This window comes from Peptoniphilus grossensis ph5, assembly GCF_000311825.1.
GTDB lineage: Bacteria > Bacillota > Clostridia > Tissierellales > Peptoniphilaceae > Peptoniphilus_A > Peptoniphilus_A hominis.
The window spans coordinates 318,156-369,106 of record NZ_HE978567.1; the positions used below are offsets into that span (position 1 = coordinate 318,156).

The window sequence follows — 50,951 nt, forward strand, 5'->3', positions numbered from 1 at the left end:
TAGCCTGTACCAAAATCGGTACAGGCTTCTTACTCACATATTATAATAGATGGTTCACTCTTTTCTGAATTGCATAATAATCATATCCAGCATTGGTTAACCTTCTTTTTCTTTCTTCTCCATTCCCCCATTTTCCATTTATAACTTCTCTTGCTAATTGGTCGATTGATTTTCTTATAATGGGATATCTTTCCTTATGAATGATTCTTACCATCTGTGATCAATAGAATACTTTTTCCTACTTGGATTTCCTTCACAACGATATATCTTATTTTCTTTTAAGTCATATATAGATGACCAAAGGGTATCAATTTGTTGACTTTTATCATATTGACACATAAAACCAAACTCTCCACTTAAAAGTGATTTTATACCATTTATATCTAACAAATCAGAATCTGCATTTTCTAATGTCTTATATCTATCATTAGAATAAATATCATCTTTAATTTTTGCTTTATATTTGTTCATCTTTTTAGACATAAAGTGGTTTGTTCTATATACGCATCCTCCATTTATTTGTTCAAAATATCTATCGTTTGAATTCAATTCTGCAAGTAAAATTTCCCCACTTTTATCAATAACAATTATATTCTGAGATGACCCAATATCTACATTTTCTAAAAATTTTCTAGCTTGATTAACTGTTGAGCACCTCTCCAAAATATATCTGATTAAAAAGCCCGCATTAAATCCTACTCCTCTAACAGTTGGGTAGACAAAAGTTAAACCACATGCCAAGCCTTTCTCATTCATTCCATCTTCCATTTGAATCATAGCCGTTGTATTACCTATAAAAGAATAGGTATGATTGATTCTATACAAGGCACTATCTGTGAAACTTTTTATACTTTTGTCAAAATCACTATTTCTAGCAAGAAATATTCCTCTTGAATTAGAAATACCTATACACGAGCAAAATGCGTCTTCTGTAAATACATACATGGATGATAAAAACGCAAAAACTATATCAAGTTCTATATTTAAACCATCCGCAAAGCCTTGTATCTCATCTAAAATCTCTGGATAAAATTTATTGTAGATTTGATATGCTTTTTTTGAATATTCTAATTTTTCTGAATTTATTAGTTGGCTAAAATTTGGTGTTTTACTATTTTTAAAAAGTAGATTTCCATACTTAAATCCAGCTTCATAATGACTGCCTTTCCATCTTGAATGATACATTTTTTCCTCCTTAGGATAAGTATCTTCTAATAAAAATTTTTTGTCAATGATTTTAATCTTGTAAATTTCATACAATACTTTAATTTATTAATTGAACTTTTAACACCGATATTTAAAATTAGTTAAAATGTTTCAAAATAGAAAAACACCTGTACCGCAACTTGGTACAGGTGAATTTTTCCATATTATAATAGTTGGTTCACTCTTCTTTGAATAGCATAATAATCATATCCAGCTTGAGTTAATCTTCTTTTTCTTTCTTCTCCATTCCCCCATTTTCCACTTATAACTTCCCTTGCTAACTCATCGATTTTCTTTCCAATTGGATATACTATCTTGCCATTTGCATCGAATACTTTTAATCTAAACCTATCGGCACATCTTTTGGCATTATCTAAATTCTTAAATGCACCTTTCTGGCTTTTTACATCAGACCAAGATTTTCTAACTCTATATAGTTCACCTGTTGGTTTACTAACGGTCTTATTGCCTCTTAGTCTTTTATTAACCTCGTTTGCAATATATGGAAACTTGCTGCCTAGATATGGACCAGGACAATTTCCACTCGTGTTTTTGAAGGACACCATCCTTACCTCCAGTGTAGGTGCAAGGATAGATTCCATTTCTCCTACAGATGTCTGTAACTAAATCAATTAGTCTATTTAAAACATAATCAGAAACCAACCACTGAGGTCCTCTCGTTGAGTTTCCTACTTCAATAGTTACTGCTCTATTGTCACACCAGGAAGATGAGGTTGTCCAGGCTCTGTTAGATTCATCTACTCCTAAAACAATGACTCCATCAGATCCTAAATTGTAGTTAGCTGATGCACGTCTTGACCTTGGCACAAATACTCCAGCAAGATTTCTACCATTTATAACTCCAGCTGCATGGTGAATTGCTATTTTAGTTATCTTCTGATCTCTTCTTCCACTATGGTTAGGTGATAGAATTGTTGCCTGTACTAATGGACTATTACTCATTTATTTTTCCTCCTTGAATTGTTCTAATACTCTTTTTAATTTTTCTGGTACTGGCAAGCCTAGTGCTACAGAATTTTCTAATATAGAAAGTCCCTCATTTGCTATATAAAAAAAGATGATGGCTGTTCTTATCATTGTCCCATCACCTTTAATTAAATTTACATCACATAGGTTTGCGATTCCCACAACTATAAAAATCATAATCTTTTTAGCTATCCCTTTAAATCCTATGGATGAGGATAGCTTTCTTTCGACTCCTGCTCTTAAAACTCCTGTCAAATAGTCGGCTATTACAAAAGCAAGAAGTGTGTAAATAAAAGCATCTACACTTCCAAGGTAAAATCCCAACCATCCTCCAATGGCTGTAAAACATACTTTTAGTATTTCTAAAAACTTATTCATTTTATTCCTCCTCTGTTAAGGTATATGTTATTTTCATTGTCTTATCTGCTGTTTTTAATATTGGACTTGATAGGTTATTAATTGTTCCAAGATACGGAGTGTGCAAATATAAATTTTTATAGAGATTTCCCCTAAAAGACCCATATCCTACCCTAAACGGCCCTAATTCAATTGATGGAGTCATCATGTCATAAAAAGTTGCATTGCTCGTTTGAATGATATTATCGTCTCCATCAATCACAAACTTATATCCCAGTATATAGTCACCCCATTCATAAATGCCTAAACTTGTACTTTCTCCAGATGTGTATTTCATTTCAAAATCAACGGCTATTTCTGAAACATCAACTGGATTATTTGCATTAATTTTATAGATTTTATTACAGTCATTATTAGGGACGTATAGATATCCATTCTTTAACAAGCTATAACCATTTTTATAGGCACTATCAGAACTTGATGGGTATGATCCAATTCTATAGAGTCTAATATTATTTAATTTCCAATGATCTATCTTATAGCTACAATCATCCTTTTTTATCTTTATCCTGTTTAAGTCAGTATAATTGTTTTCAAGATTTCTTATGAAGCCATAGTAATAGCCATCTTTACCATCAAAAAACCCCGATTCATACCAGTCATACGTTCCGATATTTTTATAAAAGTCTTCTATAGAGATTGTCGTCTTTTCTATATTTTGAGGAGCATTTTTAAAGATTGGATCATTTAATCCAAGACTGGTTAATGGTTCTTGCATTTTTAATATTTCTAATGTTTTGTTTTCCAATGGCCAAACAGAAGTAATTGTATTGTGAACAGCATCAGCTTCTACCATACCTACGTAAACTTTCAAAATTTCATTATCTATGGATGTATAGGTGTAATTTAACCTTAAGCAAGACTGCCTACCATAAGCATCTCCATAAAAATATCTCCCTCCTTTATAATGAGTTAGTGCAAGAGCAGATATTCTTCCATTGGCTTGCGATGTTGAAAAATCCCAAACAAATTTATATCCGTTTTCTATAGAAGTAGATTCAGTTAAATTGGCAGAGCCTCTTTTTGGTGCATCTGTTGAATTAACATCATTCGATGCATATCCAATTATCTTATTATTTGCAGGTGCTATATATTTATTTGAATCTTCATCGAGAGGAGCTTCAAATAATAAAATACCCCCATAACACTTATTTGCTATTGGGAATATTTCTTCCTTGTATTCCTCTGCATTGGTTTTAAATATCGGATACATAAGCCCTGATGGATTCAGTCTTAATAAATCTGGGACTGCATTAGTTATTAGGTTTTCATCTTCATAAATCTCCTTCTTATTTGTCCTCACATCAGTTAGTTCAATGACTGATTTACCCTTGAGCATTTTCTTCCTCCTTATCTTTAAATTCTGTAGTAATTTCTTCCGTATATTTTCCTAGCATCAATCCTTGGTATTTAAATCTTCCTACCTTTTCATTAAATACTAGTGGCCTTGGGACTTGTCTTTCTACTTTGTATTCAGCCTTCAATTTTCTAAGCAAGAATAAATGACTAAGTTTTATTCTATTCCAGGATTCATCAATCTTAATCTTTCCATCCCAAGCCTCTGTGGAACCTAGAGATTGACCAGATATAGCTGCAATAGCATTATCTTTACCTATCATTGCTTGTCCTGATTCTAGCCTAATAAGCACTGAGAAGTTGTTCATCGTCTTTTCCTGAAGTTTAGTTAATGGATAAAATAGATTTAGAATGTGGTCACCACCTAAGTAGGTTTCTTTTGGAATGTGATGTTCTATTTTCGTATCATTAAAAACATACGTAATAACTATCCTTGTTGGTATTTCTATGTTTTCAATAAAGTCTAATTCCTCTACTTCTTCTTTTTCGCTTGTGCCCTCTTGGGTATCAAACTTTGGAGGATCATAGGATTTTCCATCATTATTTAAAACCTCTACTCGTTTCTTAACCTTTCTTGATATCTTTCTTGTTTTTTCTTCAGTATCACAGATGATATTTAACAATATTGAGGCATTAAAAATTGCCTCCGTTTCTTTATTGGAGGCAAATTCTATACGAATTATTGGTGTATCTGTTGTAGAAAGACTAAAGGCAGAGTAATTAGAATAGGCATGAACTACTAATTTTTCAGATTCAATTTGATTTAATAGTCCTACTATATTTTTATCATTCTTGCTTTTGGCCTTAGATAGGTATGGATTCTTCCCAACTCCTAAAATCCTGTGCTTTCCATTTATCTTGTATTCAATGTCGGTAATAAGTCCTTCAATCTTTTCTTCTTCGTAAGAAATAGCTATTCTATCTCCTACATCGAGGCTGGGGTCTCCTATGGTTACCATATCAAAGGGTGTATGATGAATTTTGCAAATTTCAGTAAGAAGCACCTCACACATTCTTTTTCTTTTTTCAGGAAGCCCTAATTGCATTAAAGGATTTATTCCGAGGTTCATAGTTAGGCCATCATCATTTTCTAAAGAGTAGTATTCAGCTATTTTAGTCTTTGCATTTGTTGAGTTGATGGCTGTATATCTTGTCTTAAAATCTGATATTGATGAAGAAAATCTTTCTCTTGTTTTAATTTCAGTTGATATACTTTCTGCATACTTCTTTAAAACCAACTTACCATCACGAGAAACCCCAGCAAAAGCACCAAGAGTCGATGCTATATAGTGAATGAAGTCTCTGTAGGTTTCTATATCGTGGTCTTGGTAAATAGCCAGAACTTCCTCTCCATTTACAAAAGCTTTTACCTCATCTTCTGTCATACCTAGTTCTACCTTGCACTTCTCACATGAGAGACTTAGTAATTCAAAGGCTGTACCAAAGGTATCTGTCACTGGGAAATTCTTATCAAACCTAAGCATATAGTCATAGCCTTTTAGTTCTAAAATCTTCTTAGACCTATTTGCCTCAGTAACATCAAAGATTCCCATTGGTATGGTTTCTATCTTTTTATTCTCTAATTCTTGATGATAAAAAAGTTCTAGCTTTGAATCTTCTAGAGAATACCTATCTATATCTGAAAAAAGACTTATTCCAAACTCTCCAGCATAAACTGTCCCTATTTCAAGTTCAGAAGATCCAGAGCAGGAACGATGGATGTACCCAGACCCTTTAAGAATATCTTTATTGGTAAATGGAATGATTGTTTCATCTTTTAAGATGATATTTCCCGTCCAGTAAAATTTACGAGAATTCTTTTTGATTGCTGTTTTATATTCATTGCTTGTTGGATACATCAATATTCCTCCAATGAAAAAGATACTTCCCACAGCCCTTTATAAGAAGTATCTTTTATTAATTTGACCTGAAACTTATCTATATACATCTGTGTCTCTTTTAGTTCCAACGTTTCGGTATCTAAGTATTTAACTTTAAGATTAGACTTGTTAGCAAGACCACTCAATATCTTCACAAGCTTAGGACTACATGAAAAACCTACAGAAATACTTGCTACTTTATTTCTAACAATATCCCTTTGAATAGTGCCTGCCTCTGTTTCTCCTCCAGTATCTGCCTCTATATCTCTAAACTCCAAATCATAAGAATTTGGTAGAGGTAGGTCTACTCCATCAATAATTAAATATGATTGATATTTCATTATACGACTACACCTCCATTCACTGCGTCGCTTTGCTCCTTGTTCATGGGGTGAGACTGCATCTGACCTACCAACAAAATCACAGATTTTGGGTTAGGTCATTACCTCCCTCCACTCCTTAAATTCTTACGCATAGATGCATTGACAATAACTTCATCAAGGAGAGTCCCTCCAAGATATACTGGTATGACTATATCTCCAGAATTTTCAGATTTTAAATTGATGTTTGCAAGTGCATCGGATATTTGTCTTCCTATATCAATTCCATTTATAGCTGATTCTTTATCATGTCCACCTATGCCAACAGCTGATATGCTTGGGCTTAAAACCAAATCACTTGCGACATTTTTCATTGAAGATTGTACTAGTCTTCTGCTCTTTTCTATTCCATTAGATAAGCCTTCCATAAAGTCTGGCATCCATGATTCATAGTCAGTAAGTGGGCCAACATCTGGAACTGAAAAGTGCAAGTAAGACCTAATAGTTGATGCTACATTCGATACAGCAGATGTCACATTGCTAATCGCACTTCTAATCCCTCTTGCAATTCCGTTAATCATATCGGCTCCCCATGTATAAGCTTGAGATGCCAAATTCTTAATATGATTAATCGCATTATTAAATCCATTTCTAATAGTGGACTGAATATTTGACATGATAGATGAAATGCTTGATCTCATCGAATTAAAGGCTGATGATACTGCTGACTTCGCAGTATTCACTGTAGATGAAATAGTCGACTTTATGGAGTTCCAAGCAGATGAAACTAAGCTCTTAATATTATTCATTGTTGATGAGATAAAAGTCTTTATCCCATTCCAGATTGATTCAAGGACCGTCTTAATAGAAGTCAAGATAGTCTCAATAGTTGTTTTTATATTGGTCCAGGATGTAGAAATAAATTCTCCAATGGCAGTAATGACTGTTGTTAAAAACTCTTTTAGTCCATTCCAAATAGTCTCTACTTTTACTTTAATTGCATCAAGAACTGTTGAAATTAAAGTCTTTATACCTTCCCAAGTAGTTTTTATAAACTCTCCAACTGCTGTAAATACTTCTGTTGTTGTAGTTGAAATAGCTGTCCATATATTAGTAAAAGTAGTTTGAATTCCCGTCCAAAGGCTTGTAAAGAATTCCCCTAAACTTTGCCATAGACTCTTTGCTCCTTCAATAAAGGTATTCCAAGATTCAGTTAGAAAAGTTGTTATAGATGTCCAGATAGTATTCCATCCTTCAGAAAGTCCATTCCATAGGTTGGCAAAGAAGTCCTTGATGCCTTTCCAAGTAGTCTTAACACCTTCAATAAATCCAGACCAAAATTCCGATAGAAAACTTGTGATTTCAGTCCAGGTACTTGTCCAAGATTCTGATATTCCCTGCCATAGATTTACGAAAAATTCTTTTATTCCATTCCAAATAGCAACAGTTGATTCCTTAATAGTTTCCCATATGGAGATGACCCCTTCTCTAAACCAGTCACATTTCTTCCATAAAAGAACAAGACCTGCTATTACTGCACCAATAGCAATAGGAACAATACCTATGGCTGATACTACTGCAGTAATTGCTGGTATAAGTGTACCTGTAAATATTCCAACTATCTTAGTAATTCCTCCTACTATTATAGGTCCTTTAGTCATGATAGTTCCAATTGACCATACAAGTTTTCCTACAATCATAAGTACAGGTCCAAGAGCAACTATAAAAAGACCGATACCTGCAATAACACCTTTTACTGGTCCTGGAAGTGCATTAAGTCCATTTACCAATTTTGTTAATATATCTACTGCTTTTCTAACAGCAGGCATTAAAAGTTCTCCAAAGGATATAGCTAATTCTTCTAGGGCAGATTGTAGGATCTTTAATTGACCAGCTAGGTTATCCTGCATAGTAGCAGCCATTTTTTCTGCTGTTCCATCTGCGTTATATATGGCATCACTCAAACTGTTGTAGTCCTTTTCACTGGCATTTATAATTGCCAACATCCCAGACATAGCATTTTTACCAAATATCATGGATGCTGCTTGTGCTTTTTGAGTTCCGTCTAAATTTGCAAAGGCAACTCTAAAGGTGCTTAAGGTTTCATCAAGTGAAAGACCCTGCACATCTTCAATAGATAAGCCTAACATAGACATTCCGTTCATAACTTCTTTAGTTGGTGATGCGAGTCTTGTTAGTCCAGACCTTAAAGCTGTCCCTGCTTGTGAACCTTTTATTCCTGCGTTAGCCATTAAACCTATAGCTACTGCTGTATCTTCAACTGAATAGCCAAGTGTACCAGCAATAGGTGCAGCATATTTAAAGGTTTCGCCCATTAATGAAACATTGGTATTTGCATTAGATGATGCAGCAGCAAGAACATCAGCAAAGTGAGAAGAGTCTTCAGCTTTTAAACCAAAGGCTGTAAGGGCATCTGTAACGATATCTGAAGTAGTCGCTAAGTCCTCACCACTAGCTGCAGCAAGGTTCATGACTCCTTCAATACCACTAATCATATCTTTACTTTTCCAACCAGCCATGGCCATGTAGTTCATAGCCTCTGCCGCTTCAGATGCTGAGAACTTTGTCTTGGCTCCCATTTCACGAGCCTTTTCTCTTAGGGCATCAAAGTCGGACCCTGTTGCACCAGATACTGCTTTTACCTTTGACATGCCAGAATCAAAATCTGATGCAGTCTTTACAGCTGCTACTCCAAGACCTGCTACTGCAAGAGATACTGGCATCATTTTTCTTCCCACGTTTTCTATATTTTGCCCTGTGTTTTGCCATTTTTCTCCAGTAATAGCTATGTTTTGAAGAGTCTGATTTGTGGTTGCCCCTTGTCTTTCTAGAGACTTTAGGGCTTGTTCTGTTTCAATAATTTCACGTTTAAGGGCATCATATTGCTCTTGGGAAATCTTTCCTTCTGCAAGAGCCTGTTCAGCTTGTTTCTGTGCCTCTTTTAAAGATGTTAATTTGTTCTTTGTTTCTTCTAAGGTCTGACCTAATAGCTTATGCTTTTGGGAGATAAGTTCTGTATTTCCAGGGTCAAGTTTAAGAAGTTTGTTAACATCACGAAGTTCAGATTGAGTATGTTTAATCTCCGTATTTACTTGTTTTAGTGCAGTCTGTAATTTGGTAGTATCCCCACCAATCTCAACAGTTATCCCTTTTATTCTATTTGCCAATATCTCACCTCCTCTTTAGAGATATATTTATCAGTGTTTTTATTGATGTTTTTATCAATTTTTGCTATACTTATCTTGAGGTGATAAGTATGAATTTTGTAAAAGAATTATCCAATAAGACTGTATCCATTTCTGAATTTAATCGAGGCCTAGCTGGACGTATTTTCGATGATGTCAAAGTGAACGGTTCTAAGGTCGTATTAAAGAACAACACTCCTGAGTGCATTCTTCTTTCCCCTGATGAATATACGAAACTCATTGATGAGCTCGAAGATGCAAGAGATCTTATGCTTGCCAATACAAGGATGTCATCAATGGATAAATCCGATTTAATTTCTCAAGGTGAATTTGAAAAAGCCTTCCATATCGATTTAAATGAAGTCTCTCCTCTTGATGAGGACGAAATCGAATGAACTATAAACTATCCTTTATAAAAGAAGCCATCCAAGACTATCAAGCCTTAGATGGATCTCAAAGAAAAATTGTCGATAAAGCACTTAAGAGGATCTTAATAAATCCTCTTCCTAATACTGAAGGTGGCTATGGCAAGCCTCTTTCTAACCTTTCTGATTCTAAGCTTGCTGGTCTTATGAAAATTAAACTTAAGAGTTCAGGTCTTAGAATCGTTTATAAATTGGAAAAATCAGATGATGAAGTTCTTGTCATTATTATCGGTGCAAGAGCGGAATCCAAAGTCTATAAAGATGCTGAAAAAAGAGTAGCTAAACTTGAAGATTAAAATTTATCAAAGTCTTCTTGTGTAGCTACTTCTTTGTATTTATAGTCGTCATTATTCTTTTCTGTGAACATATCATTTACAAGTCCAATCGTTAGTAGGGATAAATCAGAAACAGAAAGACCAAGTTCCACTGCCCTTAGTAAAAACAAGGGTGTAGTCATTGGTCTTTCTGTTGGTCTTACTTTTTTTTAGGAACTTCTTCCGATTTTATGTTAAGCCCCCACAACTCAATTAGCTGTGGCAGAATTTGGTAAATGGAAAAGGTTGAGAAATTATCTAACCATTCTTCTGGACTATCTGGCACAGATTTATCTCCATGCTTTGCCATTACATAGGCTATATTTTCAAATAGTTCTAATGAACCTATATCTAGATTAGATTTATCTTCATCATTTTTCTTCATGGACTTTTCAAGTTCCATTAAGTCTTTGAAGATATCTCTTCCAAATTTAAGTCTATAGATTCTTGGGATAGCTGCTGATGCACGAAAAATAACATCTTGCCCGTCAATCTGAATTTTCTTTGTTAGTGCCATATTTATTTACCTCCAACACTTGCCCTTGAAGGTGTTACTGTCGTTTCTGTGGGCATATAGACTGACTTATACCAACCATCGTAAGTTTCCTTCGTAGTTTCTTCACCTGTTCTAGCCTTTACATTTCCATTTGGAAGTGGTCTTGCTTGGATAGATAAGGTTTCTGGTTGAACTTCTCTTGATTCTTCATTAGTTTCTCCTTCGAGAGTAGGTCTTGCTGCTGAACAGTTATACATGACGTGACGGATTTTCTTTTGGTCTCCATCAAACTCAAATAACAGTGCAAAGTTTGCAGTTTCAGAGTTTGAAGACTCAATTAGAACTTTATTTGAATCTGATTTTTCCATCAAAACATCCGTCCTAAAGGATTCTGGAATAAGGGCGATTTCCAAATCTCCGTCATATCCCATATTGTTTGAAATAGTGTAGTATTCAATTCCATCTGCATAAAAGCTTTCAGGCTCTCCATTAGGATCCAATGAAATTGAAACAGCACCAGGCATTGGCACTGGTGTTTTATATTTAATAACGCCCTCTTCGACTTTATCAAAGAGAGCGTAGTGTACATTACAAATATTAAATTTAACTTTATTAGCCATTTTTTACCTCCATAGTAAATTCATAGAGAACTTCATAAAGTCTTTCTGATTCAATCCAAACTTCAGATTTTTCATAATAGATTTTTTCTCTATCAAGTATCTCTTCTATCTTTTCTTCTAATTTTAAATCTTTTTTATCGGTGTATAGTTCTAAGTCTATCTGGGTGTTTTTATAAAAGACTACTCCATCTGCACCAAAGTGTTTATTCTTTGGAAATAGATAAACCATGAATGGTGGATCGGGACTTTCTCCCTCAGCAAAGTGCGAATATGCAAAAGGAAGTCCAATCTCGTTAATTATTTTCATTAATCTCTTCATTCTCTTAACTTCCTCATTATGTTTTCTTCCAATTCTCTGACCCCTTTCTCTTCAGCTGGTCCAATGTGAGGTTTAGCAGACACTCTTCCACCCTGTCTTAGTACATGTCCTTTCTCTAGCAAATGAGCCAGTTGGTATCTATTTCTTGAGTGAACTACGAGTTCTATTGAGTTTGAAGTTTCTTTCATAGTTTTTACAGACCAAGACTTAGAATATTTCTTTGTTTCTCCTACAGGTGCATTTTCTTGTATGTCTTTTCTAATATTGCTACCAGCTTTTTTGACTTCCTTTTTGACTTCATCTGTTGCAATATCCGAATATTCTTCTAAGCCTTTCATTATTTCACTGGCGAGGTTTTCAATTTTTACATTCATCTACTCACCTTCCTACACCTAAACTTTATAAGTCTGTTTTTGTAGTTCATAAAGTCAATTGAGATGATATTGTACTTTTCATCATCAAATAGAATTCTGTACTCCGAAGTATTAATATTCTTCAACCTATTTTGAAATCTTACAGTAAAAGAAATGTCTGACCTGTCAACTTCCATCCCAAGAAAAACTTCTTCGCCTTTACCTTGAAAAGAAATATAGGCTGATGTTGTTATATAGTCCATCCATACTGATTTATGGTTACCTATCTCATCAACTTCCACAGCTTTATTTTGAAAGATTATTTTTCTATTTAAATCTGATATCCTCATTAGAACTCAGCCTTTCTCATTCCAAATAATAAAGCTCTTAGAGTTAAGTTTAGTTCAGAATAATCTGCCTCTTCTCTGTGTTCATAAAGATAAGCTGTCATATATAAGACAGCTATCTTTCCATTTGGATTTTTAGAAAGTTCTTCTTCACTATCAACCCTGGCTACATCCATGGAGTGTTTGATTGATGATTGGATGAGAGATTCAATCATCTCATCCTCATCATCAAAATCCACCCTTAAATATGACTTTGCCTCCTCAAGAGTAATCATAATCTACTCCTTAGGCAGTAGCACCAATTTTTAATAGTTTAACTGCCTCTCTTAATACAAGGATTCCATCTACTCTTTCTTTACCTAAGAAACCAACCATTCCATTACCAGCAAATAATTCTTTTAAGTCTTGGAATGACCTATTTCCTCTGTCTCCAATCTTGTAGTAAGAAAAATCGCCAAAGGCTACTGCAAGTTTTCCTTTTTCAGCTTTAGGAGCAAAGGCTGATGTGTAAGCGGGGTATCCTAAAAGTCTATCTGGTTCTCCATCTTTGAGAGATGGTTGCCAAATATATGCACCATTAACATCCTTAAGTTTTCTAATCTGAGCAACTGTTGCATCATTTAAAATGAATGCCGCTTTCTTCCTATAAGGTCTGTCTAAAGAGTAAACTAAATCAATGAGTTCATCCGCATTAATTGTTTGAGCCTTTGTTGTCACACCAAGTTCTCCACCCTTTTTAGAGTCAAAAATTCCTGTAGGTTTATTTACTCCATCGCCATTTAAGAAGGCATCTTCTTCAGCGTTTGCTAGCGCTCTAGTAAATTCTTCAGTGATGTATTTTTCTAGATTAAAGGCTGCGTCATAGAGAAGTTCTTCAGTAACTTTAATACCAACATGGAGTTTGTGTGCATCAAGAGATACTTGATCGAATGTACCATCTCCAAAAGTAAGTTGACCACCTTCTTCAACCCATAGGGCAGCTGGCTTTGTAGCTGCAATGTTAATTTTATGAAGTCCAGAAGTTTGAACTTTTGTAGCTAATTTTCTTACAATATTTTCATCTTCAAGACCGTTTACGATATCTGCTTCCATTTCTTCTGGAACTAAATATCCACCACTTTCATCTGTTCCTACTTTTAATTCATTGGAAATATCTCTAAAGTTAGTTCTTAATGCCTTCATCATAGACTTCTTGTAGGCATTTCTTGCTCTCATTGGTTTATCTTCTTCATTAAAAGTAGCAGGTTCATTTGTTAGTGCTTCACTAGTAGGATTTTCCAAGGATTTATCCATTTCTTCTTCCCTCTTCTTTCTTTCAATTTCACGAGTATAATTCTCGATAGTTCTCTCCATCTCTTCGTATGTCTTGAAGTCTTCATCAGATATTAGGCCATTTTCATCTTTCTTTGATTCAGCAAATGATTTTGCCTCATCCCAAGCTTTAGTTCTCTTTTCCATCAATTCTTTTAAGTTCATATCTTTACCTCCAAGTATTTTTAATTTTGTTTAATCTGCCTTCGACCTCACTCATTGAGTGAGTTTTCACTTCTTTATTTATCTTTGTTAAGAGCGAGTTTGTAACTGCTCGCCTTGAAAAGACCATGTTCGTCACTTTTTCATCTTTTCTTTTGTCAGTGAGAGTTCCATCACAAAAGCCCATCTCAATGGCCTTATTCTTATCAAACCAAGTCTCTCCATCCATTAGATTAGAAATCTCTTCTCTGGATAAACCTGTCTTAATCTCATAGGCATTGATGATTGATTCCTTGACTTCCTTTAACATATCGATAGCTTTTTGCATTTCTTTTGAGTCACCAATGGCAACAGTTAAGGGGTTATGAATCATCATTAATGATGTAGGACTCATCAATACTTCAGTTCCTGCCATAGCAATGACCGATGCTGCTGATGCTGCAAGTCCATCAATCTTAATGGTCACATTTCCCTTGTGTTCTAAAAGCATGGTGTAAATTCTTGATGCAGCTATACAATCTCCACCAGGGGAGTTGATCCACACAGTTATGTCTCCACTTTTGTTTTTTAATTCTTCAAAAAAGAGCCTTGGAGTGATTTCATCATCAAACCAAGACTCTTCTGCAATAACTCCATCTATATAGAGTTCATTTGAATCCTTTTTCCAGTTCCAAAATATTTTATTGTTCTTCATTAGGATTTATTTCTTCTCCTTTCTGCTGATAAAAACTACCAGCTTTATCAAGCGGTAGCATATTTCCATTTACAAGGTATAAGTCACCACCTGCTTCAGCCGATATCCTATCTAGGTTTTCTAATTCTCTTATGTCATTTGCACTCATCCACCCATTCTGTCTTCCTACAGCGTATCCATTCATCCTTGATTCATAATCTCCTCTTAGAAGTCCTTCGAGATTAAATTTAATAAAGTAGGACTCTTTTTCTTTCTTCGTTAGTAGTGCTCTTTCCAAAGATTGCTCCCAACGAACAATCCAAGGATCAAGAGTATATTTAACAAACTCAAGTGACTGCTGTTCTATATTTGAAAATGATGACTTCTCCAAATCACCAATCATATGGGGCGGTATTCTGAATATCCTTGCTATCTCATTTAATTGAAATTTTCTTGTTTCCAAAAACTGGGCCTCACTTGGTGCTATTGCTATCGGTTGATATTTCATTCCTTCTTCCAGTACAGCCACTTTGTTGGCGTTCTTAGCCCCTTGAAAGGCTGCATTCCACGACTCTCTAACTCTTTCTGGATCTTTAATAATTCCTGGATGCTCTAAAACCCCACCAGGCTGTGCTCCATTTTGAAAGAATGACGCACCATAATCTTCGCAAGCCATCGCCATTCCAATTGCATTTTTTGCCATGGTAATTGGTGAGTAGCCGATAAGTCCATCAAAACCAAGTCCAGGTATATGAAGGACATCTTCTTTTAAAAGATAAACCTCTTCTGATTTGTGATTGTATTTATAAAAGATTTCTCCATCTTCACTTCTCATTACAGTCATTTTGTTTGGCATTAGTGGATAGAGTCCAATAACCTCATTTCTTCCATTACGAATTATCTGAGCATAGGCATTGCCCCAAAGTAGTAGATGGGTCATTAGTGTTTCTCTAAATACAAATGAAGTCATTTCATCATTTGGTTCATCGTGTAATAAAAAATATATAGCGTGTTCTTTTGCTTTTTCCTTTGAGTTTGAATTTCCTCTTCTGTATAAATGAAGAGGAAGTCCTGCTAAGGTTTCAGCAAGAACCCTTACGCACGAATAAACTGCTGTCATTTGCATAGCAGTAAATTCGTTGACATTCCTACCTGCTGTTGTTCTCCCAAATAAAAAAGACGATGAAGATATCCTCTCCCCGTCTTTAGGTTTGTCTCTCGACTTGAATATTCTATTTAAAATGTTTATATTACCACCTCCTAAAAGTAGGCATTAAAAAAGCACCTACTTTTGTAGATGCTAATAGCTTTAAAATTTAATATACTTAGTTGCTCTACCGCTACCTAATTGTTTAATTAAGCCACTGTCTTTTAATTCTTTTAATGCTCTTTCTATAGTTCTTTGAGAAATGTCTGGGCAAAGTACTACTATATCTGATTTAGATAATGGTTCTAAGGAATTATCAAATATCTTCATCACTCTATCTGAAGAAGTTATAGATTTTTCTGCTATTAGTTTAAATCTTTCATCACACTGGCTATATGCTTTGTAGATGACCGAAAGCATATATCTTATAAATGGTAATTCATCACTCGTACCGTCATGCCAATCTTCACTTGAAGCTTGCAATTCTTCATAGTAAATATCTTTTGTCTCTTCAATAATCATTTCTAGTGAAATATATTTTCCTACAAAAAATCCATTTTTATAGAGTAGTAGCAGAGTTAATAGCCTTGACATTCTACCATTTCCATCAGCGAATGGATGGATACATAAAAAATCATGAATCACAGTTGGTATTAGAAGTAATGGCGGGATTTCTAAACTAACAGCTTCATTATAAGCCTCAATCATTCTATCAATATATATTTCTGTTTCAAAAGCTGATACAGGCTGAAATCTTACTTTTTTCTGACCAAGGGAATTTACTTCAACGATGCTATTATCCATTGTTTTAAATTTTCCTTTATGGCTTTCCCCTGAATAAGAATAAAGCCTATTGTGTAGGGTCAAAATATTGTTTTTTGTGAATTCTATATTGTCATAGTTTTCATGAATGATATCTAAAACTTCTCTGTAACCATATATTTCTTCTTCATTTCTATTCTTAGGTTCACTTTTTTTATTCATCAACTCTTCTAGTCTGGTATCATTTGTTGAAATACCTTCTATTGCATTAGATGATTTAGTGGAATGAATTTTTGCAACCTCTATCATTTTATCGAGAACATCGGAAAAATTAGCTACGTATAGCTCCTGTTTTCCTTTATATTCATAGATCTTTGATATTAAATCATACATTTTTGCAGGTATATTTAAATTTAAAAGCTTTGAGTAATTAAATTCTCTCATGTTCTATCACCACCTTCCTCGCCATTATATCGTATATGGCGTATATAAATCAATGCTGGCGAGATTAATTTCGCCATTTTAATAGATTTGGCTATGATAAATCAAAAATAGCGAGATTAAAATACAATCAGACCCCTGTCGTCATAAACAGATTCACTTGTATCATTACCACACCTTATAGCCCTATCAAGAGCCATAATTGTAGCTATAACTCCATCTATTTTTTCTGTAGACTTTTCTTTGTCTGCCTTTATGTTTCCAGCTGGATCTGTTCGAATAAAGATATTATCCATCATCCACCTTAATACTGGATGACCCCCATGGGCTATTTTTCTTTCAAGTGTAAGTTTCATTAATTCTTTTGTTGGTGGGGACATATCCTTAAATCCTTGACCAAATGGAACTACCGTAAAACCCATACCTTCTAAGTTTTGAACCATCTGAACTGCTCCCCACCTATCAAAGGCAATTTCTCTAATGTTATAAATCTCGCCTAAGTCTTCAATAAAATTTTCTATAAAACCATAATGGACTACATTACCTTCTGTTGTCATAATATAGCCTTGTTTTTTCCATAGGTCATAGTTTACATGGTCTCTTTTTACTCTTAGGTCGAGGTTATCTTCTGGCAACCAAAAGTAGGGTAATATTTGATATTTATCATCTTCGTCTATTGGAGGAAAGACTAAAACAAAAACTGTAATATCAGTAGTGCTTGATAGGTCAAGTCCACCATAGCAAACTCTACCTTTTAGTTCTTCTTCATTAACAGCAAAATTACATAAGTCCCATTTTTCCATAGGCATCCATCTAATTGATTGTTTGACCCACTGATTTAATCTTAACTGTCTGAAGGCATTTTCTTCAGTTGGATTTTGCTTAGCTGATTCACAGGCTTGTCTTACTTTTTCTATTGGAACTGTAATTCCAAGAGATGGATTTGCCTTATGCCATACTTTTTCATCTGTCCAATCATCCTCCCTGTCTGCTCCATAGATTACAGGATAAAAAGTTGGATCCGTTTTTCTTCCTTCAAGTATGTCCACTGCCTTTTGATGCGTTTCGTAGCAGATTGATTTTGTATCTGTTCCTGCAGTTGTTATGAGAAAATATAAGGGCTGAGTTCTTGCATCTCCTGACCCTTTTGTCATTACATCAAATAGCTTTCTATTAGGTTGGGTATGAAGTTCGTCAAATACTACACCATGAATATTAAATCCGTGTTTAGAATAAGCCTCTGCAGATAAAACTTGATAGAAAGAATTGGTCGGCTTATATATCATTCTCTTTTGGGATGCTAGAATCTTTACTCTTTTGGATAGTGCTGGACTCATTCTTACCATATCAGCTGCAACATCAAAAACTATAGTTGCTTGCTGTCTATCGGCAGCACAACCATAAACTTCTGCTCTTTCTTCTCCATCACCGCAAGTAAGAAGGAGTGCTACAGCAGCTGCAAGTTCTGACTTTCCCATTTTCTTTGGTATTTCAATATAGGCTGTATTAAATTGTCGATATCCCGTATCTTTTACAATGCCAAATAAGTCTCTTATGATTTCTTCTTGCCAATCAATAAGCTTGAAGTCTTTACCTGCCCATCTACCTTTTGTATGTTTCAGACATTCTATAAAGGTAACAGCATAGTCTGCTTTGTTTTTATCATATTGAGATGTAGGTAGCATAAATTTTGTTGGTTTATATTTCATTTGACCTCCTTCCTTGAAAAATAGGCATAAAAAATACTAGCCGTTAGCTAGTTCACTACGAGAAAAAGAGCCTTCGCTCAATTTCTTGATTTCTAATTATTTTGTTTTCCTAATTCATAAGCCTCTTTTAACATTTCTTTTAATGACCATACTGAAACTTCTAAAAAGTCTTCTGAATCATTGTTTCTTTTTTCTAAGTCTCCTCTTTCTACTATTGCATAAGAATGTTTCTTGGCAATTTCTAAAAGTGCTTTATCTCTTTTTTCATTAATTCTTTTGGTGGCCTCTAAAAAGCATTGCCTTTTTAATTCTTGGTTTGTCATTTATCTTACTCCTCTTTTCTTATTCTTTTGGAGATTATCTATAAAGTCGTCAAACCATTTGGCTCCAATCTCAAGCCTTATCATTGGAAGTCTTCCTAACTTGTTGTACTTTAAACTTACTATCCTTAAGTCTTCAGGAAGGTCGCTTTCGTAAAATTCGTTAATTGTTTTTCCCGTTGTGATATAAATTGTGTCATCTTCAAGGTAGTCTTTTAAATAATCTTGGAAAGCTAAGTCTCCATTTTCTCCTTCATAAAGTCCAAGCATTGTAATTGCTGAAGAGTCGATTAACTCATTTAAATCTTCCTGTGTTTTCATGTATTTGTATACCATATTTTTCTCCTTATCTTTTTTTGTATGTACATATAACCGTACAACCAAAAATAAGTCAAGTTAATTAGAGGATATAATGGCTATATTTCAACCTTTACTCGCTATTTTTTCTATTCTATCCACTCTGAAAATTACATTTAACATTGAACCATTATCCCATTTTACTAGGATTGATCCAATGGCATCCACCCCATAAACTGTGCCTAAGGTTCCAACTGGCGGAGCCTGCTCATCTTCCATTTGGATTAGTTTTACTCTTGTACCTACAGGATAAGTTTCTTTTAATTTTTCTATAATTTCCCTTGAAATCATCTAATCACCTCACATACATATATCACTCAATCTAAGATTTATATCAAGTCAGATTAATAACATCTTTATACTTATACTCTTTTCCATTTCTTAATAGGCTTACATCTTCATCTCTACCAACTAATTCAATAAATCTATTTACAATGACATCTACAAATTTTTCATCAAGTTCTATCATCCTACAAATTCTATCAGTCTGTTCACAAGCTATTAGTGTACTTCCACTTCCACCAAATGGATCAAGTACAATGGAGTTTGTCATTGATGAATTTTTAATTGGATAAGATAAAAGTGGGATAGGTTTCATAGTAGGGTGGTCGCCATTTTTTCTTGGTTTATCAAATTCCCAAATGGTAGACTCCTTCCTTCCTGTATACCAATTGTGTTTTCCTTTTTTCTTCCAACCATAGAGAATTGGTTCATGTTGCCATTGATATGGACTTCTTCCAAGTACAAGGGACTGTTTCTTCCAAATACAAGTACCAGATAAATAAAATCCAGCGTCTTGAAATGCTTTTCTGAAATTAAGTCCTTCTGTATCTGCATGAAAAACATATATCGAACCATCATCTGCGAGAAAATTTTCCATATTTAAAAAAGAGCTCAGTAAAAATTCATAGAATTTATCTTGCTCCATATTATCGTTTTTAATTTTTCCAGCTGATCCTTCATAGTTTACATTGTATGGAGGGTCTGTGATGATAAGATTTGCTTTTAATTCTCCCATAAGTTTTTCGTAAGTAACCTCATCTGTAGAATCTCCACAAATAAGTTTGTGCTTACCTAAGGTCCAAATATCTCCAGGCTTTGAAAAAGTAGGCTTTTCTAATTCTTTGTCTACATCAAAGCCGTCATCTTCTGTATCATTTCCTAAATCAAAAATATTAGATAGTTCATCTGGTGAAAATCCTGTGAGCTCTACATTAAATCCATAATCTTCTAGGGATTCAATTTCTACTCTTAATAGTTCTTCATCCCATCCAGCATCAAGAGCCATTCTGTTATCAGCTAAGATATATGCTTTCTTCTGTGCCTCATTTAAATGGTCTGCAAAGACACAAGGTACTTCTTTTATACCTTCTTCCTTTGCTGCCATAATTCTTCCATGGCCTGCAATAACTCCGTAGTCTTTATCAATAATTACAGGATTGATGAAACCAAACTCTCGAATTGATGAGCGTAGTTTATTAATCTGGTCTTGTGAGTGAGTTCTTGCATTATTTACATAGGGTACAAGTTTTTCAATATCAACTAATTTCATTTCTTTGGTTGTAATCATATAAGCCCCCACTTAGCAAATTCTTCAAAACCACCGATAGAGTTAATGTAGTTTCTAGCAATTTCTACAATTTCTGAATATGGTCTATCATCTACAGTTTCAGCTCCTATTGCACAGGATAATTCAATATTCCTATTTTCCTCTTGTGCTTTTAGATGGGCATAAATATTAACTGATACATCAGCCTTGGATAGGTCTTTACCATGAAGTCCTCCACCCGTTACTGCTCGTCCCATATCTGAGCCGAGTTTTCTATTTGTTGCTCCAGTATCTACATTAAATCCTCCAGTCCAATCTCCTAATGGATTTACAATTGCTCTTGGATAAATTGATTTTAAAATTTCCGTAGATACATTTGACTGACAGATGATGAGTTTATCTCCATCAAGGATGTATTTCCCATCGTAGGGATAATTGGAATAAATTTCACGAGCAATTAAAGATAGTTTCTTTTCTTCATCTGATGTGGGTACTCCTTTAAAAATTCCATTGTCACCACATCTTATCTTTTCTTTTTGATTGTTCGATAAGTGAATGTCTTGCTCTACAGTTTTTATATCGGCTTTTACTTCTCCTGCTATTCTATTAATAGCTGATTTGATTTCTTCAACATCTAACTTGCAGTCCGTTTCAATAATCACATGACAATCACCATGACCAAGCAAAACCTCAACTGCAATTTTAGGGTTCTCCTTTTCTTTATATGCTAAATCTACAATTGCACCTGCAATACAATCTGCCTGTTTGTCAGGGTGCTTTGGATTTACTTTTTCAAACATTTAATCACCTTACTTTCTACTCCTTAGTAATTTTTCCATCATATCTTCTCCATAATCTTCATATACTTCCGTGCAGTTTTCTTTCACTATGTCATAAATTTCATACCATAAAAGGTTGGCTGTCTTTTGAAACTGACTAGACATCTGTACAAATGGAGATGCAATAACTCCTCCCGTAGTAGGATGCTTTCCTAAAAGTCCAAATTGACTTATTGCCTCTTCACATTGAATGTATCTTGCAAAAGCCTGGGAGTAGGATTCTAATAATCTTGGATTTACTAAGTTTTCACAGTTCCTCTGTTTTAACCAACTCCAAGTCTCTTTATATATTTCGTCAGCACCAAGTGGTATTCCATTCTTTTGCTTTGCTGATAGATAGTCACTAGGTGTTGGCATATCGGTTCCATCAAGAACTGCTCCGTCTGGTAAGTCAACTGCATCTATTTCTTCTGGAGTGAATGTTGGAATATCATTCATTAATATTTCTACTTTTTTACCTTTCTCTATTTTTTCAGCAGCAGGCTGTGGTTTCCCTCCTGCTTTTACTCTTCTTCCACCTCTGTATGTTCCGTCTTTAGCGATACTATCACCTCCTAGTTGTTTTATTTCTTTTCTCATGTATGTTATTGACTTTGACTAGTTCTATGTTATAATTAATTTAACAGAACCTCTCCACGCTTAATGTAGATTTTCTACATGCGGACCACGGAGAGGGCTTTTTTATATTAAGGAGAACTTATATGACATTAAAACCTGCTTTAAACTACGAAGATCAAATTACCAAATTAAAAATTGACCATAACTTAAAAATCAAAGATGAAGTTTATGCAACAGAAATTTTGAAAAAAGTAAATTATTACAGACTTTCAGGTTATGGTATTGGTCTTAAAAAATATAATAATAAAGAGCATTATAAGGATCATATTACTATCGAGCATCTCTTTAACCTTTATTGCTTTGATAGCCAATTTAAAAACAACCTCATTAGAACTATTGAGCAAATTGAAATAGAGCTTAGAACACAAATTGCTTATCATCTATCTATGACGTATGGTTCCGATGTACTTATGCACGAAGATAATTTTATTCATAAAACAAATAAAAAAGGCCAAACCATATATTCCATCATAAATGAGAATCTGAGCAACGAAGTTGACAGGCAAAAGAATAAACCATTTGTTAAACACCACCTAAAAAAATATGATGGAAAGTTTCCAATCTGGGTATCCGTTGAACTCATGTCTTTTGGAAATTTATCTTCTTTGTTTAGTATTCTTAAGGATGAAGATCAAAAAGAAATTTCTAATTATTACAACACAGATCCTAAATATTTAAAAAATTGGATTCTATGTCTCGTTGAAGTAAGAAATATTTGTGCCCATTACACTCGACTTTATAATATGCCTTTAAAAGAAACTCCCCGCCTTTATTCTGAAAACGAACAATATAAGGGCAAGCAAAATAAAATATTCCCCATTCTTTTAATCATAAAGAGAATTTTAAACTCAAACGACCAATGGGAATCCCTTTTAAAAGATTTAGAAAATACCTTTAATAAATACCAAGGATACTTCAACTATAAATTTATGGGTTTTCCTCCTAATTGGAAAGATGTTCTTTAATACCCCCTTTGAACCCGTTTTTTTGTGCGTGAGAGGGCGGCACCGTTGGTAGGGAAATCAGCTTTTAAGATAACGACTCCCCCTCCCCACGGAAAACTATCCTCCAAATCTATCCCCACTCTTTGCATGAATCTTTGAGTGACAAGATTTACAAAGACTCATAAGATTATCTTCGTCATTAGTTCCACCACGAGAAAGAGGAAGTATGTGATGTACTTCCTCTACCTTTGTCATTCTATTTTCTTTTAAACACATCTCACAAAGTGGATGCTCTGCTACATATCTTTTTCTTATAAGTCTCCATGCTTTTCCATAACGCTTATGAGTTCTAGGATCTCTTTTATATTTTTCATAGTTTCTGTTGTATTCTTTCTCATGTTTCTTGCAGAATCGTCCGTCAACTAATTCAGGACAACCTGGATGTGAACATGGTCTCTTTGGTTTACTTGGCACTTTATCACTCCATAAAGAAAGCCTTGAAGGTGAAATCTCCAAGGCTCTTTTAATTATTCTTTTGCTATTTTAACTATACTACAACTACTTACTCTCATTCTATCAACTTTACTCTCCACTTGACTTTTTCATTAGAAGAAAATATAATTTAGTTAGAAAGTATGAATTTCTAACTAAGGAGGTTTTGTTATGTTGGTTGAACTAAAAGCTAAATCACAAGTTACTATACCAAAAGACATAGTAAACTCTATGGAATTAAATCAAGGCGATCAATTTGAAGTCATAGAAGATAACGGAAAAATTGTACTCGTTCCAGTTGCAATCTATCCAGAACATGTCATTAAAAATTTAAAAGCTGAAGTAAAAGAAATTAAGGACTCTATAAAAAATGGAGAAAGGCCAATCTTTGATTCCATTGACTCTCTATTCGAGGAGTTAGATAAGTAATGTCTTATAAAATTACTTATTCGAAGGCCTTTAAAAAACATTACAAAAAACTATCTGATACTGAAAAGAAACAAACGAAAAAGAAACTTAATTTTTTCGTAGAAAATCCTACTCACCCATCTTTAAGAACTAAGAAGATACAAGGTACAGATGGAATATGGGAGTCTTCTGTTAACATGGATATTCGCATTCTTTGGTTCTATGAAAATAATGAGTTGATATTTCTTTTAGATATTGGACACCATGATATCCTGGATAAGTTTTAAAACTAGTACTATAATAAAAACACGAATTGAAAACGAAAGTTTTTCGGGTGATGCATTTATGCGTCACCCGATTTTTTTATATCTCTATATTTTTTAAAGCCTTACTATGCAATCTAAAAATATGCTGAATTGAGTAATTCATCTCCACCGCTATCTTCTCCCAAGATTCAAAACAAAGATATCTTTTTTCTAAAACGACTTGAAGTTCTTTATCTTCAATCTTTTTTATTGTTCTCACGATTTCTTTCTTTAAATCCACCAATTTATCTATATCCCTATTAATCTCTTCTTGGAGATCTACAATCTTAACGATAGTATCTTCAAGTTTTGATGAGCCTATATTAGGACTCTTAGGCATATCTGATAAGGTCGATGTAGCTTTTGTTGCTAGAGCGTTGAGTGATTCAACTTGCTCCAGCTTTGAGTTTATTCTCTTGTCTAAATAAAAAGCTTGCTTTAAATATTCTTTTGTGTTCATTTCTTACCTCCATAAGTTTTGAGGTAAGTTCTCTATAGAACCTCTACTCATTTTAAATTTGCTTTTACTGCATCAATGAGTGCAGCTTGTGTTTTATTCTTATTTTCTAATGCTTTCATCACGTCTTCATCAATAGTTCCTTTAGCTAGAATATGATGAATCACAACTGTTTCTTTCTGCCCTTGCCTATAAAGTCTGGCATTGGTTTGTTCATAAAGTTCTAAGGACCAAGTAAGAGAAAACCAAATAAGTGTTGAACCTCCTGCTTGTAGGTTAAGTCCATGACCAGCAGATGCTGGATGGATAATAGCTACTGGCATCTTACCTTGGTTCCATTCTTTAAAGTCCTTACTTGTCTTAAGTTCTCTAACATTAAACCTATCTTTTATTCTTTTCAAATCTGACTTGTACCAATAAGCTATAAGAACAGGTTTACCATTTGCGCCCTCTATTAAATCTTCCAAGGCATCAAGCTTTCTATCATGGATATGAATCATATTCTTATCTTCATCATAAACAGAACCTGATGCCATTTGCAGTAACTTATTAGAAAGGGCAGCAGCATTGACTGCATCTATATCTTTATCCTTAATGCTAACTACCAAGTCTTTTTTTAAGGTCTCGTAGATATCTCTTTCTTTATCTGATAGATTTACAAAGACTTCATTGTTTATCTTCTCTGGCATTTTTAGGTAATCTTCAGCTTTCATAGAAACTGTGATATCTGATATCTTTTTATAGATTGCATCTTCAGCAAAAGGCAGTGGTTTGTAGGAATATATGATTGGTCCATTTCTCTTATCTGGTTTGAAGTAGATTTCCCTATACTGACCAATAAACCTTCCAAGTCTCTCTCCCATATCAAGCAGTCTAAACTCAGCCCATAAATCCATTAGGCCGTTAGATGATGGAGTTCCAGTAAGACCAACTATTCTTTTTACCTTTGGTCTAACTTTCATCAATGCCTTAAACCTCTTTGACCTATGAGATTTAAAAGACGATAGTTCATCAATTACGATCATATCGTAGTTGAAGGGTAGTTCGCTCTTATTTATTAGCCAGTCTACATTTTCCCTATTGATTAAATAAATATCTGCTTGTTCTTCTAATGCTTTTATTCTTTCTTTTTCACTTCCTATTGCTACTGAATATTCTAAGATATCAAGGTGAGGCCATTTTTCTATTTCTTCCTTCCAAGTATCTCTTGCAACTCTTAATGGTGCTACAATTAAAACTTTAGAAACATCAAAAGAATCAAAGAGTAAGTCTTTTATAGCCGTTAAGCTTATAACCGTCTTACCGAGTCCCATGTCCAGTAGAAGTGCTGATTCTTCATTTTCTTTTATAAATTCAGTAGCATAGTTTTGGTATTTATGTGGAGTATATTCCAATTAGTCACCTCCGATTCTCTTTATTATTTCATCAATGTTTTCTTTTGAGTCAAGAACATAAACCTTGAAACCTAAGTTTTTAAATTGCCTTATTCTCTTTTTCTGAATTGGTCTTGGTTCTCCTCCAGGTCTTTTTGTTTCAACAAATCCAACCTTACCTTTAGGAAGAAGTATTATCCTATCTGGTATTCCCGTCATTGAAGGAGATGTAAATTTAAGACAAAGACCTTCATGGAGTTTCACCTTGTCGACTAAGGCTTTTTCTATTTCATTTTCTAACATATAAACCTCTATTTTTAGCCATTGTGCAAGTCGTGAAACTCTATTATATAACCTTTATATATAACTAAAATTTAATTTACTTACTATATAATAGTTATATATATGACATTCACGACCTGCACTTCTTGTATTTTTACACAAAGTCTGACTTTAGTTTAAGTCCACTTATCACAATTCCTTGATTAGTTTTTCTCCTCATAAATCCATTGGATGAAAGAGCAGAATAAAAATCAGTTGTAGATCTTACATAGTCTCCAGTTCTTAAACAATAGGCTCTATATTCTTGATAGACTTCTCCAGACTTCTCTTCAAATGATGAATCAATCTCACAGCACTCATTTAAGAAGTGCTTGAACCAGTTATTCGATTCCTTATATTCATTTATGGCATCAGCCACTTTTTTAGGTAGGCTGAATTTAAAATCTTCATCAATGGCTTTTTTAGCACCCTCGATTAACCACTTGAGAACTGCTCCCCCAGCCTTATCTACTAAATAATCAGTGTAGTTTTTAATATCACTACTGCCCTCTATCTTTGCCTCAAATGGAATTACAATGAGTCTTCTCCAGGTTCCTTCATCTAAGGCACCCACCTTTGGTAGGTGGTTAGTATATAGGACAAGGGTATGAGAAGGTATGAACTTGAATGGATCTCGATATTTTTTCTCTGCTACAATCTCATCTGTAGAACAAAGCTGTTTAACATTTGAAGTATTTAACCTTAATCCTTCTTGAAGTTCAGATGCAATTAAAAGCCTTTTACTCTTGTTTCAGCAAGTTCTGGCTTGGCATTTCTCTTAGAATTAACTGTAAGAATATCTGCCGAGATTGACCCACTATATAGATTAAGGACTCTTGAGATAGTATTCCAAAATGTGGACTTTCCATTTCTTCCATCACCATAAGCTATAATGAGAGCCTCAATATAGACCTTTCCGATTAGAGAAATTCCTGCTACTTTCTGCACATATTCTATAAGTTCTTTATCTTTTACAAAAAATGTATCTAAGGCATCAAGCCATATATCCATATTTTCATTACTTGGATCTACAGAGGTTTCTTTGGTTATATAGTCATCTGCCTTATGCTCTCTACACTCTCCAGTTTTCAAATCTACTGTAAATGACGGAGTGTTTAACAAAAACTCATCCACATCAAGTTCTCTTTGGTCTATTTCAAGCATTGGTTTTGATTCTTTTAAAGTTGCATGGATGGCTCTGGTGTCTCCTCGTTTTACAGCATATTTCTTATATGCCTCAAGCAAAGTTAATTTATAATAAATAGATTTTTGATTTTTATCAAAAACCTCCATTGCCTTTTTCTCACTCATAGAAGACATAATATCCCTAATTCCTGATTTCTTAATGTCTTCATCCATTTTCAAAAGTTCATTGTCTATTTCTTCTAGTTGCTTCAGAACCAATTCTTGAGAACATCCTTGTGCCTTTAGTTCAGATTCCTCCCAGTAAGAGTCGTTGTAAACAAGAAAACCTGTAGAAGGAGAAAAGCGAATTCTATCTTGGTATTCTCTTACAAAAACTTCTGCTTGACCTATGTCTGAAAATTCAGAAGGTCTTAAATTTATGCCTTCAGTATATTCTTCAGGTGGAACATAATCTTCACTTGCAGCTATCTTTTTATAGAATTTACAAGCAGACCTCCATATTTGTTCCAGTTCATCATCTGGAAGTGGTGGTGAGCAAAGACTAGCTTTTTTATCAAATAATTCTCTCGCCTCACCTGTATTTCCATATCGAATGAGAACCCTACCTGCAAAATGGTTCATAGTTGAATTTCTAGAGCCTTGCTGAATCAAGTCTTGAGAGTTATCAAAATCCTCAAAGTCATCTTTTAAAATATCAGTTACATATTTCCTTCCCCTAACTATTTCAACAGCAGGATTCTTAACTCCAAAGAAAAATCTCGCCCCATCTAAGGCATTTCCATCAAAGAAAGTATAAGTCTCCGCCAACCTTTCTTTGATTCCTACATATTCAGCTAAATTTGTAATCTTAGGAATTGGAAAATATATATGCATTCTTGGTCTTGCAGCTTGCCCATTTTTTTCTTTTCTATGGTTTCTACTGTAAACTATGACAAATTTAACTCCATCAAATATTCTCTTTAAATCGTTAGTTGAAATCCAATCATCTGGATTTTCTGAATGGTCGTTGTCTATATCCATGGGAACACATTCTGACTCTATAAAATTATCATTGGACCTGTAGGAATTTTTATACTTAGCCATTACATGATCAAAACTCACAGCTTTCTCAAAAGACCTAACATCTACTGCATTAACCTCATTTGGATAAATACAGTTTGACTCCACTCCTATTAAATTTGAGGTGTATATTTTCAATTAGGCTACCTCCTTTATATAACGAATCTTCATTTTTCTCTTTTCAGCGACTCTTATTTCTTCAGCCATTCCTTGGCTTATATGGTCACCAAAGACCCATACTTCTTCACATTTTCCAAGAAGGACATAATTAAAATGCATGGCAAGTCTTCTCTCACTTTCATCACTCATAAACTGAGGAAATAAAAGATGTGGTGCTATGGGAATATTTCCTCTATCCAAGGCATAGCGAGAATAAGTTCTTGCCTTAATTACATTATTTTCTACATCTCCAGAAAATGGACTGCAGATATATACCAAGGGATAGTATCTCTTCTCTGCATTTTTAATTGCTTGATAAGGAGTGGGATCCTTGCACCCACTCCCGTTGTATAGTTCCTTATTCATAAATATCCCTCATTGTTTCACTACAAGTATTACAGCAAACTTGGGTAGAAACTAAATCTCCCTCTTCCAATACTTCAACCAAATCGACTCGAACTTCTTTTCCGCACTTTGGACAGGTGCAAAATACATTCTCATCATTTATTTCAATGCTTACTTCCATGACATCATTTATTTTTTCTTTAACATAAAACATGAATAAACCTCCATTAATCTTTTTTATAAAATTCGCTTTCAAATCCATCTGCATCAAGAATAAGTCCTGTCGCCCAACAAGGAACTATGGACATGATTTCATTTATTTCCTCGACACTAGATGAATCACTTTCTATTACAACTTCATCATGGATATGCATGACAATATTAAAACCTTTTTTCTCAAGTCTCATCATAGCCTCTGCTAAAATATCTCTGGCTATTGCTTGAACTATATTCTCTACAAATTTTCCACCATAGGATTCAATCTTGTCCCACTTGTTTCCTACTACGACTCCTTCATAGACTACTGATTCTCCACCAAATCGATTCATCCCGATTTTTGCTTTTGGATAAGCAAGTCTTCTTTTTGAAGGAAGTTCTATAAAAAGAATGCCTTTTTCATAGCTAATAACTAGGTTCTTGTATTCTTCTTTACTTCTAGTCTTTACAACTCTTTTTACGACTGAATCTATGTCCCACCACAAGCTTACGATGTTAGGATTTGCCTCTCGCCAAGAATCGACTATTGATTGAAGTTCATCTTCAGATAAACCCATCTCAATTCCACCCATTGCTTTTAGAGCACCTAATGCCCCTTGATAACCACAGGCTAGAGTGGCAATCTTTCCTTTTTGTCTGAGATGTCCATTTACTCCATGCTTTTCAACTGGCACTCCAAACATCCTTGATGCTGTTCTGCAATAGATATCTTCTCCATTTTCAAAAGCGTCCAGTACCCATTTTTCTCCTGCAAGCCAAGCAAGGACACGGGCCTCTATTGCTGAAAAGTCAGAAATAATAAACCTGGTGCCTTCTTTTGCTATAAAGGCTGTCCTTATTAATTGGGATAAAATATCAGAAGGAGATTCATAGAGAATTTCCATCGTTTCATAATCTCTATTTTTTACAAGACTTCTAGCTAGTTCTAAATCTTTTAGATTGTTTCTCCTTAAGTTTTGAACTTGAATAAGCCTGCCTGAATACCTTCCAGTTCTATTTGCTCCATAAAATTGGATCAGACCCCTTGCTCGATTGTCTTTTCCTATTACATTTTTCATAGCATCATATTTCCTAACTGAAGACTTAGATAATTCTTGTCTAAGTTCCAATACTTCTTTTATATCTCCCTCAGTATTTTTAAGAGCAGACTTTACATCTTTTTTAGCTAAGGAGTCTATCTCTAAGCCTTTTTTATTTAGCCATTCTTTTAGCTGTAAGGGAGAATTTGGATTTTCAAGACCAGTTAATTCTATGGCTCTATCCATGTTTTCATCTCGTAATATCTCATCAAATTTAATAGCTGAATCAACTAAAGATTCATCAATTAAGATTCCTCTGTCATTGATGTTTTGGTCTATCCAGTAGTTTTCCCATTCTGATTGAGGCATAGGAAATGTTGATAATTTTTTCTTAATAGCCATTTCTGTTTCCACATCTCTTTGGTTATATTTCTTAAAGGTAGACCACTTTTCTAAATCGTGGTGTGGTAAATTTCTTGTTCTCATACCATTTGTCTTAGTCGGTTTACAAGGAATAGAAAAATATCTTATAAGAGCCTTTCCCTCATTCATCTTTTGCTTATCGAGTTTTAAAACCTCTCCTACTTTCTCAAGCGATAGAGGTAGGCCAAGATAGGCTGACCAAATCATGGTGCAATACCAACCTTGAGGTTTTAGTTTCTTACCTAAAAACCTAGATAGACACACTCTTTCAAAGTTTGCGTTAAAGGCCCACTTTTCTATACTTTTATCGCTAAGTGCTGATAATATTTCTTCAGGAATAATCTCTCCATTTGCTAAATCTATAACCTTAACTTCTCCATCATCAATAGAATAGGCAAAGAGGAGGATTTCAAAATCCTCACTCTCGGCATATTTATATACACCACTTTTGCCTAAATCAACTGAAGAATAGGTCTCAAGATCTATGGACAATCTCTTCATAGCTATCACTAAGCTTTGTTAATTCTGCTAAATTATTTTTTCTATCTTCTTTTATTTGTTTTTCTATTTTTCTGATATCTCTATCTAGTTCTTTTAACTGAGCTTGTAAAAATCCAAGCTTATACCATAAAAAGGACCAAATAGCTAAAACTATCGCTGTAATTAAATAGTCCATTTCTACCTCCTATGCTAAGAAATCTTCGTCATCATCGTCCATAGCATCGAAGTCATCTGCTGCATTAGACCTATTTCCTAGAGGTTGACCATCTCTTAGCTTTTGAATATTTCCGAGACCCACGGCCACGCCCTTATTGCCATTTACATTGTAGGCATAGAAGTTAAGGGATACCCTTGCATAAACCCCTGAGTAGACTTCACTTCTATCAAGAATTGGTTCTACGTTTCTATCTACAATTTGAGGTGCTGTCATAGAGTTGGCATTTAAGAAATATGCATCAGCATATGCTTCATCATCTTTTTCTGTATCGCCATCTCTTAATGGTAGTTTGATAGCTTTCTTATTAGGTTTTTTCCCATTGAATTTAGAAAGTCCTTCATCAATAGCAGCATCTACTGCTTTTTCAATTTTCTCGATTGTCTTTTGGTCGCTCTTTGGGATAATGACAGATACTGAGTATCTTTCTTTACCACCATTGATTGACTTTGGTTCCCAGACATTTGCATAAGATAATCTAACTTCACCTGTAATTACTTTTGTTTTATTCATATTTGACATATTATTTACCTCCAAATTCTTCTTTAACATTGTCAATTTTTACTTCTTCTCGTTTATCTCTAATGCTTACTAAGGTTAACTTTCCTTTTGGTTTTTCTAATAAGTCGGTGATATTTTCATCAAAGACTTTCTTACCTAGTAACTTAGTCATAGCTGTGATGCCAAGTAACTTTTCTTCAAAGGGATTGAATCCCAGTTCTTTTACTTTTTTTACAACTTCATCTTCATCTCGGTATTTCCTATTAGACCTACCTTCGACAAGTTTTAGATCCTTCCATCTATGACCCTTCATTGCTCTTTCTAAAGCGTAAGCCTTGATATCTTTGACCCATTGTTCCAGTTCGTCTAGTTTTGGTAGAATCTCTTCAATTTCATCGTCAGATAGTTCTGGTGGTAGAGTAAATTCATCTTGTGCTAGTTTCAGATTCTCTTCTGCTCTTTTCCTGCATCTGTTCTTTGCTTTACAGAATATGCACCATTCTCCACAAGAGAATTCCCCCTCGCCTCTATATGCTTTCTCCGCTATCTCTCTTACAGATTCTCCCCACTTATAAAGTTCTATCTTATTGATTTCATAAGATGAGATGTTACACCTTCTTGGTTGATAGATATGAAGAATTACTTTCTCGATATCATAAATTCCATCAAGGAGAGTCAATGCACCAAGTCCGTATAACATGAGTTGTGAATTATCTTTAGCATCTACTAAAACTCCCTGACCATACTTTAGGTCAATTACATGAAGGTCTTTTCCTCCAACAACTACACAGTCAGCTGTTCCAAATGATTCTTTAACATATTCTGATAGGTCAAGTCTTTCTTCTACAAAGACGGCTGGACTTTCGTATCTACTTACTACTTCTGTCACATATGAAGCATATCCCTCAGTTAGCTCATCCATTTCTTCATCATAAAAATCCAAATCATCAGTAGGATCTTTTACATCTATGCCTAATAAATTCTTTAGTTTATATTCTGCTAAGGCATGAGCTGAGGTGCCTTCAAGTGCATAAGGACTAACTTCATCTTCATATTTTTGAGAGAGCCTAACGCTTGGTGGACAGTGAATCCAGCGTGAACTACTTGAGGCGGACAATATTGCGTGAGCGCCCATTACAACTTCTCCACATCTGCTACCAAGTCTTTATAGTTACTTGGTTCAATCTCAGATAACTTTTTAGCTCCATACTTTTCTAAGAGTTCTCTTATCTTTGCTGTATGTCCTAATCTTGATTTGTCGGCTAGTATCTTTCTAACATCTTCAATCTCATAGGTCTTTTCGTTTTGTTTTACTTCCTCTCCCTCTTTAGGAACTTCCTCATCACTTTCTAGTGCTGTGAGAAGGATGCCTATACTAGATGCAAGATTCTCTGCATCTTCTTTGATTTCCATTAGTAGCTTTATTCTTGACACTTTTTTCTCCTTTCTCTGGTTGCATTAATTCCATAGCTATCTTCTTGGCAACAATTGAGATAGCTATTAAACTTTCTGCCATCTGTTCGTTTTTTACTAAGTCCACTTTGTTCCTCCTTTCATACTCCTTGGGACATTCATTAAATTTTTGAGTAAGATTTCTCCTCTCATACTCCTTAGGACATTTGCCTTCATTTTGAGTAAGTTGTATATCCTCATACTTCTTAGTACATCCTGTTTATATTTGAGTAAGACTTCTTCCCTCATATTCCTTAGGACATCTAGTAAGTTTTTGAGTAATTATTTTTTCCAAGGTCTCAATTTCTCTTGAATCTTTGGTAAATGCTTATTTTTGATGTTATTAACTGTTTTTTGGGATATTCCTACTACTTCTGCGACTTCTCTTTCTTTCATTTCGTAGAGAAAGAGTAGTTTTAGAACTTTTTTATCTCTTTCAGAAAATTCACTAATGACTTCTAAGAATGCTTCTTCTAGAAGTTTGTACGTTACTATTTCCTCAGTATTTTTAACGCTAGTTACTTCAAAGTCGTATTCCTCTTCAGCAACATCAAGGGATAAGGGAAGACCATATTCTTTTGTTTCGACAAAGCCTGTTTCTAAGCTTCCTGCTTGGACATAGTTTCCATTTTTCTCAGCCACTGTTTTAATTCTGTCTTTATCTTGTAGTTCTTCTAAATTCTTATAAGCTCTTTGGATTCTCTTTTTTTCTCTCCAGATTGGTTTCATATATTCTTTGTAGACTTCTTCACTAACTTCGATTTCTTTTCCATCTATTTCTAAATATCTTTTCTTTGCCATCTTTTGCCTCCTTGCAAAATCTCTAGATCCGCAAGAAGGCCATCCGTAAAAACAAAAAAAAGACGGCAATAGAAAACCATGGTTTGGTTTTCCGACTGCCGTCTAGCGTTCTTGCGGATATCTTTTACTTATTTAAAATTTTAATTTCGCCTTTAACTACATAGGCTATGGTTGTGCTTTTACCTCGCCTGATAGTTAGCTTTTTCTTGTCTTCACTAATATCACAGACTCTTTTTCCTTCTTTGTTTCTTATTTCTATAGGATCACCTCCTTAATATAAAAATAGCCAGATGAGTTTCCTTTTGAATACTCATCCGGCTATTTGATAGTTACATTTACTTCTTTGCTCGGTATGGTTTTTTCTTATTTTTGTTTGATATTTCCAGTGTTGAGATTTTCCCACAGTGTGGACATTTTGCTGCTATCTCTATTTTTTCTAAAGGAATTCTTGATACATCAAAAAATCTCTTTTTACAGACTGGACATGCCATTTGTTCCATAATACCTCCTTATCTTTCCTCGTTAGCTTTTTTGCTAATTTCTTTCTTAAAAAAATATAGCTAAGCTATATTTTAAAAACTAAATTCGTTATATAGTTCTTTTGTTAATTCAAAGTCATTAGGTGCATAGCCTAATACTTTTAATCGAACTAATGCTGCTGTTTTTGATACTTGGAATTGCTCTGATACTTTCATGATGAAATCAAATAGATAAGTCTCATCCTTAATATGCTTATCATAACCTAGATAGTATAAATACTTTATAATCGCTTTTTTATTCATCAAAAGACAAGAAGCAAATGTGTTTGCCTGCCATTCTATTGTATCCATAAATCCCCAGCGTTTAGTTTTCTTCTTATTAACATCGCCAGTTCGACAAGCTAGCGAAGCAGGCTTTTCTTCTTCATTAAAAAAAGATAGTTGGTTTGGATCTCTATAGAATACACACGGATGGATTACTCCATGTCCACATTCATGAGCTAGGGTAAACCTTCTAAACCCTTTATCTCTTGGATTGTCTAATTGTTTATCTATTAGAATAGTATTGGCTCTATCTGTAAGATATTCTAGTTCCCATTGTCCAGTTTCAACATTTGGCATTAGGCTTTTCATTGTTCGTATTACTTGGTCATCATTAAAGACCATCATCCCTGCATAGCATCCGTTATGAGATAAGTAGGCATATTCAACACTAAACCCTAAATCAAATTCTGCCAGTCCTTCAATATCTACTGCTTCAAAATTTTCAATTGCAGAAGGACAATATTTATTGAGAATTTGCTCGGTCAGTGATTCAATTTGATCTAAAGTGATAAATGGAGCACCTGTACTTGATTTGCTGAAGTTATATTGATACATGCCTACCTCTCTTTTTCAATTTCTTCAATGAATTTTATCCACTCTTCTTCTTTAACATCTAAGTCTCTAGCCTTTCTCAAAGCTACGCTTAAGCCTTTAGTCTTTAAAATATACTCTGGCAAATCAGGTGCCACCGTATTTCTTTGCTTTCCAGCTAAATCCATCATAATGGATGATTCTTCTTCATCCAAGTTTAATATTTTAGAAATTTGGTTCAACCTCTCTAAGTCAAAAGAATCTCTTTTTCCTTTCTCTACATCGCTTAGATACGGCGAGGAAATATTAAGCCTGTCCGCCATATCCTTTAAGGTGATTCTTAAATCCTTTCTCTTCTGAGAAATAAAATCCCCAAAAGTCAGTTCGTGATTGTTCATGATTACCTCCTATTACATTATTAGCTAATCTGCTAACTTGTTTATATTTTACAACTTATTAATTGATGTGTCAAGTCCTAATATCTATTCTGTCCACTCTCCCTATAAATATCTATCCTGTCTACACACCCCTACGATTTTTACTATTGATATGTTCCCACAAGGTATTTTTCAAATAGAAAAATGGCTTTTAAGATTTCTTTTAAAATCCTAAAAGCCATTGATTTCAACAGTTTTATAGCTTGTTATCTTATTTTCTTGACATCAATACTACAGTCTCAACGTGGCTTGAGTGGTCAGTATTGATAAAATTTGAAATTTCTCAAAAGCCTCGTATGCGGAAATATGTCCACTAATTAATTATAAACCTTTCTAGATATCTTTATAGTTTCCATGCTTACCAATTTTATTTCTGTAAGACCTTGAATTAATAGAACTTTCTGCTATAATATAAGTAAGGAACAAGCCCTTGCCATACGTGGCGGGGCGTTTTTTTATGAGGTGTGCATATGAGTAAACCGTTCAAAACTTATGATGAACAAATTGAAATACTCTCAAATAGAGGTTTAGACATTAATAATCCAGAATATGCTAAGATTATTTTATCACAAGTTAATTATTATAACCTTATCAATGGCTATAAAACTCCATTTTTAAATAATACATATTCTAATGGGGTAGAAGATGTATATAAAGCTGGTAGTAGTTTTGAAGAAATTTATGCTCTTCATGAAATGGATCGTGAATTAAAAGAAGTGGTTTTTTCTTCTCTGCTCCGTTTTGAGAAACTTCTAAAAACATCCTGTGCTTATCATTTTTCAGACTTATACAGAGATGGACTGTATCCTTACTTACAAATTGAAAATTATTCTGCATCAAAGCATCAGCTAAATTATGTTTTGAAAAATATAGGGACATTATCCAATGCCATAAGTAGAGAAAATAAAAATTCAAATGGCAAGAAACCTATTAAGCATTATATAAAAAAGCATGACCACATCCCTCTTTGGGTTCTTGTAAATTTCCTTACTTTAGGAAATATATCTTATTTTTATAATTCCCTAGGTGAATCTCTTCAAAATAAAATTGCTAAAGATTTTGGTGAGAGATATAAAGAAAGTTACCAGTCTAAAGAAAAAATTAGTAAGACTGAACTTATAGATATAATTAAAATCTGTAATTTTTTCAGAAATGTTTGTGCCCATGATGAAGTCATGTATTCATTCTCATTGAATAAAGCTGGTCAAACTGCTATTTTTGAAAAGTTTTTCAATGAAAATTATACTGGCAAAAATTTACATGATTTAATACTGGTCCTTAAACTAGTTATTCCCGAAAAAGAATACCAGTCTTTAATCTCATCAATTAGCTCCATCAAAAATAAATATGAGGGCAAATTTACTAGCATCTCAATTGATGATATATTTGAAATTTCAGGATTTTCTAATAAGTAGTTATTAACCTAGCTACTTATTTTTTATTTAATTACGATTATTTTCAATCGGTCATTGTAGTATTACACCAAATATATTGAGACTATAAGTTTAAACGATTTTAAAATCAAAAGACCCGACTTGGTCCTCTTTATACTAAGAGGCGTGTCGGGTACTGTTAGCTTTATTTTATATTTCAACTTCAAGTCCAGATTTAAATATTACTTTCAGTTTCTCTTCATAAACAACTATCTTGTCTACTAATTTCCTTACCAATTCTTCATCATAGCTTTCTATTTCTAATTCTTGATTGTCTAGAAACTCTTCTAATTCCATTAGTCTGCTTTGTTCATTCTTCTCTTCTGCCATATCTAGTAGTATCTTATCTTTTTCATTTCTTAACTCTTCCACCCTGTCTGCAAAGTCTGTGTAGTCTTTCTTGGCATTAGCTACTTTTAAAAGCTCTTCTTGAACCGCCAGCATTTCTTTGTCTATTTCTTCTATTCCACTACTTCCATTACCTGTGATGGCTTTTTCAATATTCTCTTTTATTGTTTCTTTTAATTCACTGCTTTCAGATATAAGTTGATTGATGGCTTCTACAACTGCCTCTTGTAGGTCTTCTTCTTTTATTGTTCTTGCATGGCAGGCATCTGGTCCATGGGTTACTCTTGTACAACACCTCCAAACAGTGTATTTTTTTCCTCTGTTATTCCATGCTATTCGCCTGTAAATATCTCCGCATTTAGAACAATAGACAATACTTGAAAGGGCATATTTACTCGAATAAATTCTTCTTTTCCCTTTACCACTTACCATATTAGCTCGTCTATCAATTTCTTCTTGGACTCGCATGAAGATTTCTTTAGGTATAATGGCTTCATGGCTATTTTCTACATAATATTGAGGTGCTATTCCATCATTCTTTACTCTCTTCTTATTCAGGAAATCTACAGTGTATGTTTTTTGTAAGAGGGCATCCCCCATATATTTCTCATTAGTTAATATTTGATTGAGGTTTGATACATGCCACTTCTTATTTCCTGCTCCATTTACTATCTTATCTTTTTCAAGTCCCACCTTTATATCTCTTAGGCTTGCTCCTTCCAAGTATTCTCTGTAGATCCTTTTTACTATTTTTGCTTCTTCAGGAACGATGACAAGTTTTCCCTCTTCGTCTTTTGTATAGCCTAAAAACCTATTATGATTTACTTGGACTTGCCCTTGTTGAAATCTATATTGAAAGCCTAACTTTACGTTTTGAGATAAGGACTGACTTTCCTGTTGAGCAAGAGATGCCATAATGGTAAGGAGGACTTCTCCCTTGGCATCCATAGTGTTGATGTTTTCTTTTTCAAAGTAAACTGGGATGTTATTCTCTTTTAGTTTTCTAATATACTTTAAGCAGTCTAGTGTATTTCTAGCAAACCTCGATATGGACTTTGTAATGATGTAGTCTATGTTTCCTTCCATGGCTTCTTCAATCATTTTATTAAAGCCAGCTCTTTTCTTGGTATAAGTTCCACTGATTCCTTCATCAGAAAAAACTCCCGCAAATTCCCAATCTGGATTTTTCTTAATATAGTTTGTGTAATGGTCTATTTGAGTGTCATAAGAAGTTGCCTGTTCATCGCTGTCCGTTGATACCCTTGCATAAGCTGCCACCCTTAGTTTCTTCTTTTCTGATTCCTTGATGGAATTTCCTTTTTTCTTCTTCGCTGGTATAACTATAACCTTGCTACTCATCATCTATCACCTCGATTAAATTGTACTGGTGGCTTGCTCGTTCAAAAGGATCTAGTGGTAGAATTCCTTCCTCTTTATACCTAAACTTGCATGGAACTTTAATAATCTCTTCTTCCTTTTCCCAAACTCGTCCCATGGCCACTGCCCTTTCTTTTAACATTTGACCTGCCTTTTCAAAGCTTTCTCTATCTATTATCTTGGGATAGATATCATTTCCTAAATACTTTTTATTGGTTAGGATTCTTTTTACACTGGAACTGTTTTTCTTTAAGCCTGCAAGGTCTGCACACTTTATAAGGGCATTTCCAGCAAGATAATTTTTAAAGATTTTTCTTATATTCTCTGCTTCTTTTTCTTCAATTTCTAATCTTCCGTCTCTTATGGTATAGCCATAGCATAGTCTAGACATCTTCTTTCACTTCCTCTCTTAATACAAGTCCACACTTTAAATGAAAATCAAGAGTCTCTCTATTGACAACCTGTATGTGTGCAATGATTACTTCAAACAAGTCATCTTCAAAGTGATCTATCATTTCACTTTTTCCTAAGATTTCTATTAATTTTTCAAGTTCTCTTATTTCTTCATCATTTCCAAGGATGGCTTTTTTAATTCTTTCCTTTTCCCTGAGTAGATGACTTTCTTCACTTGAAATTTCACTGCTTTCTTTTGCGTAAATACTTGCATCTAAAACTCCCGAAGTTATAAGTTTGTTTAGAACCTCTTTTCTTTCCCTTAGTTTTTCTAAGCTTTCTTCTGTTTTATTTATCTTCGCAACTTCTTTCTTGCTGTCCACTCTCTTTAAAGATTCTAAGAGTGGCATTAGAATTCTATCTTTTCCAAAGACTAGCTTGTTTACTAAAGTTATAAAAGCCACTTTTATGTCCTTGTCTTTTATAAACTTCATGGAGCACTTGTTGATATCTATTAGGTGTTCACTGCAAGTCCAAGCTATATATTTTTCTTTGCCATTATAGTGATGTCTTCTTTTAAAGCTTGAACCACACTCGCCACACTTTATTTTCCCCGATAGGCTATATCTATTTTGATATCTTTTGGTGTTTTTCCCATTTTCTTTTGCTATAGCCCTTATCTTTATTAGGCCTTGAACTTTCTGAAAGTCCTCTCTACTTACTATGGCTTCATGGTTGTCTATTATCTTATACTGGTCTTCTTCTCCCTTATTCTTGTGTCTCTTATAATTTTCATCTGTATAAGTTTTTTGGTAGATGACATCGCCTATATATTTTTCATTTTTTAAGATTCCGTTTATAGTCGACCCATGCCATTTTGCTCCTTTTTGTCCTTTAATCTTTCTTTTATTTAAGTCTTCTGCTATTTTGTGCGTTCCCTTACCTGAAAGATACTGTTCAAATATTTCTTTTATGATTTTTCCTTCTTCTTCATTCACTACCATCTTTCCGTCTATATTCTCATAGCCATAGGGTGGGCTTGATATAATAAAAGTTCCATTTTGAAATCTTTTCTTTATGGACCATTTGTTATTTTCTGAAATAGACCTGGATTCACTTTCTGCAAGGGATGAAAGTATGGATAGCATCAACTCACTTTCCATAGTTCTTGTATCAATGTTTTCTTTTTCAAAATAGATACCAATGTTTAAATCAAGGAGTCTTCTTACGATTTCCAGACAATCTGTTGTGTTTCTTGCAAGCCTTGAGATGGATTTAGTTAGGATAAAATCTATCTTTCCATTCTCACAATCTTTTAGCATTTTTAGAAGTCCATCCCTGCATTCTTTCTTTGTTCCAGTAATGCCTTCGTCAAAGTATAGACCTGCAAAAGTATATGATGCATTTTCAGATATCATCTTTTCGTAGTGTGCTTTCTGCGTTTTAAGACTCACAAGCTGAGCTTCCTCGTCTGTAGATACTCTTGCATAGGCAGCAACTCTTAATATAGATTCTTCTTTTTGATTTGCTCCTATTTTTGTTATCTTTTTCATCGTCTCACCTCTCTTTCTCATAGTGCTATATTCCCGTACAAATGAGTATATATCAAGTCTTATAGCAATAATTCTGAAAGAATAGGTCTTAATTTTTTAATGTTTTCTCTCCTAATTTTCCTATATTCTTCAAGGCTAATTTCATCTAAAAGAAATAGGTCTTGGATGAATTTATCCGATAGATAGAAATTAAGCTCTGCCTTTAAATCTCTTTCCAAATATTCAGTCTTTATAATTTCTTGTCTACCTTCAAACTTTTCTACTCTCATACTCCACCTCCTATATCACAGGCAAAGAAATTAAGGCTATTTTTAACCTTAATTTTCTTTCCTCTATATTCCTTAGGACAAATGGAGTAGTTTTGAGTAAAAATTAAATAATTAAAAAATTTAGATGAAAAAAGACCTATCAGTATTCCTGTACGAATACCAATAGGTCAAATATAATATTTGATTTTTATGTAATGATTCTGTTCTTTAAGGAGGGTCTCAAACTTTCTCTATTTGGATACAATTTAATGCTTTATTTTTAGAATGAATTTTTGTGATTTTGCACATCCCTTTTTAAAAGTGTTAAAAGGTATGTAAAATATTGATTTTTATCTACCAATATCAGATGAGTATTCTTTTACTATAAGGTTTTCTGTTTTTCAGTCTTCATGTATGCTTGTAAGTTCAAGGAACAAAAAAAGAGGACTCCTGCTCTTGGGCATGGTTAGTCCTCTAAAATGAAAGAAACTCTTTCTGATAAGAATTATATTTAATTTTTTAACTGAGTTATCTAGCTTATAAACAGAATAAACCAAAGAAAAAAGGTAAATTTACTTTAATTATCATTACTTGCATATTTTCCTCCATTCTTTTAAATAAACCCACTTATTATTCATTACTTGAATTTTTCAAACTAATTTTATCCATCCTATTTAATTCCCCAGACATCATTACTACACCAGCTATTATCATAATTAAATCTACAAGTGGTTCTGCAAACCATACTGCTTTAACTCCAAATATCATTGGTAAAATAATCATGGCAGGTACGAATAAAAATAACTGTCTTAGCATTACTATTATGCCGGCTTTTTTAGCGTTTCCTATTGATTGGAAGAATGTTATAGTCATTACCATTACTCCATATAGGATAAAGATAGAATAAAATAGTCTAAAGTTTCCTATTCCCTGAGTTATAATACTTTCTTCTACTCCAAATAAAGACAGAATATTCTTTGAAAATGCTAATGCTGGTATCCAAAATATTGATGCAAGAACTAATCCTCCGATAGAAAATACTTTCATAGCTTCTTTTACTCTGTCGTATTTTTTCGCTCCAAAATTTGTACCAACTACAGGTTGTAAACCTTGACTCATTCCCCAAAGTGGAATGAATGAAAAGGCATATATTCTAAGTGTTGCTGCCATCAAGATAGCATTTGTATCTCCGCCATATTTAAATGACATTTTATATAGCATTGTTTGTTGAATCATAAATAAAATTTGCATCATCATAGCAGATGACCCTACGCCAAACATTTCTTTTTTTATTTCCTGATCAGGTTTGATTTTATTTATTTTTACTGCTTTACTTTTATATTTGAAGTAATGGAGTGTTATTATCGCTTGAACAAATTGTGCTGTAATAGTTGCAAGTGCAGCCCCTTCTATTGCGTATCTTCCCATTAATTTCATTAGAATTGGATCAAGAATTATGTTTAAAAAAGCCCCTAGCCCCATAATGAGCATTGCTTTTTTCATTAATCCTTCTCCACGCATAACCATGTTTGCTGATTGAGTAAAGTTTACAAATAGAGAACCAATGAAAATTACTCGTAAATATCTGATACCATATTCTTTAATTTCTCCACTTGCTCCAACCATATCTAAAAAATGTGGTGCAAGTAAAATTCCGCCTATTGTAATAATTGATGAGAATAGGATAACCCAAAAGATTAAATTCCCCATAATTTTATCAACTGTTTTTTGGTCACCCTTTCCTATAGCTCTTGATAAAACTGATGCTGAACCTACACCTATGAGTGTAGATACTCCACTATTAAAAAAGGTAAGTGGCATAGCTACACCACAAGCTGTCATTGCTGTTTGTCCTATAATATTTCCTGCAAAAATTCCATCCATTAGTGGATAAAGACCTATTACTATCATTCCTATTACAGCAGGGACAGATAATTGAAAAAGTAAATCTATGGGTCTTTTTGTTAATAATTGTTCTTTCATATCTTGTTTCATAAAATCATCCTCTATTAAATTTTATTCAATTTTCCAACCAGTAGCTTTTTCTCTTTTCTCAATAAAACTCTTGTATATGTGTGATTTTTCCATAAGCTCTTTATGTTTACCAATACTTTCAATATTTCCTTTATCCATAACAACAATTTGATCAGCATTTTTAATAGTTTCAAGTTTATGTGCAATCACAATTACAGTTTTATCTTTTAACAAATTGTTTAAAGCAGTTATAAGTTGTTGTTCATTTTCTGGATCTACACTTGAAGTAGCTTCGTCAAGAATAACAATTCTGCTTGGTTTTAGCATAGCTCTTGCTATAGATATTCTCTGACGCTCTCCTCCAGATAAATTTGAACCACCCTCTTGTAAAACTGTGTCATAACCATCTGACAACTTCATAATAAATTCATGACACTGTGCTTGCTTAGCAACATTAATAACTTCCTCATCACTAGCTTCTGGATTTCCGAACTTAATGTTGTTTTTTATAGTGTCATCAAATAAATAGACGTCTTGAAAAACAAAAGTGAAATTAGATAACAGATTGTCATACCTAAAATCTTTTATGTTAATATCATCAATCAATATTTCTCCAGAATCTACATCCCAAAATCTAGCTATCAAATTACAAAGTGTTGTTTTTCCACTTCCAGAACCACCTACAATTGCTGTAGTCTTACCTTTTGGAATATCTAAATTTAAACGGTTAAATAAGTTCTGTTCGTCATATGAGAAGTCAACGTCCTTTAGATTTATATCTCCTTTTTCAAAGCTTGTTCTTGTGCCTTCTGAAATTGTTGGTAAATTCCTAAGTTTAGCAATTGAATCCAAGTTTTGTATAGCTATTCCTCTAACGTTTTGCATACTTCCAGCCATTTCAAAACCAGAAAAAACAATAAAACTAGACACTACAAGCATTACAGCTTTATAGTGATCAATTTCTCCTATACAAAATCTATAAATAGCTGAAAATATAATAAGACAAATCCCTAATTTAAATATAATTAGAAATATCAAAGCAGCAGGTGCTACAGTTTTTTCAACATTTATAAAGCCTCTTCTATTTTTATAAATCTCTCTGTCCAATTCTTTGGTCATTTCACCACTTTTTCCAAACGACTTAATGACGCTAATACCTTTGACATACTCTAAAGTAGATGCGTTTAGATTTATTTTTAACGCTTGTAATTTTTTAGTCAACTCATCTGATTTCTTTTGAAAGATAACATTGCATAACATTCCTAAGAATAAAGTTCCTAAAATTATAGAACCTGTAACTATATCAAACGGAATCATAAATATCGCCATTATTATAGTTTGAATTACTCCCACAAATAAAGTTTCTATTATATTAACTCCTACGGTTTCAAGTTCACCTATAACTGTGGTTAATCCGCCTGAAATGTTTCCAAGGCGATTACTGCTAAAATATCCCATATTCACTTTTTTTAGCTGATCACCTATATATAGCCTATTTTCTGCTCCCATATTGTAAGTTGCGATGTATTTATTTCTATCAGCCATATAACTAGATAATATTTTCCCTACTACACTTAGTAGAGCTATTGCAAATACGACATAGATGTCTTCTTGTGTAATATTTCTTCCTTCAAATATATTTTGAAATATTTTAAGTAAAAGCAACATTGTAGCTCCAAGGGATATTCCTTCAAATATACTTTTTAATACTTCAAAGAAAAACATCTTGCTAATTTTGGAAGATTCTTTTCCAGCTACCCAATATAACTTGTGAATTAATTCTTTCATTTACTCACCCCTATCGTTTGATAAACTTATGTGTGATTTCCACATTTTTGCATATGTTTCACTTTTTCCAAGAAGTTCTTTATGAGTTCCTTCTGCTTCAATTTCCCCATTGTTTAATACTATGATCTTATCGGCTCCTATTATTGTAGAAAGCCTATGAGCAATCATAATAACCGTTTTATTTTCAACTAATGCATCTATAGATTTTTGAATTTCAGCTTCATTATCTGGATCAGAATATGCTGTAGCTTCGTCTAATAAAACTATTGGGCTATCTTTAAGCAAAGCTCTTGCTATTGTAAGTCTTTGTCTCTCTCCTCCAGACAAGTTGCTCCCAGATTCTCCAATTATGGTTTCATATCCATTAGGAAGACTCATAATAAAGTCATGACAAGAAGCTTTTTTACAAGCGTCTTTTATTTCTTCAATACTAGCATTTTGATTTGCCATTCTCATATTATCTATAATACTTTTTCTAAATAGATAATTTTCTTGTGATACATAGGTTACAAGTTCCATGTTCTTTTCAAGAGAAACATCTTTAAGATTTACATTTCCTACGGATATTTTCCCTTTATTAATGTTCCAATATCCCGCAATTAGCTTAGCAATAGTGGATTTTCCACCGCCAGAATAACCAACAATAGCTGTAAGTTTATTTTCTTTTGCACTAAAGGATAAGTTATCAAAAACTTTTTTCTTATCATTATAGGCAAAACATACATTTTCAAAATTAATATCGTATGATCTTATTTTTTCCTCTCCATTACCTCGTTCTAACTCTGGTAACTCCATAACATTTTTTATTTCATCTATTACAACTCTTACATTCGCCATAGTATCCATATGACTCATAGCTTTAATCAAAGGTTTGTAGCAGGCATAAGATAATAAAACACACATTATTAGATTGCCTACTTCAATACTTCCATTCATATACAAGTATAAAGAAGTTGGTAAAACAAATAATAAAGTTGATGGTAAAACTTCCATTGCTGCTGTCATATAGAAACAAACACTTAAATACCAATTTAGCATACTGTCTCTATTACTATTTACAGCATCTACAAATTTTCCATATGATGATGCAGATTTATTGAATGCCTTTATAACTTGAATACCTCTAATATATTCAACAGCTGTTGTATTCATGTTTTTTGCGGCTTCTTGATAATTTCGTGATTTTTCTTCATATCCACCCATCATTAGAATTGAAAATAACACCCCTAGTGGTAATGTAATAAGATTTGCAATTCCAATCCTCCAATCCATTATAAAAATAATAACTACTAAAGCGATTGGAATGATAAGATTAGCTATTACTTCAGGAATAACATGAGCTATCGGTTGCTCAATTTTATTCAAAGTTTCTACCATAAACTGAGTCCATTCTCCACTAGATCGTTTTTCAATCTCTCCCATTGATAATCTATTAATTTTTCTTACAAGTTTCTTCCTCTCATCCTCTATTATGCGAAATGCTAAATTGTGAGAAATTAAAGTTGAAATCTCATGAAAAATAACACTTCCTATTAACCCACCTAAAATAAGCAAAATTGGTCTTATATAGAATTCTAAATCTGTATTACTAATTGCTATATTTTGAGTAATCTTAGCTAAAGCAAAATATGGTACAACACTACAAAAAACACCAATTACAGCAATAATAACTGATGATAAAATTTGTCCTATATGCTTTTTTAAAACTTCCATTACGCACCTCCTAAATTATTTAGCCTCCATAGCTCTTAACAGCTGTCCTATATTATCAATATAAAAATCTTCTGTTATTATCCCATTCTCTAGTTTTACAAGTCTATCACACGTCTTTGCTATAAATTCAATATCATGAGAAATTATCAAAAATTTTGTTCCTTTTTTTTGTTCCTCTTTGATTAATCTCCCCACCTTATCCATACTCCTGAAATCAAGCCCTGATGTCGGCTCATCCAATATAATAAAAGGTGTTTCTCTCAACATAGCTACGCATAGAACCAATCTCTGTTTTTGACCACCTGATAAAGTCGCTGGATGCTTATCTCTTATATCAAATAATCCAACTTTTTTTAAAAGTTCCTCTGCTTTCGTGATATAATCTTCTCTATTTTTTAACCCAGTTAATAATTCATCCATCAAATCTTCCCCAAATAATTGAGAGTCTAAATCTTGAGGAATATACCACACTTTGCTTAACCTCATCTTTTTATTAGCTTTGAGTCCATTTATCTTTATTTCTCCATCAGTCTGATTTTGAATCCCAGAATAAATTTTACCGAGTGTACTTTTACCTGTTCCATTTATTCCTACTAAAGCAATAGTCTCATTGCTATCAAATTTAAGTGACACATCTTTTAGTACGAAATTATTTTTATATTTTTTACTAATATTTTTCACCTCAAAATCAAAAGAATTGTCACTACTAATTTCTTTTTCTTTAACTTTGTGGTCATCTACAACAATATCATTAAGATTTATTGAGCGTAAGCCCAATGCATTTAAGTCTTTTGAACTGATTTTTTCAAATTCTTCTGCTTTATAACTATTTATTAAAGATCCATTTTGTATCAATAAATACCTATCAGCTATTCCTTTTAAATAAAATAACCTATGCTCAACAATTACTATAGTTTTTCCTTCATTTTTTAAGTCCATTACAAGTTTTGAAAATTTATATATTGATTTCAAATCAAGATTTGCAGATGGTTCATCAAATACATAAATAGATGGTTCAATGGCTCTTGCTGAACAAATTGCTACTTTTTGCCTAATTCCATAGGATAAATTGTATATCCTATTATTTAGCAATTTATCAATATTCATTTTCTCACTTGATTCATTTACTCTTCTTATTATTTCATCACGCTTATATCCCAAATTTTCCGGTCCAAATGCAATTTCTCCATTAACTTCATTGGCAAAAAATTGGCTTCTAGGATCTTGAAATACATTACCGACTAACTTTGCTATTTCCCAGGATTTTAAATTTCTAATAGATTTGCCGTCAACAAATACTTCTCCATCTAAATTTCCTTCGTAAAAATTTGGAATCAAGCCATTTATAGTTCTTGTTAAAGTAGACTTTCCACATCCAGACTCCCCTATAATTACACAACATTCACCATCTTTAATGTCTAAATTTATATCTTTCAACTGTTCATCTTTATTGCTATTATACGAAAAAGATAATTTTCTAATTTCCAGTTTATTATTCAATGATGCACCTCTCATATAAGACATAATATAAATAAAACAAAGCTTGCAGTTATTATAATTATGTCTAATTTACACAACTTGTTACTATAATATGAATCCCTTTTTATTGGGTTTTCAATTCCTCTAACAATCGCTGCTGCTGATAATTCATCTCCTACTTTTATAGAACGAAAAATTAAAGGAACTATAGCATATTCAAGAGTCCTCAAAGGATTTGATAAAATATGAAAAAAGTTACCTGTAAATCCCCTTACTTTCATAGCTTCTTTTATTGTTCTAAATTCCCCAGCAATTGTTGGTACAAATCGAATAATTACCGTTAATATAAGTACAAAATTTCGTGGCAACATTAATTTGTGAAATATTGAAATTAATTTTCCTGATGGTATCTTAAAAGTTAAAAATCCTGCCATGATTGGAACTATGAATTTATACAACATTCCCAAAAGCATTGGAGAAATTATAACTACACCACTAGGTATCATTTTTAATAACCAAAATGTAGTAAAACTATATATCATAAAATAAATAATGCTCTGCTTGATAAAACCAAAATATGCTAAAAGCATACAAAGCCATCCTACAAACAGAGCATGCATATAGTAACTTTTTGTAAATATTGACACCATACAGGAAATTATAGTTAAAAAAAGACAAGTTATTCCACTTATTTTTTCTATTTTCATTTCCCATATATCTCCATTTACTCTAAAATACCCGCCTTTTTAAAGTGCTTTTTAAGAATTTTTTGTGCAAACAAAACACCTAAAGCAGATAATATAACGGTTATTGTTACACCTAATAATAGTAGTTTTGGTGAAGATACCAAATTATATTGCAATGTTAATGTCTTATCTGCAAACCCACTCTCTAAAGCTTGCTTTTGATAAGATTCCCAAGCTATCCAACATGGAACTCCTATTCCCATGAACATACCAGCACCATAAACACTCCAGCCAATCATATTTCTTATTGGATTTATATAAGTATCTTTGCCTATCATTACTATTTCACACAAAATAGCAAGTCCAATAAAATATGGAAGCATAAACACATAACCCATAGCTGCTGTGATAAGACCATAAATTAATATCCATATAAATAATAGCCCGTGTTTATTAAGTCTGTTAGCTGCTACTAAGTAGAAAATAGCTCCTATAAACATTTCAATTCCAGCAGTACCATAAATATATACAACTGGAACAGCAACCATACTCATTCCAATAACAATAGAAATTGCATAAAATAAAGCAATCATAATAGCTACTGTTACTACATCTTTTGTAGTCATTTTTTTATTGTTCATAAAACACCTCCGTTAATTAATAAAATGTACATAGAATGTGTATAGAGAATATTTACAAAAAAATATCCATCTCAACTTTATTATAAAGTAAGATGGATATTTTCTTTATAACCTGACAGCTCTTTATTTGCTCTAAAAAGGTCAGATGGATTTTTTTCTATATTCTTGAGGAGTTTGCCCAAAATGTTTTTTGAATGACTCAGAAAATTTACTAGGATTCAAATATCCTGACAAATCAGAAATCTCTCCTATCGACATTAAGGGTTTATGAATTAATAATTTAGCAGCGGCTTCTAAACAATTTTCCCTAATAAAATTACCTATTGAGCTTCCAGTTATGTATATAAAACATCTCTTCAAACTGGATTCTGAAATAGCATATTTTTTTGATAAATCAGAAATAGAATATCTTTCAAAAGGATTATTTAAAATCGTCTTATATGATTCTACAGTTGCTTTATATACTGGTTCTGAAAAAGACGTTAACTTAAATGTATCTGAACTTTCAACTAAATTTAAAAATAATAACAACTCTATTGTTTTTATAATTGAATAAGAAAGTCTTATTCTAGAATCTACTCTATAAAGTTCACTAATAACATGGTCTATCTCATGACGTGAATGAATAATTAAAGCTGCACCATTTTTACATAAACGGTCTTTTATTTCTAACAAATCAATTTTTGCATACGGAAAGTATTTATCAATAGAATTTTGTGCCTTTTCAATATCAATAAATATTGAAAGTCCCACATATTTTTTTGTTGGTATGCACGAATCTTCAAAAGGAACTTTGCCTATTTCGATTACACTTAGATCGCCTTTACCTATCAGAGCGCGTTCATTATTTTCAAGTTTAAACTCATAACATCCCTCTAAACAATGATCTATTTCTAAAACCCCGCTTTTAGGATTTATTTTTTGATATGCTGTCTCCATATTTAGGTTATTATAAGATAATTGAACACCTTCAAATAAATTGTAGCAACGCATTTCACCACAGCCAGTAGAATTTTCAATTGTATAAATTTTACATTCATCAGTAACCTTTTTTTCAGAAAAAATATATCCTTCAAGTACATTTTCTATAATATCTTCATGATTTAATTCCAAAACTCTACCTCCTAATGCATCATAATAATTAATTAAATTATACCCAAAAATTAGATTTTATACTAAAAATACACTATAGCATATTAATCGTACATCTATATTTTAAGCTTTTCTATTAGATACAAACATTTCAATTTTATGGTATAATGGTAATAATTAAATAA

59 protein-coding genes and 2 pseudogenes are annotated in these 50,951 nt (G+C 33.3%); 6 read left to right on the forward strand and 55 right to left on the reverse strand.

Going from position 1 to position 50,951, the window contains the following annotated elements; genetic code table 11:
- Positions 1–40 precede the first annotated feature (40 nt).
- From HGPG_RS10110 to HGPG_RS05805, 8 genes and pseudogenes are all read right to left on the reverse strand, one after another.
- A pseudogene (locus tag HGPG_RS10110) lies at positions 41–178 on the reverse strand (N-acetylmuramoyl-L-alanine amidase); the annotation flags it as partial.
- Positions 179–207: 29 nt separating this feature from the next.
- Positions 208–1,185, reverse strand: coding sequence for a choloylglycine hydrolase family protein (locus tag HGPG_RS05775; protein WP_019125116.1), 978 nt, complete (start codon positions 1,183–1,185; stop codon positions 208–210).
- 185 nt (positions 1,186–1,370) lie between these two features.
- A pseudogene (locus HGPG_RS05780) lies at positions 1,371–2,169 on the reverse strand (N-acetylmuramoyl-L-alanine amidase).
- Positions 2,170–2,571, reverse strand: a complete 402-nt coding sequence (locus HGPG_RS05785; protein WP_019125117.1) for a phage holin family protein — start codon at positions 2,569–2,571, stop codon at positions 2,170–2,172. It abuts the pseudogene before it with no gap.
- Position 2,572: 1 nt separating this feature from the next.
- Complete coding sequence (locus HGPG_RS05790; RefSeq protein ID WP_019125118.1) at positions 2,573–3,949, reverse strand: hypothetical protein; 1,377 nt, start codon at positions 3,947–3,949, stop codon at positions 2,573–2,575.
- Positions 3,936–5,825: a hypothetical protein gene (locus tag HGPG_RS05795; RefSeq protein WP_019125119.1), complete on the reverse strand. Its 1,890-nt coding sequence runs from the start codon at positions 5,823–5,825 to the stop codon at positions 3,936–3,938. The genes HGPG_RS05790 and HGPG_RS05795 overlap by 14 nt, the downstream gene beginning before the upstream one ends.
- Positions 5,825–6,187: a hypothetical protein gene (locus tag HGPG_RS05800; protein WP_019125120.1), complete on the reverse strand. Its 363-nt coding sequence runs from the start codon at positions 6,185–6,187 to the stop codon at positions 5,825–5,827. Before HGPG_RS05800 ends, HGPG_RS05795 begins: the two co-directional genes overlap by 1 nt.
- Positions 6,188–6,288: 101 nt before the next feature.
- Complete coding sequence (locus HGPG_RS05805) at positions 6,289–9,354, reverse strand: phage tail tape measure protein (protein ID WP_019125121.1); 3,066 nt, start codon at positions 9,352–9,354, stop codon at positions 6,289–6,291.
- An 89-nt stretch (positions 9,355–9,443) separates the two neighbouring features.
- On the opposite strand from HGPG_RS05805, the gene HGPG_RS05810 reads away from it, so the two are divergent.
- Together HGPG_RS05810 and HGPG_RS05815 are read left to right on the forward strand one after the other, a co-directional pair.
- Entirely contained in the window at positions 9,444–9,767 is a 324-nt protein-coding gene (locus HGPG_RS05810) for a type II toxin-antitoxin system Phd/YefM family antitoxin (protein ID WP_019125122.1), read from the forward strand.
- On the forward strand, positions 9,764–10,093 hold the full coding sequence (locus HGPG_RS05815) for a type II toxin-antitoxin system RelE family toxin (RefSeq protein WP_019125123.1): 330 nt from the start codon (positions 9,764–9,766) through the stop codon (positions 10,091–10,093). The genes HGPG_RS05810 and HGPG_RS05815 overlap by 4 nt, the downstream gene beginning before the upstream one ends.
- Here the strand turns inward: HGPG_RS05815 and HGPG_RS10350 are convergent.
- The 18 genes from HGPG_RS10350 to HGPG_RS05900 form a co-directional block, all read right to left on the reverse strand.
- Complete coding sequence (locus HGPG_RS10350) at positions 10,090–10,254, reverse strand: hypothetical protein (protein ID WP_004816339.1); 165 nt, start codon at positions 10,252–10,254, stop codon at positions 10,090–10,092. The two genes, HGPG_RS05815 and HGPG_RS10350, sit on opposite strands and share 4 nt — an antisense overlap.
- Before the next feature lie 17 nt (positions 10,255–10,271).
- The gene (locus tag HGPG_RS05820) at positions 10,272–10,628 is read right to left on the reverse strand and encodes a hypothetical protein (protein WP_002834869.1); all 357 of its coding nucleotides are present in this window, start codon (positions 10,626–10,628) and stop codon (positions 10,272–10,274) included.
- Positions 10,629–10,630: 2 nt separating this feature from the next.
- Positions 10,631–11,227 carry a major tail protein gene (locus tag HGPG_RS05825; protein WP_019125124.1) on the reverse strand — a complete coding sequence of 199 codons (597 nt, stop codon included), beginning with the start codon at positions 11,225–11,227 and terminating at the stop codon, positions 10,631–10,633.
- A complete protein-coding gene (locus HGPG_RS05830; protein WP_019125125.1) occupies positions 11,220–11,546 on the reverse strand; it encodes a hypothetical protein in 327 nt (108 codons plus the stop codon). The genes HGPG_RS05825 and HGPG_RS05830 overlap by 8 nt, the downstream gene beginning before the upstream one ends.
- A complete protein-coding gene (locus HGPG_RS05835; protein WP_019125126.1) occupies positions 11,543–11,920 on the reverse strand; it encodes an HK97 gp10 family phage protein in 378 nt (125 codons plus the stop codon). Before HGPG_RS05835 ends, HGPG_RS05830 begins: the two co-directional genes overlap by 4 nt.
- Entirely contained in the window at positions 11,917–12,249 is a 333-nt protein-coding gene (locus HGPG_RS05840) for a phage head closure protein (protein WP_019125127.1), read from the reverse strand. Before HGPG_RS05840 ends, HGPG_RS05835 begins: the two co-directional genes overlap by 4 nt.
- Complete coding sequence (locus HGPG_RS05845; protein ID WP_002834875.1) at positions 12,249–12,521, reverse strand: head-tail connector protein; 273 nt, start codon at positions 12,519–12,521, stop codon at positions 12,249–12,251. Before HGPG_RS05845 ends, HGPG_RS05840 begins: the two co-directional genes overlap by 1 nt.
- A 10-nt stretch (positions 12,522–12,531) precedes the next feature.
- Positions 12,532–13,722: a phage major capsid protein gene (locus HGPG_RS05850; RefSeq protein WP_019125128.1), complete on the reverse strand. Its 1,191-nt coding sequence runs from the start codon at positions 13,720–13,722 to the stop codon at positions 12,532–12,534.
- A 4-nt stretch (positions 13,723–13,726) separates the two neighbouring features.
- Entirely contained in the window at positions 13,727–14,413 is a 687-nt protein-coding gene (locus HGPG_RS05855) for a head maturation protease, ClpP-related (protein WP_019125129.1), read from the reverse strand.
- Positions 14,400–15,512, reverse strand: coding sequence for a phage portal protein (locus tag HGPG_RS05860; protein WP_245543891.1), 1,113 nt, complete (start codon positions 15,510–15,512; stop codon positions 14,400–14,402). The genes HGPG_RS05855 and HGPG_RS05860 overlap by 14 nt, the downstream gene beginning before the upstream one ends.
- 189 nt (positions 15,513–15,701) lie before the next feature.
- A complete protein-coding gene (locus HGPG_RS05865) occupies positions 15,702–16,745 on the reverse strand; it encodes a Fic family protein (RefSeq protein WP_019125131.1) in 1,044 nt (347 codons plus the stop codon).
- Positions 16,746–16,861: 116 nt separating this feature from the next.
- A complete protein-coding gene (locus HGPG_RS05870; RefSeq protein ID WP_019125132.1) occupies positions 16,862–18,451 on the reverse strand; it encodes a terminase large subunit in 1,590 nt (529 codons plus the stop codon).
- A gap of 92 nt (positions 18,452–18,543) precedes the next feature.
- Positions 18,544–18,774, reverse strand: a complete 231-nt coding sequence (locus HGPG_RS05875; RefSeq protein WP_019125133.1) for a DUF6900 domain-containing protein — start codon at positions 18,772–18,774, stop codon at positions 18,544–18,546.
- Positions 18,775–19,107, reverse strand: coding sequence for a hypothetical protein (locus tag HGPG_RS05880; RefSeq protein WP_019125134.1), 333 nt, complete (start codon positions 19,105–19,107; stop codon positions 18,775–18,777).
- A gap of 87 nt (positions 19,108–19,194) precedes the next feature.
- On the reverse strand, positions 19,195–19,419 hold the full coding sequence (locus HGPG_RS05885) for a DUF4314 domain-containing protein (RefSeq protein ID WP_019125135.1): 225 nt from the start codon (positions 19,417–19,419) through the stop codon (positions 19,195–19,197).
- 43 nt (positions 19,420–19,462) lie between these two features.
- Positions 19,463–20,698, reverse strand: a complete 1,236-nt coding sequence (locus HGPG_RS05890; protein ID WP_019125136.1) for a site-specific DNA-methyltransferase — start codon at positions 20,696–20,698, stop codon at positions 19,463–19,465.
- Complete coding sequence (locus tag HGPG_RS05895; protein ID WP_019125137.1) at positions 20,695–21,477, reverse strand: S-adenosylmethionine synthetase N-terminal domain-containing protein; 783 nt, start codon at positions 21,475–21,477, stop codon at positions 20,695–20,697. Before HGPG_RS05895 ends, HGPG_RS05890 begins: the two co-directional genes overlap by 4 nt.
- A gap of 9 nt (positions 21,478–21,486) precedes the next feature.
- The gene (locus HGPG_RS05900) at positions 21,487–22,095 is read right to left on the reverse strand and encodes a P27 family phage terminase small subunit (protein WP_019125138.1); all 609 of its coding nucleotides are present in this window, start codon (positions 22,093–22,095) and stop codon (positions 21,487–21,489) included.
- Between the two features lie 122 nt (positions 22,096–22,217).
- On the opposite strand from HGPG_RS05900, the gene HGPG_RS05905 reads away from it, so the two are divergent.
- A complete protein-coding gene (locus tag HGPG_RS05905; protein ID WP_019125139.1) occupies positions 22,218–23,099 on the forward strand; it encodes an Abi family protein in 882 nt (293 codons plus the stop codon).
- A gap of 96 nt (positions 23,100–23,195) precedes the next feature.
- Here the strand turns inward: HGPG_RS05905 and HGPG_RS05910 are convergent, their stop codons facing one another.
- Positions 23,196–23,552, reverse strand: a complete 357-nt coding sequence (locus HGPG_RS05910) for an HNH endonuclease (RefSeq protein WP_019117861.1) — start codon at positions 23,550–23,552, stop codon at positions 23,196–23,198.
- Between the two features lie 189 nt (positions 23,553–23,741).
- On the opposite strand from HGPG_RS05910, the gene HGPG_RS05915 reads away from it, so the two are divergent.
- Both HGPG_RS05915 and HGPG_RS05920 read left to right on the forward strand, forming a co-directional pair.
- The gene (locus HGPG_RS05915; protein WP_019125140.1) at positions 23,742–23,999 is read left to right on the forward strand and encodes an AbrB/MazE/SpoVT family DNA-binding domain-containing protein; all 258 of its coding nucleotides are present in this window, start codon (positions 23,742–23,744) and stop codon (positions 23,997–23,999) included.
- Positions 23,999–24,265 carry a type II toxin-antitoxin system RelE/ParE family toxin gene (locus tag HGPG_RS05920; protein ID WP_019125141.1) on the forward strand — a complete coding sequence of 89 codons (267 nt, stop codon included), beginning with the start codon at positions 23,999–24,001 and terminating at the stop codon, positions 24,263–24,265. Before HGPG_RS05915 ends, HGPG_RS05920 begins: the two co-directional genes overlap by 1 nt.
- 76 nt (positions 24,266–24,341) lie before the next feature.
- On the opposite strand, the gene HGPG_RS05925 is transcribed toward HGPG_RS05920, so the two are convergent.
- The 17 genes from HGPG_RS05925 to HGPG_RS05990 all read right to left on the reverse strand — a co-directional run bounded on the left by HGPG_RS05925 (position 24,342) and on the right by HGPG_RS05990 (position 36,002).
- Positions 24,342–24,743, reverse strand: a complete 402-nt coding sequence (locus tag HGPG_RS05925) for a DUF1492 domain-containing protein (protein WP_019125142.1) — start codon at positions 24,741–24,743, stop codon at positions 24,342–24,344.
- A gap of 47 nt (positions 24,744–24,790) precedes the next feature.
- A complete protein-coding gene (locus HGPG_RS05930; RefSeq protein ID WP_019125143.1) occupies positions 24,791–26,134 on the reverse strand; it encodes a DEAD/DEAH box helicase in 1,344 nt (447 codons plus the stop codon).
- The gene (locus HGPG_RS05935; RefSeq protein WP_019125144.1) at positions 26,135–26,416 is read right to left on the reverse strand and encodes a VRR-NUC domain-containing protein; all 282 of its coding nucleotides are present in this window, start codon (positions 26,414–26,416) and stop codon (positions 26,135–26,137) included. It abuts the gene before it with no gap.
- Between the two features lie 133 nt (positions 26,417–26,549).
- A complete protein-coding gene (locus tag HGPG_RS10510) occupies positions 26,550–27,164 on the reverse strand; it encodes a DNA primase family protein (RefSeq protein ID WP_245543899.1) in 615 nt (204 codons plus the stop codon).
- Positions 27,164–28,777, reverse strand: coding sequence for a DNA primase (locus HGPG_RS05940; protein WP_245543892.1), 1,614 nt, complete (start codon positions 28,775–28,777; stop codon positions 27,164–27,166). The genes HGPG_RS10510 and HGPG_RS05940 overlap by 1 nt, the downstream gene beginning before the upstream one ends.
- The gene (locus tag HGPG_RS05945) at positions 28,778–29,164 is read right to left on the reverse strand and encodes a DUF7768 domain-containing protein (RefSeq protein WP_019125145.1); all 387 of its coding nucleotides are present in this window, start codon (positions 29,162–29,164) and stop codon (positions 28,778–28,780) included. It abuts the gene before it with no gap.
- Positions 29,157–29,357 (reverse strand): hypothetical protein, encoded by a 201-nt coding sequence (locus tag HGPG_RS05950; RefSeq protein ID WP_009431911.1) that lies wholly within the window; start codon positions 29,355–29,357, stop codon positions 29,157–29,159. The genes HGPG_RS05945 and HGPG_RS05950 overlap by 8 nt, the downstream gene beginning before the upstream one ends.
- Positions 29,358–29,370: 13 nt before the next feature.
- Complete coding sequence (locus tag HGPG_RS05955) at positions 29,371–31,302, reverse strand: DNA polymerase (RefSeq protein ID WP_019125146.1); 1,932 nt, start codon at positions 31,300–31,302, stop codon at positions 29,371–29,373.
- A complete protein-coding gene (locus HGPG_RS05960; RefSeq protein WP_002834902.1) occupies positions 31,277–31,477 on the reverse strand; it encodes a hypothetical protein in 201 nt (66 codons plus the stop codon). Before HGPG_RS05960 ends, HGPG_RS05955 begins: the two co-directional genes overlap by 26 nt.
- A gap of 9 nt (positions 31,478–31,486) precedes the next feature.
- Entirely contained in the window at positions 31,487–32,038 is a 552-nt protein-coding gene (locus HGPG_RS05965) for a DUF2815 family protein (protein WP_019125147.1), read from the reverse strand.
- A 1-nt stretch (position 32,039) separates the two neighbouring features.
- On the reverse strand, positions 32,040–33,152 hold the full coding sequence (locus HGPG_RS05970) for a DUF2800 domain-containing protein (protein WP_019125148.1): 1,113 nt from the start codon (positions 33,150–33,152) through the stop codon (positions 32,040–32,042).
- Positions 33,152–33,451, reverse strand: a complete 300-nt coding sequence (locus tag HGPG_RS05975) for a hypothetical protein (protein WP_036731705.1) — start codon at positions 33,449–33,451, stop codon at positions 33,152–33,154. The genes HGPG_RS05970 and HGPG_RS05975 overlap by 1 nt, the downstream gene beginning before the upstream one ends.
- A complete protein-coding gene (locus HGPG_RS10355; RefSeq protein WP_019125150.1) occupies positions 33,393–33,557 on the reverse strand; it encodes a hypothetical protein in 165 nt (54 codons plus the stop codon). Before HGPG_RS10355 ends, HGPG_RS05975 begins: the two co-directional genes overlap by 59 nt.
- Before the next feature lie 194 nt (positions 33,558–33,751).
- Positions 33,752–34,270 (reverse strand): sigma-70 family RNA polymerase sigma factor, encoded by a 519-nt coding sequence (locus HGPG_RS05980; RefSeq protein ID WP_019125151.1) that lies wholly within the window; start codon positions 34,268–34,270, stop codon positions 33,752–33,754.
- 335 nt (positions 34,271–34,605) lie between these two features.
- Positions 34,606–34,770: a hypothetical protein gene (locus HGPG_RS10360; RefSeq protein ID WP_002834910.1), complete on the reverse strand. Its 165-nt coding sequence runs from the start codon at positions 34,768–34,770 to the stop codon at positions 34,606–34,608.
- Positions 34,771–34,842: 72 nt separating this feature from the next.
- Positions 34,843–35,628 carry an ImmA/IrrE family metallo-endopeptidase gene (locus tag HGPG_RS05985; protein ID WP_019125152.1) on the reverse strand — a complete coding sequence of 262 codons (786 nt, stop codon included), beginning with the start codon at positions 35,626–35,628 and terminating at the stop codon, positions 34,843–34,845.
- A gap of 2 nt (positions 35,629–35,630) precedes the next feature.
- Entirely contained in the window at positions 35,631–36,002 is a 372-nt protein-coding gene (locus tag HGPG_RS05990) for a helix-turn-helix domain-containing protein (protein ID WP_019125153.1), read from the reverse strand.
- A 509-nt stretch (positions 36,003–36,511) separates the two neighbouring features.
- On the opposite strand from HGPG_RS05990, the gene HGPG_RS05995 reads away from it, so the two are divergent.
- Positions 36,512–37,456: an Abi family protein gene (locus tag HGPG_RS05995; RefSeq protein ID WP_019125154.1), complete on the forward strand. Its 945-nt coding sequence runs from the start codon at positions 36,512–36,514 to the stop codon at positions 37,454–37,456.
- A gap of 168 nt (positions 37,457–37,624) precedes the next feature.
- On the opposite strand, the gene HGPG_RS06000 is transcribed toward HGPG_RS05995, so the two are convergent.
- The 11 genes from HGPG_RS06000 to HGPG_RS06050 all read right to left on the reverse strand — a co-directional run bounded on the left by HGPG_RS06000 (position 37,625) and on the right by HGPG_RS06050 (position 50,787).
- Positions 37,625–39,181, reverse strand: coding sequence for a recombinase family protein (locus HGPG_RS06000; RefSeq protein ID WP_019125155.1), 1,557 nt, complete (start codon positions 39,179–39,181; stop codon positions 37,625–37,627).
- Positions 39,174–39,590, reverse strand: coding sequence for a recombinase family protein (locus tag HGPG_RS06005; protein WP_019125156.1), 417 nt, complete (start codon positions 39,588–39,590; stop codon positions 39,174–39,176). Before HGPG_RS06005 ends, HGPG_RS06000 begins: the two co-directional genes overlap by 8 nt.
- On the reverse strand, positions 39,583–41,145 hold the full coding sequence (locus HGPG_RS06010) for a recombinase family protein (RefSeq protein WP_019125157.1): 1,563 nt from the start codon (positions 41,143–41,145) through the stop codon (positions 39,583–39,585). The genes HGPG_RS06005 and HGPG_RS06010 overlap by 8 nt, the downstream gene beginning before the upstream one ends.
- Before the next feature lie 59 nt (positions 41,146–41,204).
- Positions 41,205–41,414 carry an SHOCT domain-containing protein gene (locus tag HGPG_RS06015; RefSeq protein ID WP_019125158.1) on the reverse strand — a complete coding sequence of 70 codons (210 nt, stop codon included), beginning with the start codon at positions 41,412–41,414 and terminating at the stop codon, positions 41,205–41,207.
- A 609-nt stretch (positions 41,415–42,023) separates the two neighbouring features.
- A complete protein-coding gene (locus HGPG_RS06020) occupies positions 42,024–43,388 on the reverse strand; it encodes an MATE family efflux transporter (RefSeq protein WP_019125159.1) in 1,365 nt (454 codons plus the stop codon).
- A gap of 21 nt (positions 43,389–43,409) precedes the next feature.
- A complete protein-coding gene (locus HGPG_RS06025) occupies positions 43,410–45,155 on the reverse strand; it encodes an ABC transporter ATP-binding protein (RefSeq protein ID WP_019125160.1) in 1,746 nt (581 codons plus the stop codon).
- A complete protein-coding gene (locus tag HGPG_RS06030; RefSeq protein WP_007891092.1) occupies positions 45,156–46,868 on the reverse strand; it encodes an ABC transporter ATP-binding protein in 1,713 nt (570 codons plus the stop codon).
- Positions 46,869–46,883: 15 nt separating this feature from the next.
- On the reverse strand, positions 46,884–48,392 hold the full coding sequence (locus HGPG_RS06035; RefSeq protein ID WP_036731713.1) for an ABC transporter ATP-binding protein: 1,509 nt from the start codon (positions 48,390–48,392) through the stop codon (positions 46,884–46,886).
- Entirely contained in the window at positions 48,380–49,054 is a 675-nt protein-coding gene (locus tag HGPG_RS06040; RefSeq protein ID WP_000687642.1) for an energy-coupling factor transporter transmembrane component T family protein, read from the reverse strand. The genes HGPG_RS06035 and HGPG_RS06040 overlap by 13 nt, the downstream gene beginning before the upstream one ends.
- 17 nt (positions 49,055–49,071) lie before the next feature.
- Positions 49,072–49,674 carry an MptD family putative ECF transporter S component gene (locus tag HGPG_RS06045; protein ID WP_001060382.1) on the reverse strand — a complete coding sequence of 201 codons (603 nt, stop codon included), beginning with the start codon at positions 49,672–49,674 and terminating at the stop codon, positions 49,072–49,074.
- A gap of 141 nt (positions 49,675–49,815) precedes the next feature.
- On the reverse strand, positions 49,816–50,787 hold the full coding sequence (locus HGPG_RS06050) for a helix-turn-helix domain-containing protein (protein ID WP_019125162.1): 972 nt from the start codon (positions 50,785–50,787) through the stop codon (positions 49,816–49,818).
- Between the last annotated feature and the right edge of the window lie 164 nt (positions 50,788–50,951).

Coding starts and splice junctions, on each gene's coding strand:
- HGPG_RS05775 (WP_019125116.1), bottom strand. CDS start 1,185: ATGTATCATTCAAGATGGAAAGGCAGTCATTATGAAGCTGGATTTAAG.
- HGPG_RS05785 (WP_019125117.1), bottom strand. CDS start 2,571: ATGAATAAGTTTTTAGAAATACTAAAAGTATGTTTTACAGCCATTGGA.
- HGPG_RS05790 (WP_019125118.1), bottom strand. CDS start 3,949: ATGCTCAAGGGTAAATCAGTCATTGAACTAACTGATGTGAGGACAAAT.
- HGPG_RS05795 (WP_019125119.1), bottom strand. CDS start 5,825: ATGTATCCAACAAGCAATGAATATAAAACAGCAATCAAAAAGAATTCT.
- HGPG_RS05800 (WP_019125120.1), bottom strand. CDS start 6,187: ATGAAATATCAATCATATTTAATTATTGATGGAGTAGACCTACCTCTA.
- HGPG_RS05810 (WP_019125122.1), top strand. CDS start 9,444: ATGAATTTTGTAAAAGAATTATCCAATAAGACTGTATCCATTTCTGAA.
- HGPG_RS05815 (WP_019125123.1), top strand. CDS start 9,764: ATGAACTATAAACTATCCTTTATAAAAGAAGCCATCCAAGACTATCAA.
- HGPG_RS10350 (WP_004816339.1), bottom strand. CDS start 10,254: ATGACTACACCCTTGTTTTTACTAAGGGCAGTGGAACTTGGTCTTTCT.
- HGPG_RS05820 (WP_002834869.1), bottom strand. CDS start 10,628: ATGGCACTAACAAAGAAAATTCAGATTGACGGGCAAGATGTTATTTTT.
- HGPG_RS05825 (WP_019125124.1), bottom strand. CDS start 11,227: ATGGCTAATAAAGTTAAATTTAATATTTGTAATGTACACTACGCTCTC.
- HGPG_RS05830 (WP_019125125.1), bottom strand. CDS start 11,546: ATGAAGAGATTAATGAAAATAATTAACGAGATTGGACTTCCTTTTGCA.
- HGPG_RS05835 (WP_019125126.1), bottom strand. CDS start 11,920: ATGAATGTAAAAATTGAAAACCTCGCCAGTGAAATAATGAAAGGCTTA.
- HGPG_RS05840 (WP_019125127.1), bottom strand. CDS start 12,249: ATGAGGATATCAGATTTAAATAGAAAAATAATCTTTCAAAATAAAGCT.
- HGPG_RS05845 (WP_002834875.1), bottom strand. CDS start 12,521: ATGATTACTCTTGAGGAGGCAAAGTCATATTTAAGGGTGGATTTTGAT.
- HGPG_RS05850 (WP_019125128.1), bottom strand. CDS start 13,722: ATGAACTTAAAAGAATTGATGGAAAAGAGAACTAAAGCTTGGGATGAG.
- HGPG_RS05855 (WP_019125129.1), bottom strand. CDS start 14,413: ATGAAGAACAATAAAATATTTTGGAACTGGAAAAAGGATTCAAATGAA.
- HGPG_RS05860 (WP_245543891.1), bottom strand. CDS start 15,512: ATGACAGCAGTTTATTCGTGCGTAAGGGTTCTTGCTGAAACCTTAGCA.
- HGPG_RS05865 (WP_019125131.1), bottom strand. CDS start 16,745: ATGAGAGAATTTAATTACTCAAAGCTTTTAAATTTAAATATACCTGCA.
- HGPG_RS05870 (WP_019125132.1), bottom strand. CDS start 18,451: ATGAAATATAAACCAACAAAATTTATGCTACCTACATCTCAATATGAT.
- HGPG_RS05875 (WP_019125133.1), bottom strand. CDS start 18,774: ATGACAAACCAAGAATTAAAAAGGCAATGCTTTTTAGAGGCCACCAAA.
- HGPG_RS05880 (WP_019125134.1), bottom strand. CDS start 19,107: ATGGTATACAAATACATGAAAACACAGGAAGATTTAAATGAGTTAATC.
- HGPG_RS05885 (WP_019125135.1), bottom strand. CDS start 19,419: ATGATTTCAAGGGAAATTATAGAAAAATTAAAAGAAACTTATCCTGTA.
- HGPG_RS05890 (WP_019125136.1), bottom strand. CDS start 20,698: ATGATTACAACCAAAGAAATGAAATTAGTTGATATTGAAAAACTTGTA.
- HGPG_RS05895 (WP_019125137.1), bottom strand. CDS start 21,477: ATGTTTGAAAAAGTAAATCCAAAGCACCCTGACAAACAGGCAGATTGT.
- HGPG_RS05900 (WP_019125138.1), bottom strand. CDS start 22,095: ATGAGAAAAGAAATAAAACAACTAGGAGGTGATAGTATCGCTAAAGAC.
- HGPG_RS05905 (WP_019125139.1), top strand. CDS start 22,218: ATGACATTAAAACCTGCTTTAAACTACGAAGATCAAATTACCAAATTA.
- HGPG_RS05915 (WP_019125140.1), top strand. CDS start 23,742: ATGTTGGTTGAACTAAAAGCTAAATCACAAGTTACTATACCAAAAGAC.
- HGPG_RS05920 (WP_019125141.1), top strand. CDS start 23,999: ATGTCTTATAAAATTACTTATTCGAAGGCCTTTAAAAAACATTACAAA.
- HGPG_RS05925 (WP_019125142.1), bottom strand. CDS start 24,743: ATGAACACAAAAGAATATTTAAAGCAAGCTTTTTATTTAGACAAGAGA.
- HGPG_RS05935 (WP_019125144.1), bottom strand. CDS start 26,416: ATGTTAGAAAATGAAATAGAAAAAGCCTTAGTCGACAAGGTGAAACTC.
- HGPG_RS05945 (WP_019125145.1), bottom strand. CDS start 29,164: ATGAATAAGGAACTATACAACGGGAGTGGGTGCAAGGATCCCACTCCT.
- HGPG_RS05950 (WP_009431911.1), bottom strand. CDS start 29,357: ATGTTTTATGTTAAAGAAAAAATAAATGATGTCATGGAAGTAAGCATT.
- HGPG_RS05955 (WP_019125146.1), bottom strand. CDS start 31,302: ATGAAGAGATTGTCCATAGATCTTGAGACCTATTCTTCAGTTGATTTA.
- HGPG_RS05960 (WP_002834902.1), bottom strand. CDS start 31,477: ATGGACTATTTAATTACAGCGATAGTTTTAGCTATTTGGTCCTTTTTA.
- HGPG_RS05965 (WP_019125147.1), bottom strand. CDS start 32,038: ATGTCAAATATGAATAAAACAAAAGTAATTACAGGTGAAGTTAGATTA.
- HGPG_RS05970 (WP_019125148.1), bottom strand. CDS start 33,152: ATGGGCGCTCACGCAATATTGTCCGCCTCAAGTAGTTCACGCTGGATT.
- HGPG_RS05980 (WP_019125151.1), bottom strand. CDS start 34,270: ATGGCAAAGAAAAGATATTTAGAAATAGATGGAAAAGAAATCGAAGTT.
- HGPG_RS10360 (WP_002834910.1), bottom strand. CDS start 34,770: ATGGAACAAATGGCATGTCCAGTCTGTAAAAAGAGATTTTTTGATGTA.
- HGPG_RS05985 (WP_019125152.1), bottom strand. CDS start 35,628: ATGTATCAATATAACTTCAGCAAATCAAGTACAGGTGCTCCATTTATC.
- HGPG_RS05990 (WP_019125153.1), bottom strand. CDS start 36,002: ATGAACAATCACGAACTGACTTTTGGGGATTTTATTTCTCAGAAGAGA.
- HGPG_RS05995 (WP_019125154.1), top strand. CDS start 36,512: ATGAGTAAACCGTTCAAAACTTATGATGAACAAATTGAAATACTCTCA.
- HGPG_RS06000 (WP_019125155.1), bottom strand. CDS start 39,181: ATGAGTAGCAAGGTTATAGTTATACCAGCGAAGAAGAAAAAAGGAAAT.
- HGPG_RS06005 (WP_019125156.1), bottom strand. CDS start 39,590: ATGTCTAGACTATGCTATGGCTATACCATAAGAGACGGAAGATTAGAA.
- HGPG_RS06010 (WP_019125157.1), bottom strand. CDS start 41,145: ATGAAAAAGATAACAAAAATAGGAGCAAATCAAAAAGAAGAATCTATA.
- HGPG_RS06015 (WP_019125158.1), bottom strand. CDS start 41,414: ATGAGAGTAGAAAAGTTTGAAGGTAGACAAGAAATTATAAAGACTGAA.
- HGPG_RS06020 (WP_019125159.1), bottom strand. CDS start 43,388: ATGAAACAAGATATGAAAGAACAATTATTAACAAAAAGACCCATAGAT.
- HGPG_RS06025 (WP_019125160.1), bottom strand. CDS start 45,155: ATGAAAGAATTAATTCACAAGTTATATTGGGTAGCTGGAAAAGAATCT.
- HGPG_RS06030 (WP_007891092.1), bottom strand. CDS start 46,868: ATGGAAGTTTTAAAAAAGCATATAGGACAAATTTTATCATCAGTTATT.
- HGPG_RS06035 (WP_036731713.1), bottom strand. CDS start 48,392: ATGTCTTATATGAGAGGTGCATCATTGAATAATAAACTGGAAATTAGA.
- HGPG_RS06040 (WP_000687642.1), bottom strand. CDS start 49,054: ATGAAAATAGAAAAAATAAGTGGAATAACTTGTCTTTTTTTAACTATA.
- HGPG_RS06045 (WP_001060382.1), bottom strand. CDS start 49,674: ATGAACAATAAAAAAATGACTACAAAAGATGTAGTAACAGTAGCTATT.